The following is a 53,981-nucleotide window of genomic DNA, read 5'->3' on the forward strand; positions in this document are numbered from 1 at the left end:
TCGTCTTGCCGTGGTCCACGTGACCGATCGTGCCCACGTTCACGTGGGGCTTGGTGCGCTCGAACTTACCCTTGGCCATGATTGCGTATCTCGTTGAACGGTTGGATGGAGGGCCGCGCGTGGTGCTGCGACCCGAAGATGGTGCTCACGACTGGAATCGAACCAGTGACCTCCTCCTTACCAAGGAGGTGCTCTACCGACTGAGCTACGTGAGCGTGAGTTGTGCCCTGGCGCCGCGGTTCCAATGATACCCCGCGGTGGAGCGGGAGACGGGAATCGAACCCGCACCATCAGCTTGGAAGGCTGAGGTTCTACCGTTGAACTACTCCCGCGCCGGGGATGTACTGGTGGAGGGAGGTGGATTCGAACCACCGAAGGCGTAAGCCAGCAGATTTACAGTCTGCCCCCGTTGGCCGCTTGGGTATCCCTCCAGCACACAAACCGGTGAAACAGCCCGCGATTTTGACGGTCCCGATCGCGACTGTCAACGCCTGCGATCTCTTTCATGCCGTCGGGTGGCCTCCGGACGCGCCGGCCACCCCGCGGACTCACACGTTGAACCGGAAATGCAGGACGTCGCCTTCCTGCACGCGGTATTCCTTGCCCTCCAGGCGCAGCCGCCCGGCCTCGCGCGCGCCGGCCTCGCCCTTGTAGCGGATGAAGTCGTCGTAGCCGATGGTTTCGGCGCGTATGAAACCCTTTTCGAAGTCGGTGTGGATCACCGCGGCCGCCTGCGGCGCGGTGGAGCCGGCCCTGACCGTCCACGCGCGGACTTCCTTCACCCCGGCGGTGAAGTAGGTCTGCAGGCCAAGCAGGAGGTAGGCCGCGCGGATGACCCGATTCAGGCCCGGCTCCTCGAGGCCCAGGCTTTCCAGGAACGCGTCGCGGTCGGCGTCTTCGAGCTCGCTGAGCTCTTCCTCGATCGCGGCCGAGACCGGCACTACTTCGGCGCCCTCACCCGCCGCCCGGGCGCGCACGGCGTCCAGGTGCGCATTGTCCTCGAACCCGTCCTCGAGCACGTTGGCGACGTACATCACCGGCTTGAGCGTCAGCAGGAACAGGTCGCGCACGGCCGCGCGGTCGTCCTCGGACAGGCCCATCGCCCGCGCCGGGGTGCCGGCGTCCAGCGCGGCGCGCACCCGCGCCAGCACCTCGACCCGCGCCTTGGCGTCCTTGTCGCCGGTCTTGGCCGAGCGCTCGGCGCGCTGCAGGGCCTTGTCGACCGATTCCAGGTCGGCCAGCGCCAGCTCGGTATCGATGGTGTCGATGTCCGCGATCGGGTCGACCTTGTTGTTGACGTGGATGACGTCGGGGTTCTCGAAGCAGCGCACCACGTGGCAGATCGCATCGACCTCGCGGATGTGGGCGAGGAACTTGTTGCCCAGGCCCTCGCCGCTGGCGGCGCCGGCCACCAGGCCGGCGATGTCGACGAACTCCACCGCGGTCGGGATGCACTTCTGCGGCTTGACGATCTCCGACAGCGCATTCAGGCGCGGATCCGGCACCGGGACCACGCCGACGTTGGGCTCGATCGTGCAGAACGGGAAGTTGGCCGCGGCGATGCCCGCCCGGGTCAACGCGTTGAAGAGGGTCGACTTGCCGACGTTCGGCAGGCCGACGATGCCGCATGTGATGCCCATGGTGTGTCAGGTCCTGTTGGTGTGCAGCCGCTTCATGGCTTCGTTGAAATCGCCGGCCATGGCCAGCGGCAGCACGTCGAGCGCGTCGTCGATGGCGCGCCCGATGAGGATGTCGTCGTCCGGCGACGGACGCCCCAGCACCCAGCCGGTCACCCGGTCCTTGTGCCCGGGATGGCCGATGCCGACGCGCAGGCGGTGGAAACGGCCGTGGCCGAGCAGGCGCATGGTGTCGCGCAACCCGTTCTGGCCGCCGTGGCCACCGTCGAACTTGAGCCGGGCGGTGCCCGGCGGGAGATCCAGCTCATCGTGGACCAGCAGCGCCTGCTCCGGCTCGATCTTCCAGAAGCGCAGTGCCGCGACCACCGATTTGCCGCTGAGGTTCATGAAGGTGGCGGGCCTGAGCAGCCACGCCTCCTGGCCGGCGATCCGCACTTTCGCGGTTTCACCGAAAAGCTTGCCGTCGACCTTGAAGCGTTCGCCCTCGCGCTCCGCCAGGGCGTCGACAAAACGGAACCCGGCATTGTGCCGGGTCCGTGCGTGCTCGGTGCCGGGATTGCCCAGCCCGACGATGAGTCGGAGGCCGTCCATCGGGTCGACGCCGGCCGGCGCCCGCGGATCGGAGCGCCGGCGCGGTGCGCCTTACTTCTCCTCGGCGTCCTGCTTGGCCGCGGGAACGTCGCCACCGGCGGCGGCCTCGTCAGCCTCGGGCTCGGCCTCGACGCGCGCGTGGCGGGCCACGGCGACGGCGGGGTTGTGCTCCTCGTCGATCTTGGCGACCAGCTCGACGCCCTCGGGCATCACCAGGTCGGACAGGTGGACGGTGTCGCCCATCTGCATGTTGGCCAGGTCGACTTCGATCGACTCCGGCAGCTTGCCCGGGAGACAGGTCACTTCGACCTCGTTGAGCTCCTGGGTCAGCACCACGCCCGCGGTCTTGCCGGCCGGCGAGGTCTCGGCGTTCACCAGGTGCAGCGGGACGTTGACGCGGATGGCCACGTTCTCGCTCACGCGCTGGAAGTCCAGGTGCATGATCAGCTGGCGGTACGGATGGCGCTGCATGTCACGCAGGAGCACGCGCTGCACCTTGCCATCGACTTCGAGGTCCATGATCGAGGAATAGAACCACTCGTGCTGGCTGGCGACCCAGGTCTTTTCCTGGTCGAGCTGGATGCTCTGCGGGGCGCTGTCGCCGCCGTAAACGACGGCCGGGACCTTGCCGGCGTGACGCAGGCGGCGGCTCGCACCCTTCCCCTCGTCCTTGCGGCTGGCGGCCGTGATCTTGTTCGTGCTCATTGTTGTTTGCTCACTTGCTTGGGTAATCCGCCTCGCGGCGGGATGGTGACTCCCCCGCGACCAGGGAAGCCGATGTTGAAACGGATCGGACCGCGCCCGAAGGGGCTTCAGTCCACGTAGAGGGAGCTCACCGACTCGCCGAAGGCGATGCGGCGGATGGTCTCGGCCAGCAGTTCGGCGACGCTGAGCTGGCGGATGCGGCCGCACTCGCGGGCTGCCTGCGACAGCGGAATGGTATCAGTGACCACCAGTTCGTCGAGCTGGGAGCCGTTCACGTTGTCGATCGCCGCGCCCGACAGCACCGGATGGGTGCAGTAGGCAACGACCTTGGTCGCGCCCTGGGCCTTCAGCGCCGCGGCGGCCGCGCACAGGGTGCCGGCGGTGTCGACGATGTCGTCGACCAGCACGCAGGTCTTGCCGGCGACGTCGCCGATGATGTTCATCACCGTGGCCACGTTGGCCTTCGGGCGGCGCTTGTCGATGATCGCGAGGTCGGCGTCGTCCAGGCGCTTGGCGATGGCCCGTGCGCGCACCACGCCGCCCACGTCCGGGCTGACCACGACCATGTTGTCGGTGCCGTGAGCGCGCCAGATGTCGGCCAGCAGCAGCGGCGAGGCGTAGACGTTGTCGACCGGGATGTCGAAGAAGCCCTGGATCTGGTCGGCGTGGAGGTCGATGGTCAGCAGGCCGTCCGCACCCGCGGCGGTGAACATGCGCGCCGCCAGCTTGGCCGTGATCGGGACCCGCGAGGAGCGCATGCGGCGGTCCTGCCGGGCGTAGCCGAAGTACGGCACCACCGCGGTCACGCTGCTGACCGAGGCGCGCTTGAGCGCGTCGATCAGGGCCAGCAGCTCCATCAGGTGTTCGGCCGTCGGGGCGCAGGTGGACTGCACCACGAAGACATCCTGGCGGCGCACGTTCTCTTCGATCTCGACCTGCACCTCGCCGTCGGAGAACGTGGACACCAGCGCCTTGCCCGGGCGCACGCCAAGCTCGCGGCACACGGCGAGGGCGAGCGGTCGATTGGCATTGCCGGAGAAGATCAGCAGGTTGCCATCTTCTTTTTTCACGGGACTACTCCGCTGGACGCTTGCGACGATGAACGCATTTGGCAGGGGCGGCAGGATTCGAACCTGCGAATGCCGGGATCAAAACCCGGTGCCTTGGGCCACTTGGCGACGCCCCTGCGGTGACCAGGCCGCAAGTGCATCAAGCAGCGGTGAGCGCGACGCGCCGGCCACCACGCGGGCACGAAGCCCTTGCGGCAGTCCGGCGAGCGCGGCCTCGGCGGGCTCGCGCGCAGCGAACTCGACGAAGCAACCGCTGCCCGTCCCGGTCAGGCGTGGCGTGCCGGCCTGCGAAAGTGCCTGGAACGCGGCCTCGACGGCTGGTTCCAGGCGACGCAATACCGGCTCGAACACGTTGCCGAGCGAAGCACCCGAAGCGAAGTCGGCTATTGTCGCGGGCGCGGCATCCCTCGTCAATTCAGAGGTTTGGAACAGGGCCGCCGTCGGGACGTGGATGCCGGGATCGGCGACCAGGTACCAGGCCGGCGGAAGCTCCATCGGCAGCAGCTGCTCCCCCACGCCTTCGGCCCAGGCGTTGTGGCCATGAACGAACACCGGGACATCTGCGCCAAGACCGGCGCCGATGGCGGCCAGCGTGCCCGCCCCGGCCCCCAGGCCCCAGATGGCGTCCAGCGCGACCAGGACCGTGGCGGCGTCCGAGGAGCCGCCCCCGAAGCCACCACCGGCGGGAACCCGCTTTTCAACGCGGATATCGACACCTTCGCCGACATTGAACGACGTTTTCAGCGCATTGGCTGCACGCATCGTAAGATCCGCGGCTTCCGGTACTGCGGCGAGGTCATCACCGTGACGGACGATCCGGCCATCTGAACGCGGGCGCAGATGCACCGTATCGCCCCAGTCCAGGATCCTGAACACGGTCTGCAGCGCGTGATAGCCGTCCGCGCGGCGCCCGGTGATGCGCAGGAAGAGGTTGAGCTTGGCCGGTGCTGGCCAGGCCGACCAGGCGGCCCCGGTCACTGGCCTGCCCTGCCCCACTCGTCCACCACCAGGCGTACGCTGGCGTCTCCACGACGGGCGTCGACGCGCTGCGGCAGCGCCGGCAGGTTGCCGTCGGCCGTACGCCAGGCGCGGAAGTCGATGCTCCACCCGGCCTGCTCCAGGCGCAGCGGCAGCAGGTCGTCGCCAAACGCCAGCCGCGCCGGACCGTGCACGGCCTCGTCGGCAGGCAGGCCCCGCAGCCAGGCGCCCAGCGCGTCCACCGGCACCTCGAGCCCCGTCGCCTCGTAGAGCAGCGCCTGGCCGTCGGGACCGGTGCGGGCCCCACCTTCCAGGCCTTCGAGCCGCGCGCCGCCGGCGTCGACCGCAAGCCGCCAGCTCTGGCGGGTCACGGGTGCGGCCAGCGCGACCGCGAAGGTGTCGCCCTCCTGCCGCCACTCGATCCGGCCGCTGCCGCCCTTGCCGCTGCGGGTGATGGCGGCGCGACCGGTCAGGGCCCATGACGGAATCGCGGCCAGCGCCTGTGCGCGCCCGGCCTGCAGGGTCTCGGCACGGACCCGGTCGGCGGCGTCGAGCACCGGCGGCGCGACCGGGGGCAGCGGCCGCGTGGCACAGGCGCCAAGCGCGCCTGCGCAGGCCAGCGCGAACAGGAACCGCAATGGCGTCATATGCCGATCTCCTCCATGGCCCGGCGCAGCGCCCGGTTTTCCGGGTCGATGCCGCGGGCCTGTTCAAACCACTCCATCGCCTCGTCGCGCCGGCCCAGCTGCCAGAGCACGGTGCCGACATGGGAAGCGATCTCGGCGTCCTTCTCCAGCACGAAGGCGCGGCGCAACTCGACCAGCGCCTCTTCGTGGCGGCCCAGGCGGTGCAGCACCCAGCCGTAGCTGTCGATGATGGCGGCGTTGGTGGGCTCCGCGATGCGCGCCCGCTCGATCAGCTCCAGCGCCTCTTCGTAGCGGTCGGTGCGGTCGGCAAGCGTGTAGCCCAGGGCGTTGAGGGCGGCGGTGCTGTCCGGGTCGGCGACCAGGATGCGGCGCAGGTCGGCCTCGGCACGCGGGATGTCGTCGCGGCGCTCCCACATCAGGGCGCGCGAATACAGGAGCGCCGGCTCGTCGGCGAACGCGGCCAGCCCGCGCGCCAGCGCGTCGAGTTCGGCGGCATCGTCGCCGTCCTCGCGACGCAGCTCGGATTCCATCAGGTAGGCGTCGCGACGCAGGCGCCCGTCGGCGTCGGCATCCTGTTGCAGGGCGTGCAGCGCTTCGTAGGCCTCGTCGCCGCGATCGAGGTCGTGCAGCACCTTGGTCACGCGCAGCCGCGCGGTGGCACGCTGCTCGCCGCCGGGGACGCTGCGGTACCAGTCCAGGGCCTCGCCCGGGCGCTCCAGGAACTCGGCCACCTGCCCGAGCAGCAGCCGCCGCGCGGGATTCGGCACTTCGGCGCCCTGGGCCAGGCCGGCGTAGAGCGCGGCCAGTGCGACCTTGTCGTCGGCCTCGGCCAGCAGCGAAGCGCGCAGCGCCACCTGGGCCAGGTCGCCCCCGGCCGCAGGGTCGGCATGCAGGAGCGCCGCGCCGGCAGCCGGGTCGCCAAGCTCGGCATAGGTGAGGGCCACCTGCTCGCGGATGCGGGGCGCCGCCAGCGCATCTTCGACCGCCAGCGCATCAAGCATCCCGCGGGCCTCGACGCTGTGGCCAGTCCGGTGCAGGTGGCGCACGCGCAGCAGGCCCATGACCGGGTCGTCGGGATGGCGATCGCGCGCGACCGCGTCGATGCGCCCGAACAGCGCGTCGTCGCCCAGGCCCAGCGCCAGCTGTCCAGCGGCCGACAGCGCCATGGGCTCGGTGGGCAGGGCGTCGCGGTCGAACAGCTGGCCCAGCACCCGCGCCGACAGCGCGGGATCGCGGCTGCCGGTGCCGAGCACGGCAAACGCCGACAGCCAGCCGCGGGCGCCGCCGTCGCGCAGCAGGGATTCGAGCTCGCGTCGCGCCGCGCGTTCCTTGCCGGTGCGCAGCGCCAAGGTGGCGCCTGCCGCCTGCATGGCGAGCGTTTCAGGGGCGCGCTTGCGCCACAGGCCCAGGGCTTCCTTCAGCGCGCGGTCATCCCGGCCCATCAGCGCGTAGCGCGTGGCGCGGGCGGCCAGCGCCGCATCATCCGGTGCTGCCCGCGCGGCCTGCAGGTACCAGTCGACCGCCTCATCCAGGCGCCCGGCCGATACCGCGAACTCGGCCGCCATGACCTCCCGCAGCGGCCCGGCATCGCCGGATTCACTGGCCGAAGCCGGCGCGGAAACCGCCAGGCACAGCGCCACCGCCAGCGGCACCGCGAGCCGCAACACAGGATTCCGGCGCCCCGCAGGGGGCGTCCGGGACGCGCGGTGCCCGGGCACCGTAAAATGTCGCCGTGTCATGCCAGCACTTTATCGCAAGCACCTGAACCCATGAGCCTTGTCGCCATCGGCCTGAACCACCAGACCGCGCCCGTCGAACTGCGCGAACGGGTGGCCTTTGCCGACGACCGGCTGCAGCGCGCGCTGGCCGACCTGCGCGCCCTGCCCGGCGTGCGCGAGGTGGCGCTGCTGTCGACCTGCAACCGCACCGAGCTCTACGCGGTGGCCGACGACGACGGCCGCGCCCTGGTGAACTGGCTGGCCACCCACCCCGACGATCCGATCGGCGACGCCAGCTCGCTGCAGGCCTACCTGTACCGCCACGCCGACGACGCCGCCGCGCGCCACCTGTTCCGGGTTGCCACCGGCCTGGACTCGATGGTGCTGGGCGAACCCCAGATCCTGGGCCAGGTGAAGCAGGCCTGGTCGGCCGCGCGCGGCGCCGGCACGCTTGGCGGCCATCTCGACCGCCTGTTCCAGCACGCCTTCGTTACCGCCAAGCGCGCGCGTACCGAGACCCGCATCGGCAACAGCCCGGTGTCGATGGCCTCGATGGCCGTGCGTCTGGTACAGGACAGCTTCGCGCGGCCGGAGGATTCGGTCGCGCTGCTGGTGGGCGCCGGCGAGACCATCGAGCTGGCCGCGCGCCACCTGGCGGCGGCGAACGTCAAGCAATTGATCATCGCCAATCGCACCTATCGCCACGCCGAAGCGCTGGCGCACCGCCACGGCGGCACCGCCCTGCCGCTGGAAGAACTGCAGCACCACCTGCACCTGGCCGACATCGTGTTCTCGGCCACGGCCAGCCGCGAGCCGGTGATCCGCCGTGCCCACGTCGAAGCCGCGCTGTCGGCGCGCCGCCAGCGGCCGATGCTGCTGCTCGACCTCGCCGTGCCGCGCGACATCGAGCCCGAGGTCGGCGACGTGCGCGATGCCTATCTCTACTCCGTCGACGATCTCGAACGCGCGGTCGAAGACAACCGCCGCAACCGCCGCGAAGCCGCCGACGCCGCCGAATCCATCATCGACCTGCAGGTGGCCCAGTACGCGCGCCAGCAGGCCACCGGCGCGCGCAGCGGGCCGATCAAGCGCCTGCGCGCCCACGGTGACGCGGTGCGCGCCGACGTGCTGGAGCGCGCGCGCCAGCAGCTGGCGTCCGGGCAGTCGCCCGACGCCGTGCTTGAATTCCTCGCGCACACGCTCACCAACCGCCTGCTGCATCCACCCACCGCGGCCCTGCGCGAAGCCGCGGCCAGCGGCGACGCCGCCCTGCTCGACGCGGTCACGCGCATGCTGCCGCCGGACGATCCGGCACCCGCCGCCGCCAGGGACGACGACGATGCTGCCGACGCTGCGCCGTAAGCTCGAGGCCCTGGCCGAGCGGCGCGACGAACTCGAACGCCTGCTGTCCGAACCTTCGGTGGCAGCGGACCAGGCGAAATTCCGCGCCCTGTCGCGCGAGTTCGCGGGCCTCGAGCCGCTGGCCGCCGCACTCGCCGACGAGGCGCGCGCGCGCGCCGACCTCGAGGCCGCGGAAGCAATGCGGGCCGACCCGGAGCTCCGCGAACTGGCGGAAGACGAAGTCGAGGCCGTCACCGCGCGCCTGGCCGAACTCGACGACACCCTGATGGCCCTGCTGGTGCCGCGCGACGCGCGCGACGACGGCGGCATCTACCTGGAGGTCCGCGCCGGCACCGGCGGCGACGAAGCCGCGATCTTCGCCGGCGACCTGCTGCGCATGTACGCCCGCCATGCCGAGCGCCAGGGCTGGCGGGTGGAGATCGAATCGTCGACCCCGGGCGAGCACGGCGGCTTCCGCGAGGCCGTCGCCCGCATCGAGGGCGCGGGCGCCTACGCCCGGCTCAAGTTCGAATCCGGCACCCATCGCGTGCAGCGCGTGCCGGAAACCGAGTCCCAAGGCCGCATCCACACCTCCGCGGCCACCGTCGCGATCATCCCGGTCGAGGACGAGAGCGAGCCGATCGAGATCAACCCAGCCGACCTGCGCGTGGACACCTTCCGCTCGTCCGGCGCCGGCGGCCAGCACGTCAACAAGACCGACTCCGCGATCCGCATCACCCACCTGCCCAGCGGCGTGGTGGTGGAATCGCAGACCGAGCGCTCGCAGCACGCCAACCGCGACAAGGCCATGAAGCGGCTGCGCGCGACCCTGGCCCAGGCCGAGGCCGAGCGCCGCGCCGCGGCCACCGCAGCCAGCCGCAAGCTGCAGGTCGGCAGCGGCGACCGCAGCCAGCGCATCCGCACCTACAACTACCCGCAGGGCCGGATCACCGACCATCGCGTCGAGGGGCTGACCTTGTACGACCTGCCCAACGTCATGGATGGCGCGCTCGATGGGTTGGTGGACCGGCTGACCCGCGAGCACCAGGCCGACGAACTGGCACGGCTGTCCGGACAGGCCGCCTGATCACACGGAGCAAGGCGCGATGGCGAAGATCAAGGGCAAGGCCTACGACCAGGAACTGGAAGCGCTGCAGCACGAACTGGTCGCCATGGCGCGCTGGGTGCGGCATCGCGGCGAACGCATCGTCATCGTGCTGGAAGGCCGCGACACCGCCGGCAAGGGCGGCACCGCCAAGGCCATCACCGAGCACCTCGACACCCGCCAGTACCGGGTGGCCGCCCTGCCCAAGCCAAGCGAGGACGAGCAGGGACAGTGGTACTTCCAGCGCTATGTCCCGCACCTTCCGACCGCGGGCGAGATCGTGCTGTTCGACCGCAGCTGGTACAACCGCGCCGGCGTCGAGAAGGTGATGGGCTTCGCCACCGACGCCCAGGTCGAGGCGTTCCTGGCGCAGGCGCCAGCGTTCGAGAAGCTGCTGGTCGACGATGGCATCCGCCTGTTCAAGTATTGGCTGTGCTGTGACCAGGCCCAGCAGGAGGAGCGCTTCGCCGAGCGCCTCGAGGATCCGCTGAAGGCCTGGAAGCTGTCGCCGATCGACCGCGAGGCGCGGCTGCGCTACGACGACTACACCCGCGCCCGCGAGGCGATGCTCGAGGCCACGCATACGCAGCACGCGCCCTGGACCCTGGTCGACTACAACCACCAGAAGTCGGGGCGGCTGGCGCTGATCCGGGACCTGCTCGACCGGCTGCCCGACGTGGCGGTGCCGGAGGTCCATCCGGAATTCCCGCCGCTGCCGGGCAAGCCGCTCAAGGAGCGCTACGGCGTGCTGGAACCGATCCCGCCCTACACCATCGACGACGACGAATGAACGCTCGTCCGGCGTCGCTCAGCCGGGCTGCCCCGGAGCGGGTCCGCCGGCGTCGGCGATCGCCTGTTCCAGCTCGGCCGCGGTGACCGGACCGAGGAAGGTCTTCACCAGGCGCCCGTCCGGTGCCACCAGGCAGGTCAGCGGCAGTCCGCGCGGGGTGGGGAAATCACGCGGCGGGTCGTAGACATCGACGATCGCCACCGGATAGACCACCGGGCGCGCTTCCAGGAACATGCGCAGCGTTTCCGCATCGGTGTCCTCGTAGGCCAGGCCGATGACCTCCACGTGCTCGCGCATGGCGTCGAGCGCGGACAGCTCCGGCATCTCCTTCAGGCACGGCGCGCACCAGGTCGCCCAGAAGTTCACCACCACCCAGCGGCCGCGGCGATCGGCGAGGTCGTAGCGGGCGCCGTCGAGGGTCGTCACCACCAAGGTGGGGAACTCGGCGCCGCCTTGGTCTGCAGCGGCTGCAGCGCCCCCGGTCGACCTGCGTGCTTCGTCACCGGCATCGCCCGCGCCGGCCTCCTGCGTGGCGACGGGGTCGGCTGCCGACGGCGACCGCGCGTCCTCCCGCTGGCACGCGGCAAGGACCAGGAGCACGAGGCAGGCGGCAAGGCCATGGCGAAAATGCATGTTCATTCCCCGGGCGGGTCAAGGCAGTCGCCGACGCGGCGACGGAGCAGGTCGCGTAGCGGCAGGCGCAGCTGGTCGATGGTGGCGATCACCGCGGCGCCGCGGGCGTCGTCGGCACCGGGCAGATGCGCCTCGGCGATCGGGATGCGCAGCTGGCCGGCCTCGTAGAGCTCGGCCAGGCTGAGCGTGTCGAGGTCGCGCGCGAGCAGCCATTCGCCGGTCTCCGCGCGTCGCACCACGTTGATCGACGCCAGCTGGGCCAGCGTCTCCTGCACCAGCGCATCGGTGAGCACCGGCTCGCAGTCGAGGATCTCTTCGCTGTGCAGGCCGCTGCCCTGGGCGCGGGCCTCGCGGAACCGGGCCAGCAGACGCAGCATCGCGTAGATCTCGTAGCCCTGCGGCAGCCGCAGGTGCGCGGGCTGGTAGCGGAAGGCCGAGACCGAGGCCGCAAACGACGCGCCCAGCAGGATGCTCACCCAGCCGAAATACAGCCACAGCAGGAAGATCGGCACGAAGGCCACCGCGCCGTAGATGTTCTGGTAGGCATTGAAGCTGCCCAGGTAGATGCCGATCAGCCGGCGGCCGATTTCCAGCAGCACCACCGCTACCACGGCACCGGCGAAGGCGTGCCGCCAGTGCACCGTGCGATGCGGCACCACGCGGTAGATCAGGGCGAAGGCCAGCAGTTCGATCACCACGGGCGTCGCGTCGAGCATCGCCGACTGCAGCCACTGCCCGGCGCCGGTGCGGAACACCTCCAGCGCGAAGATCCGGCCCAGCACCGACAGGCTGGCTGCCGCCACCAGCGCGCCCAGGGTGAGCACGGTCCAGTACACCAGGAAGCGCGAAAACTGCGGACGCGCGGTATGCACCCGCCAGATGCGGTTGAAGGCCGACTCGATCCCGAACAGCGTGACCAGCACCGAGACCACCAGCGCGATCACGCCCACCGCGGTGAGCTTGCCGGTGTTCTCCGAAAACGACAGCAGCCAGTCGCGCACGCCCTGCGCCGAGCTTGGAACGAAGTTGGCGAAGATGAACTCGCTCAGCAGGTCGCGCCACTCCTCGAACACCGGGAACGCCGACAGCACGCCGAACACCACCATCGACAGCGGCACCAGGGCGAAGGTGGTGGTGAACGACAGCGCGCCCGCGGCTTCGAACAGGCGGTCGTCGAGGAAGCGCCGCCACAGGAAGCGCGCGAACGTCACGGCGCGCGCGCGATCGCGCAGGCGCTCGCCCCAGCGGTTGAGCGAATCCAGTGGCTCCATCGACGCGAGGTTAACCGATCGCGCCGCCGCCGCGCCCTGGCGGCTGCGGCTATGCTTGCCGCCCCGGAGGAGAACCCATGGCCGAGATCCTGGTCCTGTACTACAGCCGCGGCGGCTCCGTCGCCGCGCTCGCGCGCCAGGTGGCACGCGGCGTCGGCGAAGTCGAGGGCATGTCGGCGCGACTGCGCACGGTGCCGCCCGTGGCGCCGGTCACCACCATCGCGGCGCCGCCCGTGCCCGAAGACGGTGCGCCCTACGTCGAAAGCCGCGACCTCGCCGAATGCGCCGGGCTGCTGCTGGGCAGCCCCACGCGCTTCGGCAACATGGCCGCGCCCCTGAAGCATTTCATCGACGGCCTGGGCAGCGAGTGGGCCAGCGGCACGCTCGTCGGCAAGCCGGCGGCGGTGTTCACGTCCACCGCGACCATGCACGGCGGCCAGGAGTCGACCCTGCTGACGATGATGCTGCCGCTGCTGCACCACGGCTGCGTGATCGCAGGCATCCCCTTCACCGAACCCGGGCTCTCGGCCACGCGCAGCGGCGGCACGCCTTACGGCGCCAGCCACGTGGCCGGCGGCGACAACGATCCGACGCCCAGCGACGAGGAATCGAAGCTGGCGCGCGCGCTGGGTCGCCGCATCGCACTGCTCGCGAAGAGGCTGGGCTGATGGCGCTGGCCACCTCGCAACGCGTACTGGCGGTCCTTCTGTTGGCGCTGGCAGCGCTGTTTGCAGTCTGGTTCGCCGGCGATGCGCGCTACCTGCAGGCGCTGGCGGTGTTCTCCCTGCCGCCGCTGCTGCTGGCGGTCGGCGTCCTAGCGCTACGGCGCACGGCCCCGTTCTGGGCCGGGGTCCTGGCCCTGGGCTGGTTCTGCCATGGCGTGATGCTGGCCTGGGAGCGCGCCGAGGGCCGCGGCTTCGCGCTGGCCGAGGTGGCATTGGCGCTGGGCATCGTCTGCGCTTCGAGCTGGCCCGGCCTGCGCGGGCGTTTCCGTGGGCGGCGCGAAGGGCAGGCACGCGCGAAAGACTAGAATGCGCATCCGCCCGCGCACCGCGCGGGCCACGGCTGGCGCATAGAGGAACACGCGATGGAAGAACTGCTGATCGTCACTACCGGCGGCACGATCGACAAGGTCTATTTCGACGACAAGTCGGACTTCCAGGTGGGCGAGCCGCAGATCGGACGGATCCTCGAGGAGCTCGGCGTGGCGTTCCGCTTCCGCGTGATCCCGATCCTGCGCAAGGACTCGCTGCATATCGACGATGCCGACCGCGAGCTGCTGCGGGCCACCATCGCCGCCCAGCAGGCCCGCCACGTGCTGGTCACCCACGGCACCGACACCATGGTCGAGACCGCGAAGGCGCTGGCATCGCTCGACGACCGCACCATCATCCTCACCGGCGCGCTCAACCCGGCGCGCTTCCGCGGCTCGGATGCGGAATTCAACGTCGGCACCGCGGTGGGTGCCGTGCAGTCGCTGCCGCCGGGCGTCTACATCGCCATGAACGGGCGCATCTGGGATCCGCTCACCGTGCGCAAGAACGTGGCCGCGAACCGCTTCGAAGCGGCCTGAGCCCGGGTACCACGCGTCGCGGCCTCAGGGTCGCGGCGTGGGCCGCCGGGTGCGCGGCTCGTCCGAGGGCGGCGTGCTGCCGGGGGGCCTGGCCGGCGGGCGCCAGCGCGCCCTCATTTCCCCGCCCAGTTCGCCCATGAACGCCAGCCCCAGGCGGGCGATGATGGTCGCGTGCTGGGCGTTGCCGCCGAGGTTGGCCAGCGTGTCGTTGGGCGTGTGCAGCAGCTGGAAGAACGGGCCCTCGTCATACATCGCCGCCGGGAACCCGGCTTGGGTCCACGAAGCGTGGTCGGAGCAGGCGTACCCGCAGGTCGAGTCGCCGCGGGTGTAGCCCAGCGGCAGCAGATAGGCATCGAACAGGTCCTTCAGGAACTGGACCAGCTGCGGATGCGAGTTGTCGCCCATGACCCGGATGTCGGTGGTCGAGCCCGGGGAACGGTAGTTCGTCATGTCCATCTGCAGCACGCCGACCACGTTCCGGCCCTCCGTCGCGAAGCGCTGGGCGATGGCGCGCGAACCGCGCAGCCCGACCTCCTCGGCCGAATAGCCCATGAACATCACCGTGCGGCGCGGGCGATAGCCCTCGGCCATGGCGATGCGCAGCACCTCGGTGAGCGTGGCGATGCCGGACGCATCGTCATCGGCGCCCGGCGCGTTCATGGCGTTGCCTGATCCGGAGCTGGAGATGGAGTCCAGGTGGCCTCCCAGCACCACGATCTCGTCGGCGAGGTCGGTGCCCTGGATGGTGAGGATCACCGAGGGCTGGCCCCCGCAGTTGTTGCAGGCGGTGAACAGCTCGGCAGTGACGTCGCTGCGCCCCGCGGCCAGCGACAGCCAGTGGTCGCGGATCCACACCGGGGCGGCATGGCCGTGGATGCTGCTGAAATAACGGTTGGGCCAGGCGGTGGACAGGTGCTGGATGGTCGCCCGCAGCGCCGGCTCCGACACCTGCGGCAACCAACGGTTGACCAGGGCCTGGTGTTGGATGGTGTAGGCGGGAAGCGCTGCCCTGAGTCCGCGCAGTGCGGTGTCCGACGCCACGAAGGCCTCGGCCTCGGCGCGCGTGGCGAAGGCGAAGTAGCCGCCGCAGCGGCGCTCGACTTCGTGCACGTGGCGACTGAGGTCCTCGAGCTGGTGCTCGCGCATGCTGGCCAGGACCAGCTGCCGGCCCAGTGCGTCGCGCCTCGGCAGGACCTGGCCGCTGAAGTCGCGCAGCGCCGCTTCGAAGGTCGTGCGTTCGGCGACGACGTGCACCGGCGCCATCGGATCGACGCTCGGCACGCCGTGGTCGTGCGCCGCAGCGGCCGCACCCGCAAGCAGCAGCCCGGTGGCGGCGACGGACTTCGCCATGTCGCGGATCTTCATTGCCCTCTCCCTTGCCGGTTGTTCGCGCCCGCGATCATTGCACGCCGTCGCGGTCCGGCGCGCGCCTGTCGGCGACGTCAAAACGCAAAACGGCGGACGGGTTGCCCCGCCCGCCGCCGGTCGCGCGACTGCGCTCAGTACGTGCCGACCACCGACACCCCCGAGTAGGTGCTGTAACCGCGCACGAGGACGTGCCAGGTCCCCGCGGCCGGACTGTTGATGGTGCAGGTCTCGTTGTTGCCGGTCAGGTAGGGCCGGCAGGTGTAGGTCGTGGTGGTCGGCGCCGAGCCCTGGCGCAGGTACAGGTCGGCGTCGCCGGTCCCGCCGGACATCTGCAGGCGCAGCTGGCTGCGGCCCGCCGGCACCTGGATCGTGTAGCGGCGTTCGCTCGCCGCTGCACCCGACAGGCCGGTCACCGGGACCCCGTTCTGCAGCTGGTTGCCCCCGCCTCCCCCGCCGACGGTGTAGCTGCCGGTGAGGGTGATGCCCGAGAACGCCGAGTAACCACGCACCATCACGTGCCAGGTCCCGGCTTGCGGGTTGGTGAAGCTGCAGCTCTCCGCGTTGCCCGAACGATAGGGGCGGCAGTCGTAGGTCGACGTGGTCGGCTGCGAGCCGCGGCGCACGTACAGGTCGGCGTCGCCGGAGCCGCCGCCGCCGGTGGCGATGGTCAGGTTTGTGGCGCCCGACGGGACCGTGATCGTCCAGTACTGCGCGCTGCCGGCGGCACCGGACACGCCGGTGACGGGCGTGCCGTTCTGCAGCTCGTTGCCGCCCGGATCGCCCGGATCACCGGGACCGCCGCCGCTGGCCGCATCGACGGCGGCCTTGGCGTTGAGGATGCCGGCACCGATCGGTTGCGAAGGCGTCGACGGAAACGCGCGCGCCGTGCTCTTGATCAAGGCCTCGACCTGCGCCGGGGTCTTGGCCGGGTTCGATACCGACTGGATCAGCGCCACCACGCCGGCCACGTGGGGCGCCGCCATCGACGTACCGCTGTAGCTGGCATAGCTCTCGCTGCCGGGCCCCTGGCTGCCGGTGTTGAGCGTGGAATAGATGTCCGAGCCCGGGGCCGCGATGTCGACGATGGCACCGTAGTTGGAGAAGCTCGAGCGCGCACCCGTGCTCGTGATCGAGCCCACCGCGATCACGTTGCTGCAGTTCGCCGGAGAGAAGCCCGAGGTGTTGGCATTGCTGTTGCCGGCGGCGATGACGATGGTGGAGCCGCGGCCGACCGCGCCGTTGATCGCGCTCTGCATGGCGCTGCCGCAGCTTCCCGACCCGCCCAGGCTGAGGTTGATCGCCTCGGCCGGGTTGGCATTGGCGGGCACGCCGCTGACCGAGCCGCCCGACGCCCAGATCACGGCGTCGGCGATGTCGGAGTCGTAGCCGCCGCCGCGGCCGAGCACGCGCACCGGGACGATCTTCGCGCCGTAGGCGGTGCCGGCCACGCCCTTGGCGTTGTTGGTCACCGCGGCCACGGTGCCGGCGACGTGGGTGCCGTGCCAGCTCGAGGCATAGCCGCCGGAGTAGTCGCCGGGGTCGCTCGGATCGTTGTCGCGGCCGTTGCCGTCGCCGCCCACCGAGGCCGTGGAGATGAAGTCATAGCCCGGCAGCACGTTGGCGTTGAGGTCGCTGTGGTTGGTGATGCCGGTGTCGAGCACCGCGACCACCGTGCCGGAGCCGCTCGTGGTGTCCCAGGCCTGGGTTGCGCGGATGCCGCCGGCGCCGGTGCCGTAGCCCCACTGCTGGCCGAAATTCGTGTCGTTGGGAGTCAGGACAAGCTTGTTGAGCTTGTCGACCTCGACGTACTCCACGTTCGGGTTGGCCGCGATCTGCCGCATCAGGCTCTCTGCCTCGACGCGGTCGAGCTTGCGGTTGGTGGAGATGACCTCCGCCCCCACCGCCATGCGGCGCTCGTGGCGCAGCGCCAGCGGTGCGCCGCGGATGCCGGCCGGCACCACGCCTGCGGCCGCCCTGAGTGCGGCATCGCGCTCCTTCGCGCTTGCCTGCTCCGGGCTGCCGTCGACGTACTTGATGATGAAGCGGTCGTGCTGCGCGGATGCCTGCAGGCCGCTGAGGTTGATGCGTTCGGCCGCGAATGCCGGCGCGACGACGAGGGAAGACAGGGCCACGGTGGTGGCGAGCGCGAGTGCGTTGATGCGCGCGCGGCGGAGCGGTGCGTCGGTCATGAGTGGGTTTCCCGGAACGGTATCGAATGCCGCACGAGGCGGCGAAGCGCCGGTGGCGGCCGTTCCGGGATCCCTCCCCCGTTCCTGGCATCCGCCGACATGGGCGGACTGACACTTTTGGTCCGCAAAGTGACGCTAAGCGACACCTTCGCAGCCATGCAAGCGGGAACCGGGCGCAGTGGCGCCCCAACCCGTGCCCTCCATCACGGTTCCGACAATTGCCCTGTCGAAACAGGAACGATGGGCCTTGCGCCCGCCGCCGGGATCAGAACATCCCGGTTTCCAGGCGCGCGGCCTCGGACATCATGTGCCGCGTCCACGGCGGGTCGAACACCAGTTCGACGTCGGCCTCGACCACGGTCGGGATCATCTCGATCTTGCTGCGCACGTCATCCACCAGGATGTCGCCCATGCCGCAGCCGGGCGCGGTCAGGGTCATGCGTACCTCGACCTGGCGGTTGCCGTCCTCGCGATGGATGACGTTGGCCTCGTAGACCAGGCCGAGGTCGACGATGTTGATCGGGATCTCGGGGTCGAAGCAGGTGCGCATCTGCGACCACACCAGCCGTTCGACCGCGGCGTCGTCCGCGCCCTCGTCCAGCTGCAGGGCTTCCGGCGGCTCCTTGCCGATGGCATCGGCGTCCCGGCCGGCGATGCGGAACAGGTTGCCTTCGACGAACACCGTGAAGCTGCCACCCAGCGCCTGGGTGATGTAGCCGACGCTGCCCGCAGGCAGGGTGACCTCGTCGCCCTGCGGCACGAGCACCGCGTCGCAGTCGCGGTCCAGGCGAACGGGTTCACTGTTGCGGGAATACATGGGGGGCTCGCGGCGATCTCGATGCAGGGGCTCCATTCTACCGCCCGCCGTGACGCTATCCTGTCCCGCCCTGAAGGTGCAGCGTTCCATGCCCCCATCCCGATCCCGGCCCGCACTGGCGCTGGCACTGGTGCTGGCCGGAAGCATCGGCATTGCCGCCGCCTGGGTGCTCGTGTCCCAGGCCACCCGCAGCCAGTGCAACTGGATGGCGGTGCTCGCGGCGCTGGACGCAGCCCTGCTGCTGCGCATGGGCGGGGTGCGGCCCGGGGCGATGCGTGCGGCCTGCGGCGTGCTGGCCACGCTGCTGGCGATCGCGCTGGCGAACTGGGGCATCGCCGCCAACGAGATCGGCCGCATGATCGGCCTGACGCCCTGGGCGTCGATGGGCAAGCTCGGGATGGAGCACGCTTGGCTGCTGGTCCGCCTGGCCAACGACGCCACCGACCTCGCATGGCTGGCGGCAGGACTGGTCGTGGCGGCGGTCTGCAGCCGCTGATCCGCTCCGGCGCGCTGGCTCGATCGACGGTTCGGCCGGCGGCTCAGTGGCCGCCGTCGAGTGCCTTGAGTTCGCTCACCAGGGCGCTGGCCATCTCCGCGCCGTCGCCGTAGAGCATGCGCGCGTTGTCGGCGTAGAACAGCGCGTTTTCGATGCCGGCAAAGCCCTTGCCCTTGCCGCGCTTGATCACGATGGTGTTTTTCGACTCCACCACGTCCAGGATCGGCATGCCGTAGATCGGGCTGGCCGGATCGGTCTTGGCCACCGGATTGACCACGTCGTTGGCGCCGATCACCAGGCTGACGTCGGTGTTCTTGAACTCGGGATTGACGTCGTCCATGTCGACGATCAGGTCGTAGGGCACGCCGGCCTCGGCCAGCAGCACGTTCATATGGCCCGGCATGCGTCCGGCCACCGGGTGGATGGCGAACTTCACCTTCACCCCGCGCTCGATCAGGCGCTGGCTCAGCTCCCAGATCTTGTGCTGCGCCTGGGCCACGGCCATGCCGTAGCCGGGCACGATCACCACGCGCTCGGCGTAGGCCATCATCGCCGCGACGTCGGCGGCCTCGATCGGCTTCTGGCTGCCGGTGATCTCCGCCGCCTCGCCGGTGGTACCGAAGTTCGAGAACAGCACGCTGCCGATCGAACGGTTCATCGCCTTGGCCATCAGCCGGGTCAGCAGGATGCCGGCCGCACCGACCATCATGCCGGCGATGATCAGCGCCTCGTTGCCGAGCACATAGCCTTCGAAGGCCACGGCCAGGCCGGTCAGGGCGTTGTACAGCGAGATCACCACCGGCATGTCGGCGCCGCCGATGGGCAGCGTCATCAGCACGCCCAGCGCCAGCGCGACCACGAAGAAAGCCGCCACCAGCGGCACCCCCAGCGAGTGCACCACCATGCCGCCCAGCACGAGCGCGGCCAGGAACACCACGGCGTTGAAGACCTGCATGCCCGGGAAGGTGTAGCGCTTGTCCATGCGCCCATCGAGCTTGGCCCAGGCGATGATCGAGCCCGACAGCGCCACCGAGCCGATCAGCGCGCCCAGTACCGCCAGCACCAGGGCCGTCTGGCCGGGCGCCTGGCCAGACGCCGACCAGCGCAGCAGCTCGACCGCGCCGATGGCCGCGGCCGAACCGCCGCCGAGGCCGTTGTACAGCGCCACCATCTGCGGCATGTCGGTGATCGCGACGCGCTTTCCCGACACCCAGGCGAGCACCGTGCCGAGCACCAGCGCCACGACCATCAGCGCGATGTTCTGCAGCCCCGGAATGAGGAAGGTGACGGCGGTCGCCAGCACCATGCCCACGCCCGCCCACTGGATGCCGCTGCGCGCGGTGCGCGGCGACGCCATGCGCTGCAGGCCAAGCAGGAACAGGGTGGCGGCCACGAGATAGCTGGACTTGATGACCAGCATCAGGATCTCCGCGCCGCTCATGCGCCGCCTCCCTTGCCCTTGTTCTTGTTCTTGTCGCTGGGCTTGAACATCTCGAGCATGCGCTCGGTGACGACGTAGCCACCCGCGGCGTTGCCCGCACCCATCAGCACGGCCACGAAGCCGATCGCCTTCTCCAGGGTGGTGTCGGCGTGCCCCAGCACCACCATCGCGCCGATCAGCACGATGCCGTGGATGAAGTTGGATCCCGACATCAGCGGCGTGTGCAGGATCACCGGCACCCGCGAAATGATCACGTGGCCGGCGATCGCCGCCAGCATGAAGATGTACAGCGCAACGAATCCATCGCCCACACGCGCTCTCCCCGGACAGCCCACGCCGATCATAACCGCCCGGGACGCCACCGCCACCGCTGTGTCAACCGGTTGCCGCCGGGTGCGTTGTCTTCCACGACCCCATCGACGCGAGCGGTATGGACGGCAGCTTGCAGGTACATCGCGACGGCCCGGGGGTGGCTATGCTGGACGTCATGCCCGCGGACGCCGCCACCCAGGCCTCTTCGTCGCCCATCCCGGCGGCGGGAGCCCAGACCCTCGAGGCCTTCCTCGACGGGATCGCCGCGCGCGCCTACCGCTTCGCCGAGGCCGGCCTGCGCCACCGCGAGGACGCGCTCGACGCGGTGCAGGACGCGATGGTGAAGATGCTCGGCTACCGCGAGCGGCCGGCGGACGAATGGACGCCGCTGTTCTGGACCATCCTGCGCAGCCGCATCGTCGACGCGCAGCGGCGGCGGACCCTTCGCCTGGGCTGGATGACCTCCGCCGATGAGCGCCAGGAAGCCGGCGTGGAATGGGCCGATGCCGGGCCGGACCCGTCCCGCGCACACGATGGCCAGGAGGCCTGGGGCCAGCTGGTCGCCGCGCTGCGCGACCTGCCCCGGCGGCAGCGCGAGGCCTTCGGCCTGCGCGTGCTGGAAGAGCTCGACGTGGCGACGACCGCCCGCGTCATGGGCTGCAGCGAAGGCTCGGTCAAGACACACCTGTCGCGTGCGCGCGACGCGCTGCAGAAGCGACTGGAGGATTTTCGATGAGCAACACCCGCCAAGACGATTTCGACCACGACATGCGGGCGCTGCACGCGCGCGCGGTCGAACAGGTTCCGCCACGCACGCTGTACGCGCTGCGCATCCGTCGCGAAAACGCGGCGAAAGCGCCTGCGCGCCCGGGCCGGCACGGCGCCGGATGGTGGGTGGCTGCGGCCTGCGCGGCGGTGTTCGCGCTCGCGATCGGCCTGCGCCAACCCGGCCTGGAGCCACTTCCCGCTACCGGCGATCCCGTACCCACGTTGGCCGCGGTGGCCGAGGCCGTCGAGGCGGGCAGCTACGACGCGGGCTTCGCCGCACTCGAGGAAGACCCCGACCTGTACCTGTGGCTCGCCGCCCAGGACAGCCAGATCCTGGCCATGGAGTGAGGACCATGCCGAACATCCGCATCCGATCGATTACCGCCCTGCTGCTCGCCCTGGCCTTCGCACTGCCGGCCGCCGCCCAGTCCACCGACAGCGCCGCGCCGCTGCCGGGCTGGGACCAGCTCACCGAAGCCCAGCGCCTGGCGCTGGTGGCCCCCATGCGCCAGCGCTGGAACGACCACCCGGAAAAGCGCGCGCGCATGCTGGCCCACGCCGAGCGCTGGCAGCAGATGGCGCCCGAGCAGCGCGAACGGGCCCGCCGCGGCGCCGAGCGCTGGCAGCAGATGGATCCGGACAAGCGCGAGGCGATGCGTGCGCTTTACGCCCGGCTGCGGACCTTGCCGGAGGCCGAACGTGAGGCCCTGCGCGCGGAGTGGCGCGGGATGACTCCGGAACAGCGCCGGGCCTGGGTCAAGGCCAACCCGGCTCCGCCCAAGGCTCCCGGGGACCGCTGAACCCGGCTCAGCCCTCGCGCGGCGGCCACACCGTCTTCGCCAGCAACTCATCGTCCCAGTCGAAGGCGAGCGTGCCATCGGAGACCAGCAGGCTGGCGAAATTGAACACGTTGCGCGAGAACATCTCGCTCGCGTGCAGCGCGCCGCTGCTGGCGAGGTCGAGCGGCCCGGCGATGGTGACGCCGCCGGCGTCCACGGTGTCCCCGGGGCGCGTCAGTTCGCAGTTGCCGCCGGTTTCGGCGGCGAGGTCGACTATCACGCTTCCCGGGGCCATGCCCCCGACCATGCCCCCGGTGATGATCCGCGGCGCCGGCCGCCCCGGGACCGCGGCGGTGCAGACGATGGCGTCGATGCCGCGCAGGTGTTCGCCCAGGCGACGCTGCTGCTCGGCACGCTCCTCATCGGTCAGCGCGCGCGCGTAGCCGCCCTCGCCCGCTGCGCTGACCCCCAGGTCGAGGAAGCGCCCGCCCAGGGACTCGATCTGTTCGCGCGTTTCAGGCCGCACGTCGAAACATTCGACCTGCGCACCCAGGCGGCGCGCGGTGGCGACCGCCTGCAAGCCGGCCACGCCGGCACCGATCACCAGCACCTTCGAAGGCCGGATGGTGCCGGCCGCCGTGGTGAGCATCGGGAAGAAGCGCGGCGCCAGCTGGGCGGCGATCAGCACCGCCTTGTAGCCGGCCATGCCCGCCTGCGAGCTGAGCACGTCCATCGCCTGGGCGCGCGTGGTGCGCGGCAGGCGTTCAAGGGGAAATGCGACCAGGCCGCGCGCGCGGATCGCCGCGGCACGCGCCGGATCGGCCTCGGGCTGCAGCTGGCCGATGATGGCCGCGCCTTCGCGCAAGATCGCGAGCACATCAGGGGGAGGCGACTGAACGCAGAGCACCAGGTCGGCGCCGGCCAGGGCCGCGGAGGCGTCGTCGACCAGGGTCGCTCCGGCGGTCGCATAGGCCTCGTCGGGGAAGTGGGCGAACACACCAAGGCCGCGCTCGATCGCCACCGTGGCGCCGGCGGCCACCAGCTTCCTGCAGGTTTCCGGGGTCAGGGCGACCCGTCGTTCGCCAGGCGCGAATTCGCGCGCCACGCCTATGCTCACTGCCATGCCCGCTCCCCGGTTTGTGCTTCGGCCATCCTAGCGAAAGCGCCGACGGCGTGCGATGCGGGTCAGCGCTCGTTCGCCTGCTGCTTCGGATTGAGGTGCTGCCAGACCTGGCGCATGGCCTCGTCGAAGGGGGCGTCATTGGACCGCACCACCACCCGGCCGGCGGCCATCAGGGCCGTCAGCTCTTCCGGCGAGACCACCATCCTGCGCGCGCCGCGGCGGTTCACCACCAGGAAACGGCCGGTCAGCGGGCTGACCCAGGCGATCCGGGCAGCGGTGTCGTGGCCGTCACCATCGATCAGGCGCAGGCCCTGCCCGACCCTGAGCCGGCGCATGCGCGTGGCGACCTCGGGATCGAAATCGAGAGTGTCGGTGCCGCCCGCCAGCTGCAGGCCCGCAAGAGCGGGCGAATCGTCCGCGCCGCCTTCGACCTCGTCTGCCGGCGCCTCCGGACAGTGCACCTTGCGCGCGGCGTCGGGCAGGCCGAGCGCGGAGATGATCCGGGCCATCGCGTCGCGAGCGGCGGTGGCGTCCATGCCGCAGCTCGAATAGCACTCGCCCAGGGGGACCTGCAGCGCGAGCAGCTGCTCGGCGACCACGCGGCCGCGGGCCTGGGCGGCATCGGCGTCCACCTGGACCATGGCATCGCCCAGGGCGATGGCCTGGTGGTGGCGTGCGGTACCGGGACCGTCGCGCAGCCAGGCCTGGGTGAGGTGGTGGCGCCAGTGGCGGTCGAGGAACTGGGCGACCGGCGCGGTCAACGCGCGCTCGGACAGCCGCGAGGCAACGAGCTCGGCGGCATGCGCGCGCGCCTGCTGCAGGCGTTCACGGCCGTGGATAGCTTCGGCCGCGCGCTTCTCGGCAAGATCGGTGCGACGCCGCTGCTGTTCAAGCTGGTCGCGAAGCTCGCTGGAAGCCAGCTCGAAGATGGCCTGGTCGTCGTCGTATTCCTCGACCACGCGGTCGACCGCGCGCTCGGCGCGGTCGAGGGTCTCGCGGTCCTGCGGCGTCTCGCCGGCGTTGCCGTCGCAGGCTTCGGTCAACACGTCGAGCAGGCGCCGCGCCGGGTGGCTGCGGCGGTTGAACATGGAATCGTCGGTCAGCGCCACCTTCAGGTAGGGCACCACCAGGCGACCGAAGAAGTCACGGCCGCGGTCCTCGAGGTCGTTGGCGTCGTTGATCGAGCTGAAAAGCATGCCCACCAGGTCGATCGCGTCTTCCTCGTCGACGCTGAAATGGGTGGCATCGGCATCCAGGCCGAGCTGGCGCAGGCCGCCCAGGATGGCTTCGCGCATGACGCGGGTGAGTTCGCGGGCATCGCTGGCGGCCAGCGCGCGTGCGTACGGGGCGGAGTCATCGCCCTGCAGGATCTGCGCGACGTTGAGCAGGTCCTCGGTGCGCAGCACCGTGACGCCCGCCGGCAGGCCCTCCCCCAGGCCGGACGACGCCTCCGCGGCACCGCCTTCGGCTGCGATGTCCACGCCTGCGGCACGCCAGTGCGCGAGCTGCTCGCGGACCACGTCGCGGTAGCGCGGCGGCTGGCCCGCGGCCGCGGCGTGCTGCGCGCTGGCCGCGATGGAGGCGCCGATGCCGCCCCCCATCCTGCCACCGCCCGCCCCGGTCCCGGCCACCGACCGGCCGACGCTGCCTTCGCGCGCGCCACCGCCCAGGGACTGCCCCAGGTGTTCCACGGTGCCACCTTCGGGAACCCAACCAGCCTCGGCGCCCGGGCCTGCGCCGGCCTGGGCCGTGACACCGCCCTGCCGGTCGGTGCCGGGGCTGCCCTGTGCCACGGCCCGCCCGCCGCGTCCGGCCCCGCCGCTGCCACCCGACTGCACGCCGAAGCCGGCGCCATCCAGCATTTCGTTGAGCTTTTCGTAAAGATCGCCCAGCACTTCGGGGAGCCGCTTGTCGAACTGGTTGAACACCAGCGGGCGCAGGCCGCGAGTCAGGTCCTCGGCGCCGAACAGGTTGACGAAGGCGGCCACCGCCGCTTCCGGGCGTACCGGGTTCGTGCGCCTGCCCTCCACGCCCAGCGCAGCGGCGAGCGCCTGCATGCGCTCATCCAGCTGTTCCAGCGGATGCAGGAACTGGTGGTCAAGGAGTTCGGTGGTGTGCTGCCCTGCCAGATGGATCTCGAGCTCACCTTCCGACATGAGGCTCAGCGACTTGTCGTCCAGGTGCTCCACGGCCGGCTTGCGCCAGGCATCGAACTCGCGCTCCAGTGCTTCCCGGTAGCGGGTGGCCAGTTCCAGCGCGCGATGGCCCAGCGCCATCACCGCCATGCGATCGTCCTGCGCACCGCTGTAATCGTGCCCGGCCAGGGCCTCCAGCCGCACCTGCTCCTCGATCGTGCCCCAGAAGCCCGACAGCACGCCCCCCAGCCCGGTCACCGTTTCGCGCCTGACGGCGTCGAACAGACGGGCGGGATCGCGCATCCCGCCTTGGCGGGTTTGGAAGGTGGGGTAGGCGCGGGGTTCTTCTGCGATCATCGGGGATGCGTCCGGTGCTGGGGGATGCACCCACGCATACCATCCCTGAATGGAGCCTTCGACGTCTGTGACTGCAATCGCAAATAGCCCAACCTCCACCGCCCAAGCCGGCCTGGCCGCCCTGGATGCCCGGCGCTCGGTGCCCGCGAGGGCGCTCGCCGAGCCCGGCCCGACCGCATCCGAGCTCCAGCGCATGCTGGCCTCGGCGGTGCGCGTTCCCGACCACGGCAAGCGGGTGCCGTTCCGTTTCCTGTCGATCACCGGCGAAGCGCGGCACGCGCTGGGCGACGCAATCGCGGCGCGCGGCCTGGAACTCAAGCCGGATGCCGGCGCGGCCGCCATCGACAAGGACCGCGCCCGTTTCTCGCATGCACCACTGGTGCTCGTGGTCGTGACCGTGCTCGATCCCGACGACGCCGCGATCCCCGGACAGGAGCGTCTGCTCAGCGCCGGCTGCGCCTGCTTCGCCCTGCTGCAGGCCGCGCAGGGACTCGGCTTCGGCGCCACCTGGCTGACGGGCTGGCCGGCCTACGACCCGGCGGTGCACGCGCTGCTGGGCCTCGGCACGCATGAGAGCGTGGCCGGCTTCATCCACATCGGCACCCCGACCATCGAGGCGCCCGAACGCCCGCGCCCCGATCCCGCCGCGCTGCTGGTCGAGTGGGTGCCGCCGGCGTGAGCCTGCCTGCTCCCGCGCCGCCGCTGTACCTGGTCGACGCCAGCCTGTACGTGTTCCGCGCCTGGCATTCGATGCCGGCCGACGGCTTCCACGATGCCGACGGCTGGCCGACCAACGCGGTGCACGGCTTCGTCCGCTTCCTGCTCGACCTGCTCGAGCGCGAGCGCCCCCGGCACATCGCCATCGCGTTCGACGAAGCCCTGGACTCCTGTTTCCGCAACGCGCTGTACCCCGCCTACAAGGCCAATCGCGACCCCGCGCCGGCCGAGCTGAAGCGCCAGTTCGCCTACTGCAAGGCGCTGTGCGCCGCGCTGGGGCTGCCGGTGCTGGCGCATCGCGAATACGAGGCCGACGACCTGATCGGCGCAGCGCTGGTGGCGGCGCGCAGTGACGGCTTCCGGGGCGTGATCGTGTCCGCGGACAAGGACCTGTCCCAGCTGCTCGAGGTCCACGACGAGCAGTGGGACTACGCCCGCGGCCAGCGCTGGGGCGCAGCCGGGGTCAAGGCGCGCCATGGCGTGCACGCACACCAGATCGCCGACTACCTGGCGCTGTGCGGTGATGCCGTCGACAACATCCCCGGCGTGCCCGGCGTCGGCAGCAAGACCGCGGCGGTGCTGCTGGGACACTTCGGCAGCCTCGACGCCCTGCTCGAACGCATGGACGAAGTGGCCTTCCTGCGACTGCGCGGCGCGGCCACGGTCGCCGTGCGGCTGCGCGAGCACCGCGAACAGGTATTGCTCTACCGCCAGCTGTCGACGATCGCCTGCGATGCGCCGCTGCTCGACGCCATGCCGCCATTCGTGCGCGCGGCGGCCGAGGCCGGCACCCTCGCCGCGTTCGCCGATGCCGTGGGCTTCGGCCCGATGACCCGCCGCCGGCTGGAGAGCTTCGCCGAAGGCAGCACACTCGTCGCCGGGCGGAGTTAGGATCGGAACATGCACAACGACAGCCGCAAACACGCCACGGACGAACCCGAACTCCTCTACGAAGGCGAATGGCTGCGCATGGTCAAGCGCGGCCAGTGGGAATCCTGCGAACGCACCCACGGCAAGGATGGCCTTGCGGTGCTGGTGATCGCGGTGACCCCCGACGACCACGTGCTCTTCGTCGAGCAGTACCGCGTGCCGCTGGGCGCGCGCACGATCGAGATGCCCGCCGGCCTCGTCGGCGACGACTTCAGCGACGACACCCTGGAGTCCGCGGCGCGCCGCGAGCTGATCGAGGAAACCGGCTGGGACGCGGGACGCATCGACGTGCTGCTGGTGGGGCCGACCTCATCGGGCATGAGCAACGAACGCATCGCCTTCGCCCGTGCGCTGGACCTGCGCAAGGTCGGCGACGGCGGCGGCGTCGACGACGAGGCGATCACAGTCCACGCCATTCCGCGCGCCACCGCGCCGGCCTGGCTGATGCAGAAGTACGAGGAAGGTTTCGAACTCGACCTCAAGCTCTGGGCCGGGCTGTGGATGATCGAACACAACCCGGACGGCACGAAAGCCTGAGCCGCGGCAGTCGCCACGCACCACACATCGTTCCATCCGCACGTCGTTGCGCCGGACCACCACGCCTACACTGACCGGCCGCGCTTCCGTGGGCTGCACATGCCTCGCCGGCTGATCCAACTGTTCCTGGGCCTGGTCGCCTACGGCCTGTCGATGGTGCTGCTGGTCCAGGCCGGCCTCGGGGTGATGCCCTGGGACGTGCTGCACCAGGGCATCGCGCTGCAGGGCGACTGGCCGATGGGCAGGGTGGCGATCGCGGTCGGCTTCGCCGTACTGCTGGCGTGGATCCCGATCCGCCAGCGCCCCGGCTTCGGGACCGTCTGCAACGTGATCGTGATCGGCCTGGTGTTCGATGCCGCCATGGCCTGGATCGGCGGCGCGCTTGCCGACATGACCCTGCCACAGCGCATCGCGCTGCTCGTCGGCGGCATCGTCCTCAACGGCGCAGCGACCGCGGCCTACATCGGCGCGCGCTTCGGCCCCGGCCCGCGCGACGGCCTGATGACCGGCCTGGCACGGCGAACAGGGTGGTCCGTGCGGCTGGTCCGCACCCTGATCGAAGGCGGCGTGCTGCTGGTCGGGTTCCTGCTGGGCGGCAGCCTTGGCCTGGGCACCCTGGCCTACGCGCTGGCGATCGGCCCGCTGATCCAGTGGATGCTGTTGCTGTTCAACCGCCCCGCGCGTCCGTGCGCGGCGGAAGCGACGTAGCGCGTCAGGCGAAGCGGTCGGTCGCCTGCACCAGCGCGTCGACGGTCTCCGGCTCGAACGCCGAATGACCTGATGCCGGCGTCACCACCAGCTCGGCCTTTGGCCAGACCTGGTGCAGGTCCCAGGCGTTCTGGATCGGACAGACCACGTCGTAGCGGCCGTGCACGATGACGCCGGGGATGTCGACCATGCGATAGGCGTCGCGCAGCAGCTGGTCGTCGCACTCGAAGAAGCCGGCGTTGGTGAAGTAGTGGTTTTCGATCCGCGCGAAGGCCAGCGCGAACTGCGGGTCTTCGTGGTCGGCCATGAAGCCCGGGTCGATGTGCAGGAAGCTGGTGGCCGCCTCCCACACGCTCCAGGCGCGCGCCGCGGCAAGGCGGGTGGCCTCGTCCTCGGAGGTCAGGCGGCGGTGGAAGGCCGCGATCAGGTCGCCGCGCTCGCTTTCGGGAATGGCCGCGATGTAGTGCTGCCAGGCTTCCGGGAACAGGCGCGACGCGCCCTCCTGGTAGAACCATTCCAGCTCCCAGCGGCGCAGCATGAAGATGCCCCGCAGGATCAGTCCGGTGACCTGCTTCGGGTGCGCCTGGGCGTAGGCCAGGGCCAAGGTCGAGCCCCAGGACCCGCCGAACACCTGCCAGCAATCGATGCCGAGGTATTCGCGCAGGCGTTCGATGTCCTCGACCAGGTGCCACGTGGTGTTGTCGACGAGATCGGCGTGCGGCGTCGAGCGGCCCGAGCCGCGCTGGTCGAACAGCACGATGCGGTACTTCGCCGGATCGTGGAAGCGACGCATCTTGTCGGTGCAGCCGCCGCCGGGACCGCCGTGCAGCATCACCACCGGCTTGCCGTCGGGATTGCCGCACTGCTCGTAGTACAGGACATGCCGATCGTCGACGCGGAGCGTGCCGGTGTCGAAGGGTTCGATCTCGGGATACAGCGTGCGCATGCAGATACGGCCTCGTACGGAGATACGCGGCCAGTCTAGCAGCCGCTCCCGATCACACCGCGGCCCTGCGCCCGAGGCTGACCCGGTCGCGGCCCTCGAGGTCGCACACGGTCGCCACCCCGTCGAACCCCCTCGCCCGCAGCAGCGCGCGCACCGCCGGGCCTTGGTCGAAACCGTGCTCGAGCAGCAGCCAGCCGCCCGCGACCAGGTGCGCCGGCGCCGCCGCGACGATGACCCGGATCGCATCCAGGCCGTCGGGTCCGGACGCCAGCGCGGCGTGCGGCTCGTGCCGCAGGTCGCCCTGCCCGAGATGCGGATCGTCCTCGGCGATATAGGGAGGATTGCTGGCCACGAGGTGGAAGCGCTCCCCCGCCACCGGCACGAACCAGTCGCCGGCGCGGAACTCGACGCGACCGTCCAGGCCATGCGTGGCCGCGTTGCCGCGCGCCACCGCCAGCGCGGCGTCGCTGCGGTCGGTCGCGATCACCTGCGCCAGCGGCCGCTCGCTGGCAATGGCCAGCGCGATCGCGCCGCTGCCGGTGCCGAGGTCGGCGACTCGCGCCGGCGTCCCGGGATCCAGCCGGGCCAGCGCCTGCTCGACCAGCAATTCAGTTTCGGGGCGCGGGATCAGGGTGTCCGGCGTGACGGCCAGGTCCAGGGTCCAGAAACCGCGCCGGCCGAGGAGGTAGGCGACCGGCTCGCCCGCGGACCGGCGCGCGACCAGGGCCTGGAAGCGGACCCCGGCCCCTGGCGCCACCACCGCGTCCCCATGGGCGAACAGCCACGCGTGCTGACGATCCAGCACGTGCAGCAGCAGCAGCGCAGCCTCGTCCGCCGGGATACGTTCCCGCGCTTCGATGAGGCATTCCGAGACGCTGTGTTCACTATTCATAGTTTTTGTCTATCGATTGGATAAGTACAATTCACTTTACGAATTGATAGGCCAGACCTAACATTCTCTTCGTCCGGCAGACGCCGGTTGTCTCAACCCACTCCCCACACCCGCGAGGATTCCATGTCCGTCATCAATACCGAAATCAAGCCGTTCCAGGCCACCGCGTACCACAACGGCGAGTTCGTTGAAGTCGACAGCGCCAACCTGAAGGGCAAGTGGTCCGTGTTCGTGTTCTACCCGGCCGACTTCACCTTCGTCTGCCCGACGGAGCTCGAGGACCTGGCGATCAACTACGACGAGTTCAAGAAGCTCGGCGTCGAGATCTACAGCGTGTCGACCGATACCCATTTCTCGCACAAGGCCTGGCACGACACCTCGGACGCGATCGGCAAGATCCAGTATCCGATGATCGGCGACCCGACCCACGAGATCTCGCGCGGCTTCGAGATCCTGCGTCCGTCCGGCCTGGCCGACCGCGGCACCTTCATCGTCGACCCCGAGGGCGTGATCCAGTCGATCGAGATCACCGCCGAGGGCATCGGCCGTGACGCGCTGGAACTGCTGCGCAAGGTCAAGGCCGCCCAGTACGTCGCCGCCCACCCGGGCGAGGTCTGCCCCGCCAAGTGGAAGGAAGGCGAGAAGACCCTGAAGCCGTCGCTGGACCTGGTCGGCAAGATCTAAGCACTTCCCGCCCTTGTGGGAGCCGCTATAGCGGCGATCGCGGCCATGGCCGCTCCCACAGTCGCAAGACCCAGCCCATCCCCGCTTCCAGTGGGGGTGGGGCTGGACCGGAGTCCGTGCCACGGCGCGGCCTGCGGTCCATCCCCACGCCGGTGGCGACCCGTCGACGACGGGACGCAGGCCCCCGCCTTGCCGTTTACCAGGAGTTCCCCATGCTCGAAGACGATCTCAAGACCCAGCTCAAGGCCTATCTCGAGCGCCTGCAGCGCCCGGTGGTGCTGGTGGCCAGCGTCGACGACGGCGCCAACTCGGCCGAGATGCTGGAGCTGCTGGAAGACATCCGCGCGCTGTCGGACAAGGTGACGGTCGAGGTGTCGCGCGACGACGCCCAGCGCAAGCCCTCCTTCGCCGTGACATCGCCCGGCCACGACATCGACCTGCGCTTCGCGGGCCTGCCGATGGGCCACGAGTTCACCTCGCTCGTGCTGGCCCTGCTGCAGGTCGGCGGACATCCGTCGAAGTCCGCGCCGGAGCTGCTCGAGCAGGTGCGCAACCTCGAGGGCGACTACCGCTTCGAAACCTATTTCTCGCTGTCCTGCCAGAACTGCCCGGACGTGGTCCAGGCGCTGAACCTGGCGGCGGTGCTGAACCCGAACATCCATCACGTCGCCATCGACGGCGCCCTGTTCCAGGACGAGGTCGAGGCGCGCGAAGTGATGTCGGTGCCGACCGTGTTCCTCAACGGCGAGGTCTTCGACCAGGGCCGCATGAGCCTGGAGCAGATCGTGGCCAGGCTCGACACCGGCGCCGCGAAGCGCGACGCCGCGGCGATCGCGAAGAAGGACGTGTTCGACGTGCTGGTCGTGGGCGGCGGTCCCGCCGGCGCCGCGGCCGCGGTCTACGCCGCGCGCAAGGGTATCGCCACGGGCGTCGCCTCGGAGCGCTTCGGCGGCCAGGTGCTCGACACCATGTCGATCGAGAACTTCATCTCGGTGCAGGAAACCGAGGGCCCGCGCCTGGCGGCGCAGCTCGAGGCGCACGTGCGCCAGTACGACGTCGACATCATGAACCTGCAGCGCGCCAAGGCGCTGACGCAGGATGAAGACGGCATCACCACCATCGAACTCGAGAGCGGCGCCTCCGTCCGCGGCCGCAGCGTGGTGCTCGCCACCGGCGCGCGCTGGCGGCAGATGGGCGTCCCCGGCGAGGACCAGTACCGCAACAAGGGCGTGGCCTATTGCCCGCACTGCGACGGCCCCTTGTTCAAGGGCAAGCGCGTGGCGGTGATCGGCGGCGGCAACTCCGGCGTGGAAGCGGCCATCGACCTTGCCGGCATCGTCGGCCATGTCACCCTGGTCGAATTCGACGGCAAGCTGCGCGCGGACGAAGTGCTGCAGCGCAAGCTGCGCAGCCTGTCGAACGTCCGCATCATCACGTCGGCCCAGACCACCGAGGTGCTCGGGGACGGCAAGCGCGTCAACGGCCTGGTCTACCGCGACCGCGTCGGCGGCGATTCCCATCGGGTGGAGCTGGAGGGCGTGTTCGTGCAGATCGGGCTGCTTCCCAACACCGAATGGCTCAAGGGCGCGATCGAACTCAGCCCGCGTGGCGAGATCGTGGTCGACAACGCCGCGCGCACCTCGCTGCCGGGCGTGTTCGCCGCCGGCGACGCCACCACGGTGCCCTACAAGCAGATCGTCATCGCCATGGGCGAAGGCGCCAAGGCCGCGCTCAGCGCGTTCGACCACCTGATCCGCACCAGCAGCCCGAAGGCGGAGGCGGCGACGGCCGAGGCCTGAGCCGCACCGCCCGCGGAAGGGGCATCACCATGAACCTGCGCGACCTGAGCTACTTCATCGCCCTCGCCGAGCACCTGCACTTCGGGCGCGCGGCGGCGGCGAGCTTCGTCAGCCAGCCCACGCTTTCCACCCAGATCCGCAAGCTGGAGGAGGAACTGGGCGTGCCGCTGGTGGAGCGCGCGCCGCGCAACGTGATGCTCACGCCCGCGGGGCGCGACGTCGCCACGCGCGCGCGGCGGATCGTGGCCGACGTCGAAGAGATGCGCGAGGCTGCGCGCCGCAGCCAGGATCCGGAAGCGGGCAAGGTGACCCTGGGCCTGTTCCCGACGCTTGGGCCCTACCTGCTGCCGCACGTGGTGCCGGCGATCCGCGCGCGCTTCCCGGAACTCGAGCTGCTGCTGGTCGAGGAAAAGAGCGACGTCCTGCTGGAACGCCTGCAGCAGGGCCGGCTGGACGCGGCCCTGCTCGCGCTGCCGATCAGCGACGACCAGCTGCACCTGGAGTTCCTGTTCGAAGAGCCCTTCGTGCTGGCCGTTCCCGAGGCGCACCGGTTGGCGGGCGAAGGCCCGCTGTCGCTCGACGACCTGGCCGACGAACGCCTGCTGCTGCTCGCGGACGGCCACTGCATGCGCGACCAGGCGCTCGACGTCTGCCACCTGGCGGGCGCCTCCGAAAAGGGCGAGTTCCAGGCCACGAGCCTCGAGACCCTGCGGCAGATGGTCGCCGCACACGTTGGCGTCACCCTGCTGCCGATGCTGGCCGTGAAGCCACCGGTCGCGCGCTCGCAGAGCATCGAGCTGGTGTCGTTCCGCGACCCGCCGCCCAGCCGCCGCATCGCGATGGCCTGGCGCAGGAGCACGGCGATGACCGCCTTCCTCCAGGAACTGGCGCAGGTGATGCGCGAACTGCCCCCGGACCTGCTGCTGCCGACGGTGCGCGAGAGCACCGCGCCGATGTACGTCCCGGGCGCTCCCGGCGTCTAGTCGCGCCCCTGCGACGCGCTTCCCCGCCTGCGGAACAGGGTCAGGTTGCGGCGGGTACCTGGCAGCTGACGCCGGTGCCACCGAGGCCGCAATAGCCGGCGGGGTTCTTCGACAGGTATTGCTGGTGTTCCTCTTCCGCGTAGTGGAAGGCCGGTGCCGGGAACACGATTTCGGTGGTGATCGCGCCAAGACCCGCGGCGGACAGCCGCAGCTGGTAGGCATCCCGGCTGGCCAGCACGGCGTCGTGCTGCGCCGCCGTGTGGCAGTGCAGGACCGAGCGATACTGGCTGCCGATGTCGTTGCCCTGGCGCATGCCCTGGGTCGGGTCGTGCCCTTCCCAGAAACGGGCCAACAGCGCATCGAACCCGACCTGCTCGGGGTCGTACACCACCAGCACCACCTCGGCGTGGCCGGTGCGGCCGCTGCAGACCTCGCGATAGCCTGGCGCCGGCGCATCACCGCCCGCATAGCCCACGGCCGTCGTCTCCACGCCCGGAAGCGTCCAGAACAGGCGTTCGGCGCCCCAGAAGCAGCCCATGCCGAACACCACCCGCTGCATGCCGGGGAATTCGCCCTGCAGGGGACGGCCGTGGACATGATGGACGTTGGACAGGCGCATGGCGGGTGCTCGAAAAGGAATGCATTGATCGTGGGCGCTCGGGGGCACGGGTTCAAGCCGTGCGCGCGCCGGCTCGGCTACACTGCCCGGTCCATGGCGCAGGCCCGCGCCCGCACCCGTGAAGACCGCATGACCGAGCCCACCCCCACTGCGGCCGACGCCGCGCCGGCGCCCGCCGAGAAGCAGGATTTCATCCGCCAGATCGTCCGCAAGGACCTCGCCAGCGGCAAGCACGACGCCATCCGCACGCGCTTCCCGCCCGAGCCCAACGGCTACCTGCACATCGGGCATGCCAAGGCGATCTGCTTGGACTTCGGCATCGCCGAGGAGTTCGGCGGCCGCTGCAACCTGCGCTTCGACGACACCAACCCGGCGAAGGAAGATCCGGAGTTCGTGCAGGCGATCCAGGACGACGTGCGCTGGCTGGGCTTCGACTGGGCCAGCCTGCGCCACGCCTCGGACTACTTCGAAGTGTTCTACCTGGCCGCCGAAAAGCTGATCCGGCAGGGCGACGCCTTCGTCTGCGACCTGTCGGCCGACGAGGTGCGCACCTACCGCGGCAGCCTGACCGAGCCCGGACGCGAGTCGCCGTACCGCAACCGCGGCGTCGACGAGAACCTGGACCTGTTCCGCCGCATGCGCGCGGGTGAGTTCGATGACGGCGCGCGCACCCTGCGCGCGAAGATCGACATGGGCAGCGGCAACATCAACATGCGCGACCCGGCCATCTACCGGATCAAGAAGGTCCCGCACCAGAACACCGGCGACGCCTGGCCGATCTACCCGATGTACGACTTCGCGCACGCCCTGGGCGACGCGGTGGAAGGCATCACCCACTCCCTGTGCACCCTGGAGTTCGAAGACCACCGGCCGCTGTACGACTGGTGCGTGGACAAGGTGGACCTTGCCGGCCATCCGGAGCTGCTGGCGCCGCTGCAGGACAGGGGCCTGCCGATCGAGGCCGCGAAGCCGCGGCAGATCGAATTCTCGCGCCTCAACATCAACTACACGGTGATGAGCAAGCGCAAGCTCACCCAGCTCGTCGCCGAGGGCCTGGTGGACGGCTGGGACGACCCGCGCATGTACACGCTGCAGGGTCTGCGACGCCGCGGCTACACCCCCGGCGCGCTGCGCCTGTTCGTGGACCGGGTGGGCATCAGCAAGCAGAACTCGATGATCGACTTCTCGGTGCTGGAAGGCGCGCTGCGCGAGGACCTCGATGCACGCGCACCGCGCCGCATGGCGGTGGTGGCGCCGCTGAAGATGGTGCTGGCCAACCTGCCCGAAGGCCACGAAGAGACGCTGCGCTTCCCCAACCACCCGAAGGACGAATCCTTCGGCGAGCGCGAGGTGCCGTTCTCGCGCGAACTCTGGATCGAGCGCGACGATTTCGCCGAAGTCCCGCCGAAGGGCTGGAAGCGCCTGGTGCCTGGTGGCGAGGTCCGCCTGCGCGGCGCCGGCATCGTGCGCTGCGACGAGGTGGTCAAGGACGCGGACGGACAGGTGGTGGAACTTCGCGCCACGCTGGATCCCGAATCCCGGCCCGGCATGGAAGGCGCCAACCGCAAGGTCAAGGGCACGATCCACTGGGTCGGTGCAGCGCGCGCGGTCGAGGCGGAAGTGCGGCTCTACGACCGCCTGTTCTCGGTGCCGGACCCGGACGACGAGAGCAGCGGCCTCACCTACCGCGACCACATCAACCCGGATTCGCGGATGTCGGTATGCGGCTACCTCGAACCGGCGGCCGCCGACGTGGCGCCCGAGCACGCGTTCCAGTTTGAGCGCCTGGGCTATTTCGTCGCCGACCGCCGCGACCATCGCGGCAACGCACCGGTGTTCAACCGTAGCGTGACCCTGCGCGACACCTGGGCTGCCAGGGCCTGAGATCCAACCGCGCCGGCCTTCCCCCGGCGCTACGCGGGGCGGGGCTACCATGCCCGCACCCCACGACACGAGACACGGAGAGCGCCATGCGCCAGATCATCCAGTCCGCATCCATCGCCCTGCTCGCGCTTTGCCTTGCGGCTTGCGCGGCCCCGCAGCCCGACACGGCCGTACCGGCGCCGCCCATGAGCAACCCGCTGCCCGCGACGCCGATGCCGACGGAGCCAGCGCGCCCGGCCGTTGCAGGCGTGCCCGACCTCGACCGCAGCTGCCGCGTCGATTCCGACTGCACGGTGAAGAACGTGGGCAGCTGCTGCGGCTACTCCCCCGCTTGCGTGAACACCGCTGCAGAGCCTGATCCGGCGGCCGTGCAGGCTGCCTGCGCGGAGTCGGGCATGGCCGGCGTGTGCGGCTTCGAGGAGATCGAAGCCTGCGCCTGCGTCGCCAACACCTGCGAGCCGAAGGCTTCGGAGGGCTTGCTGGAATGAGCCTGCCCGCACGCGTCCACCTGCAGCTCCCGGAATGGGTGCATGGCGCTGTCGACCGCGACCGCGCCTATGCCAGCGATGCCGACAAGGTGTCGCTCGCGATCGCGCTCGCCGCGCGCAATATCGACGAGGCCACCGGCGGGCCGTTCGGCGCGGTGGTGTTCGGCCCCGACGACCGCGTGGTCGCCGCCGGCGTCAACGTCGTGCTGCCGCAGTCGACCTCGCTGGCGCACGCCGAAAACATGGCCTACATGCTGGCCCAGCAGTCCCTGGGGCGGGCGCGCATCAACGTCGACGACCAGGACCGGCCCTGCGGCCCCTACACCCTGGCCACCTCGGCGCAGCCCTGCTGCCAGTGCTATGGCGCCACCATCTGGGCCGGCGTCGACCGCCTGTTGATCGGCGCCCGCTCCGACGACGTGCACGAGCTCACCGAGTTCGACGAGGGTCCGCTCCCGCAGGACTGGCCCGGCGAACTCGCCCGCCGCGGCATCGAGCTCGTGCGCGACGTCGCCCGCGACCAGGCGCGCGAGGTCCTGGCCCGCTACGGCAGCAGCGGCGGCCAGCGCTACTGATGCCTCGCGCCCGGGTCCACGCAACGGCATGAGTGGCCTGCTCTGCTATTGCCGCAGCGGCTTCGAGCCCGAGCTTGCAGCCGAGCTTGGCGAGCGCGCCGCGGCGGCCGGCCACCACGGCTATGCGGCCACCGAACGTGGAACCGGCTTCGTGCGCTTCCTCGCGCCCGGCGACGATGCCGCCGCGCTGTCGCGCGCGCTGCCCTGGCGCTCGCTGGTGTTCGCGCGCCAGAAACTGGTGATTGTGGAAGAACTCCAGGGCCTCGACACCGCGGACCGCGTGGCGCCCGTGCTCGCGGCCCTGCATCGGCACGTCGACGCTGCACCCGTTGGCCGCGGCCCGGCCTTCGGCATGCTCGTGGTCGAGCACCCCGACAGCGACGAGGCGCGACCGCTCGCCGGCCTGGCGCGCGCATTCGGCAACGCCCTGCGTCCGGCGCTGCGCAAGGCAGGCTTTCTGGCGACCACCGACGACACGCGCCGCCCGCGCCTGCACGTCTGCCTGCTGGCGGGCGACCACCTGCTGCTCGCGACCGCCGCTCCCGCGGATTCTTCCCCCTGGCCGATGGGCGTGCCGCGCCTGCGCATCCATCGCGACGCGCCCTCGCGCTCGGCACTGAAGCTCGAGGAAGCCTTCCTCACCCTGCTCGACCAGGACGAGCGCACGCGCCTGCTGCGCCCGGGCATGGCCGCCGCCGACCTCGGGGCGGCCCCGGGTGGCTGGACATGGGTGCTGCAGCGCGCCGGCGTGCAGGTCATCGCCGTCGACAACGGCCCGCTGCGCCAGCACGTGCTCGACGGCGGCGGGGTCGAGCACCTGCGCGACGACGGCTTTCGCTGGCAGCCGTCACGGCCGCTGGACTGGATGGTCTGCGACATGGTCGAACAGCCGCGGCGCGTGGCTTCGCGCATGGCGACCTGGTTCCGCGAGGGCTGGTGCCGGCAGGCGGTGTTCAACCTCAAGCTCCCGATGAAGAAGCGCTGGCTCGAAACCTCGCTCTGCCTGGACCTCTTCAATCGTGAAGCGCAGCGGCCGCTGGAACTGCGCGCGCGGCAGCTGTATCACGATCGCGAAGAGATCACCGTGCTCGCAATGCCGGCCGGCAGCTGAAGCGGATCCTGCGTTCAGCGCGCAGCAGGGCAACCCTGACCGCCGCTTCATGGGGCAAGGACTAGCGTGGCGTCCGATCACTTCGTGAGGACACCGCCATGAATCCGCTCAAGACCACGCATTCCCTCGGCCTGGCCCTGCTCGCCTGCTGCGGGCTCGGCGCCAGCGGACCCCTGATGGCCCAGGCCGCAGGTACCGCGGACGTGCAGGCGCGCAGCCAGGTCAATACGCAGTCCGCATTCCAGGATGCCCGCGCCGCCGACCAGGACGCGCGGGCTGCCCGAGAGGCCGCGGAGCAGGCGGCCGCGGAGCGACGCGCCGGCGCGCTTACTCCTCGCGGCCAGGCACAGGCCGAATACAGCGCGTGGGAGGCCGACCAGGCGTCGCGCCGTGCCGAGCGCGCTGCCCATGAAGCCAAGCGTGCGGCCAACCAGACAGGCGCAGCATCCACTGCGGCCCAAGGCGGCTACGCCTTGCCCAACGAAACCCTGGTGCAGTCCCACAACGCCGCCGGCAACGCCAGCGCGGCCAGCAGTGCGGCGCGCCAGGCGGCGCTCGATGCCCAGATGGCTGCAGAGACCGCCCGCGTGGCCACCAATGCGCCGCCGACGCCACCCGCGCCGCCCGCAACGCCGCTGCATACCTACCCCAGCGTGGCGCAGGTGACGGTCACCTCCAGCCCGCCTGATTCGGTGGTCGGTGCGTACCGGATCGACATGGCGGCGCTCGACACCAATGGTGATGGCCGCCTGAGCGGTGCCGAAGCCCGTGCGAACCCCACGCTCAGCGCCGAGTTCGCGGCCGTCGACAACAACGGCGACGGCGTGCTCGATACGCAGGAACTCAGGGGTTGGATGCGCTGAGCGGTCGGCGCCCGGCGGGTGTCAGATCCCCGCCGCGTGCCGCCACAGAGCCCCAGCCAACGGCGGCAGCCGCCCGGCCAGCCCCAGCGCGTGCCCGCGCAGCAGCACCGCGGCAGGCGAATCGCTGGTGTAGGCGCGGTTGATTCCATCGAAGGTGCGCGCGGCCAGCGTGGCCTCGCTCCGGCGCACGCGCGCCCAGCGCGCGATCCGTTGCGGCGTATCCCACGCCTGGCGGCGGGCCTGCGCAGCCATGATGGATTCGCGCAGCGCGGCGACGTCCCGCAGGCCGACGTTCACCCCCTGCCCCGCCAGCGGATGCATCACGTGGGCGGCATCGCCCAGCAGCAGCACCCGGCCCGACGAATACCGCTGCGCCAGCTGCAGGCGCAGGGGGAAGGCGGCGCGCGGCGAACGGGGCTCGACCCGGCCAAGCCGCCGGTCGAAGGCACGGGCCAGCGCTTCGCCAAACGTCGCGTCGTCCATCGCCAGCACGGCGTCCGCTTCCGCGGTGGGCAAGGTCCACACGATCGAGCTGTTGCCGTCGGTGAAGGGCAGGACGGCGAGCGGCCCGCCGGGCAGGAAGCGCTGCCACGCCGTGGCCTCGTGCCCCAGCTCCGTGCGCACATAGCCGACCACGCCGGACTGGTCGTAGCCATGGCCATCGACAGCGATGCCGGCCAGCTGCCGCAGCGTCGACCCGGCGCCGTCGGCGGCGAGCGCGATGCGCGCCGACACGCGGCTGCCGTCATCCAGGCGCAGGCGCACGCCGCGCTCGTCCTGTTCCAATGCGTCCACCCGGGCGGGGCAGCGCACGTCCACGCCCGCGCCGGGCAGGCAGGCCCAGAGCCTGTCGACCAGCAGCGCGTTCTCCACGATCCAGCCGAGCTCGCGCCGCCCCACGCGGTCGGCATCGAAGGCCAGCTCGCCGCCGCCGGCCGCATCCCAGACCCGCATCCTGCGATAGGGCTGGAGCCGGGTCGCGCGGCCGTCGCGACCCGCCACGCCCGCCCAGGCGCCGATGTCGTCGAACAGCCGGGCGTTGTCGTGGGCGAAGGCGAACACGCGCAGGTCGGGCTTCGCTTCAGACCAGACGGGCGGCGCCCGGCCCTCCACCATCGTCACCGACAGGCCCAGCCGCGCCAGCGCCAGCGCCGCGGCCGCGCCGACAACGCCGCCGCCGGCAACGACGACATCGACAGTCCCGCGACTCATCGCACGGCCTCCGGGCGGCAGGCATCCGGCACGTCGCCCCGGTAACCCATCGCCCCTCCGACCAGGCCGGCCTGCAGCCCCGGCAGCGCGGCAAGCGCGACCAGTCCGGCGCTCCGGAGCAGCGAGGCACCCTGGCCGGGATTGGCCGTGAACCGCGCCAGTCCGTCTGAGAAATCGAGCGTGCGCGCGCGGTCTTCGCTGCGCCGCGCGACATAGGCCGCGAGCAGGGCGGGATCGCCCGGGTCGCCGCCGTCGCGCGCGCAGGCCGCCAGCAGCTCCGCCAGGGTCAGCGCGTCGCGCAGGCCGAGGTTGAAACCCTGCGCGCCCACCGGGTGGATGCTCTGCGCGGCGTTGCCCACCAGCACCGCGCGGGAGGCGATGGTGCCGTCCGCACGCAGCGCCACCGCCGGGTAGGCGCTGCGCGGGCCCACCGACATCAGCCGGCCGATGCGCCAGCCGAATGCCGCCTGGACCCGCGCCAGGAAGCCGGCATCGTCGAGCGCCTGCACGGCATCCGCGTCCGCCGTGGCCACGCCATGCACCAGGCCCCAGGCGCGATCGCCTCGGGGCAGCAGCGCCGTCGGACCGTCATCGCCCAGGCGCTCGTAAGCCGTGCCGTCGGGCGGTCGCGCCGCGCGCAGCCGGGCCACCATGAGCACCTGGCCGTAATCGTGGCGGGTGGCCGTGATGCCCAGTGCATCGCGCACGCCGCTGTGCATGCCGTCCGCGGCCACGACCAGGCGCGCGCACAGCCGCGCCGGTCCCTTGCCGGACAGCTCCAGGACGCGATACGCACCCTCGTCCGGTGCGAAGCCGTTGAAGCGCGTCGCACGATGCCGCGCCAGGCCGCTTACCCCGGCCAGGCGTGACTCCAGCGCTTCCCCGAAATCCCGCGCCACCACCACTTGGCCGAAGGCTGCGCGGCCATAGTCCGCCGCTTCCAGCAGAACGCGCCCGAAGTCGCCCTGCCGACTGGCGTGGATGCGGGTGATGGCGCCGGTGGGTGCGCGCAGCCGCTGCATCACGCCCAAGGCCGTGAGCGCGTTGATCGTGGCCTCGGCAAAGCTCAGGTTGCGCTCGTCGAACACCGCCGGCATCGCCGCCGCCGGTGCGGCCTCGACCATGGCCACGTCCAGTCCACTGTCTTCCAGGGCAATCGCCAGGCTGGCCCCGACCAGGCCGCCGCCGATGACCACTACGTCGTGTGTCGCCGTCATCCGGGCATGATACGGCCGCCGCGGCCCGCAGTTCGCTAGAATGGCGCGAATCCAGCACAGCCGTCGGAGCTCCACGCGAGATGAACACCAACCTGCAACGCGCCATCGTCCTGTCGCTGCTCGTGCTGCTGATGGCGGCCACGCGGAGCCACGTCTTCACCCACTTCACCCCGGTGCCGGACGCGACCTGGGCGGCGTTCTTCATCGGCGGCTTCTACCTGCGGGCCTGGGCGCGCTGGGCGTTCCCGGCGCTGATGGCACTGGCCGTGGTGATCGATTACATCGTGATCAGCGGCCAAGGGCTGAACTTCTTCGCGCATTACTGCGTCTCGCCCGGCTACTGGATGCTGGTGCCCGCGCACGCCGGGATGTGGGCCGGCGGCCACTGGCTGCGCAGCCGCCACGATGGCGCGGACTTCCGCGCGCTCGCCCGCCTGGCCGGGGTGCTGGTGCTTGCCACGGCGGCCTGCCACCTGTTCGCGCAGGGCGGGTTCTACTGGCTGTCGCCGGCGGTCGCCGAGCCGACGTTTGCCGGCTGGGCCGCCAACTACGGCCACTGGTTCGCGCCCTATCTCGGCGCCACCGCCATGTTCGTGGCCGCGGCCGCGCTGGCCCAGGTGGTGTCCGAGTCCGTGGCCCGCAATGCCGGCCCCGCGCGGCAGCGCGGCAAGCGCTGACCCCGATGGGCAACCGCCTTTCGAAGATCTACACGCGCACCGGCGATGACGGCAGCACCGGCCTGGGGGATGGCAGCCGCACAGGCAAGGACTCGCTGCGGGTCGAGGCCTACGGCACCGTCGACGAAGCCAATTCAACCATCGGCCTGGTGCTCGCCGCCGACCTGCCCGACGCCATCCGCAGCCTGCTGACCTCCATCCAGCACCAGCTGTTCGACCTGGGCGGCGAGCTCTGCATCCCGGGCCACGCCGCCATCGATGACGACGACGTCACCCGGCTCGAGCAGCACCTCGACCATTACAACGCCGACCTGCCGCCGCTGAAGGAGTTCATCCTTCCCGGCGGCGGCGAAGCCGCGGCGCGCTGCCATATCGCGCGCACCGTGGTCCGTCGCGCCGAGCGCTGCGCGGTGGCCCTGGCCCGCGCCGAAGACGTGCGCCCGCAGCCCGTGCGCTACCTCAACCGCCTGTCCGACCTGCTGTTCGTGCTCTGCCGGGTGCTGGCGCGCGAGGGCGGCCACGGCGAAGTCATCTGGCAGCACGAGCGCCGCCGGAGCTGAGCACGGGCATGGGCGCGAAGCGGCTGGCAGTCTTCACCCACGCCGCGTGCTTCGCGCATGACACCGGCCCCGGCCACGTCGAAGCCCCTGCACGCCTTGGCGCCGTCGTGACCGCGCTTCGCGACCATGTTCCCGGGCTCGACTGGCGCGAAGCCCCGCGGGCCACGCGCGGCCAGCTGCTGCGCGTGCACGAGCCCCTGCTACTGCACGCGGTGCTCGAGGCCGAGCCGGACCATCTGATGCAGCTCGATCCCGACACCGTGCTTTCGCCCGGCTCCCCGGAAGCGGCGCTGCGCGCGGCCGGCGCCGTGGTCGCGGCGGTGGACCTGGTCATGGCCGGCGAGTCGGAGGTCGCGTTCTGCGCGGTGCGTCCGCCCGGCCACCACGCCACGCCCGCGCATGCCATGGGCTTCTGCCTGTTCAACAACGTCGCCGTGGGCGCGGCGCATGCACTCGACCGCCATGGCCTTTCGCGGGTGGCGGTCATCGATTTCGACATCCACCACGGCAACGGCACCCAGGCGATCTTCGCCGACGAGCCGCGCGTGCTCTATGCCAGCGCCCACGAGATGCCGCTGTTCCCGGACACCGGCCACCCCCGTGACCGCGGCCAAGGCAACATCCACAACGCCGCACTGCGGGCGGGCAGCGGCAGCCATCGTTTCCGCGAGGCCTGGCGCGAACGCCTGCTGCCGGCGATCGATGCCTTCGAGCCCCAGCTGTTGCTGGTCTCGGCCGGCTTCGACGGCCACCGCGCCGACCCGGTCGCCCACGTCGAACTGGAGGCCGACGACTTCGCCTGGCTGACGGGCGAACTGGCCGCCATTGCTGCGCGCCACGCCGGCGGCCGCATGGTCTCGGTGCTCGAGGGCGGTTACGACCTTGCTGCGCTCGCCGAGTGCAGCATCGCCCATGTCCACGCCCTGGGTACCGGCGCCACGGGCTGAGGCGTTCACGGTCCGTGCATTGCCGCTGCCCGGGCGATGCGGCAAGCTGTCCGCCGCCCTCTCCCCCATCGGAATCCTGCGTGCGCCAAGCCCTCCGCCTGCTCCCGCTGCCGCTGTGCATCGCCTGCGCTCTGGCGGCACACCATCCGGCCGCGATGGCCGACGATGACATCGAGCCGGACTGGAGCCTGTGCCCGATCGTGGAATCGGTGCCGGGGTTTGCCGATGCCCAGCCGCCCACGGGCACCCCTGCCGACCGCGCTTCCCAGCCCACCGACATCGCGGGTGACAACCTCGCCGGCGTCGACGGCGAGAACATCGAGTACTCCGGCAACGTGACCCTGCGCCGCGGCGACCAGTTCCTCGGCGCCGACAACATCGAATACAACAGTGATACGTCCACCTACGTCGCCACCGGCAGCGTCCGCTACCAGGACTCCGGCATGCGCCTGGTGGCCGAGCACCTGGAAGGCGACCAGGAAGCCGACACGCACCGGGTCGACAAGGTCAGCTACCAGCTGACCGAGCGCCGCGGCAACGGCGGCGCCGAGCGCATCGAGATGAAGGGTGCGCAGGGCGCGCTCTACGGCTCGACCTATTCCACATGCGCACGCGACGACCGCTGGTGGGAGCTGCGCGCCGAACGCATCGACATCGACAACGACAAGGGCGAGGGCATCGCCCGCGGCGCCACCCTGCGCGTGGGCAAGGTCCCGGTTCTGTACGTGCCGATCTTCGCCTTCCCCACCGACAACCGCCGACGCACGGGCCTGCTCTATCCGAGCATTTCCTATTCCAGCCGCAACGGTTTCGACTGGCGCCAGCCGATCTACATCAACCTGGCGCCGCACTACGACATGACGCTGGAACCGCGCCTGATGACCAAGCGCGGCTTGCTGCTGGGCACCGAGTTCCGCTACCGCACCAACGGCGGCGCCGGCGTCTTCGACATCGAGGTGCTGCCCTCCGACCGGCTCGCGCGCGATGGTCGCGCGGAAGAGCTGGCCGATGAGTCCATCCCCGCGGAGAACCGCCGCAAGGACGACCGCGGCATGTTCCGCTTCAACGGCCACCAGAACATCAATCGTCATTGGCAGGCGCGCACCAACCTGGCCTGGGCGAGCGACCCGCGCTACATCGAGGACTCGAGCAGCAATCTCAACGGCCGCACGAACTTCTCGATCAAGAGCGATATCGGCATCTATGGCCGCGCCCGCACATGGGACGCGGGGATCATGGCCGACTACTGGCAGCTGGGCGATTACACCCAGAGCGATGCCATCCTTCCCTATCACCGCCTGCCGCGAGCGTACGCGAACTGGGAAGACGATTTCGCGGGCCTGTTCGTGGCCGGCGCCTCGATCGACGTGACCCGCTTCGAGCACGCGGACAGCCGGGCAAAGCCCGGCGGCAGCCGCCTGGACCTCAGGCCCTGGGTGTCGATGCCGCTCGAGGGCGCGGCCTGGTTCATCACCCCGACCCTGGCCTGGCGCTACACCGGGTACGAGCTCGAGGACGCACTCGCCGCGAGGCTCACCCCGGGCGCCCCGGACACGTCGCCCTCGCGCAGCCTGCCAATCAGCACGGTGGATGCCGGCGTCTACTTCGACCGCACCACCCTGTTCCGCGGCGAGTCCCACCTGCAGACGCTCGAGCCACGGCTGTTCTACGTGAACACGCCCTACCGCGACCAGTCCGCGCTGCCGCTGTTCGACACCCAGGCGATGTCGTACAGCTGGGGCCAGCTGTTCCGCGACAACCGCTTCACCGGCGCCGACCGACAGGCCGATGCCAACCAGATCACGCTTGCGCTGACCACGCGCCTGGTCAATGCCGAGTCCGGCCGCGAGAAGCTGTCGGCGAGCATCGGCCAGATCCATTACTTCGAGGACTCCCGCGTCGGCCTCAGCCCCGGTTCCCCGGTGATCCCCGAAGGCAGGTCGGCATGGATCGCCGACGCCAGCTACGAGATCAACGACCGCTGGAGCATCGGCGGCACCTACCACTGGAACCCCGCCACCAGCCAGGAAGACCTGGCCAGCGTCCGCACCCGATACCTGATCGGCGACGATGGCGTGGTCAACCTGGCCTACCGCTACCGGCGCAACGCCAACAACCAGGAGGACCTGCTGGAGCAGGTCGACTTCTCCTTCCTGTACCCGCTCAGCCCGTCCTGGAGCCTGGTCGGGCGCTATTACTACTCGCTGCTGGACAACCAGCTCCTGGAAGGCATTGCCGGCATCCAGTGGGACAGCTGCTGCATGGCCGCGCGCCTGGTGGCACGCCGCTACGTGCGGAATTTCCAGGGCGACATGAACGACGCGATCCAGCTGGAGATCGAATTCAAGGGCCTGGGCTCGGCCGGCCCTGAAACGACCAGCCGCCTGCGCCGTGCTATTCTCGGCTACCACCGCGAGGACCTGTACCTGGTGCCTCCGCCTGACGTCCGCAACGACGATGGCGACGCGCCCTCGGCCGACGTTTCCCCATGAAGAAGCTCTTCCTTTCCTTCGCTTTCCTCGCCGCGCTCTCCGCGCCCGCCCTTGCCCAGGACGTGCAGCCCATCGATGGCATCGCCGCCGTGGTCGACGAGGACGTCATCCTGCAGAGCGAGCTCGAGCGCGCGGTGCAGAACATCAAGATGCAGTACGGCGGCCGCAGCGACCAGCTCCCGCCCGAAGCGATCCTGCGCCGGCAGGTGCTGGAACGCCTGATCCTGGTGCAGCTGCAGACCGCGCGCGCGCAGTCCACCGGCGTGCGCGTCGCGGATGAAGAGCTCGACGGCGCGGTGGCCGCGGTGGCCCAGCAGAACAACATGACCCCCGACCAGCTGCGCCAGCAGCTCGCGTCGGACGGCATCTCGTTGGGCGAGTTCCGCAGCTCGCTGCGCGACGAACTGGCCATCCAGCGCCTGCGCCAGCGCTTTGCGCAGAGCACGATCACGGTCAGCGACGCCGAAGTCGACGCCGCACTGGAAAGCCAGGCCGGCGGCACCCAGTATCGCCTCGCCAACATCCTCGTCGCCCTGCCCAACGGCGCCACGCCCGAGCAGATCGCGATGGCGCAGGAAAAGATCGACGGCATCAACGCCCTGCTCGAGCGCGGCGAGATGGACTTCGCGGCGGCGGCAGTGCGCTATTCCGACAGCCCCAACGCGCTGGAAGGCGGCGACCTCGGCTGGCGCAGCACCGACGAGATCCCGGCAGCGTTCACCGCGATCGTCGGCGGCCTCCAGCCGGGCCAGGTCTTCGGGCCGGCACGTGGTCCCAGCGGTTTCCAGCTGCTGCAGCTCGTGGATGTCCGTGACGCCGCCGGCGGCAGCGGGGAGACGGTCACCCAGTACCAGGCGCGCCATATCCTCGTGCGCGGCGACGACACGGCCGCCAAGGCCCGCATCGACAGCCTCCGCGCGCAGGTCGAAGGAGCGGACTTCGGCGCCGTGGCCCGCGAGGCCTCCGACGACAGCGCCACCAAGGCCGCCGGTGGCGACCTGGGCTGGTTCGTGCACGACGCCTTCGGACCGCAGTTCGGCGAGCAGGTCGCGGCGCTGCAGGAAGGCGAGGTATCGGCGCCGTTCCGCAGCCAGGCAGGCTGGCACATCCTCCAGCGGACCGGCACCCGCCAGGCCGACGTCAACGCCGAGAACCGCCGCAACCAGGCCCGCGAGACCATCGGCCAGCGCAAGCTCGAGGACGAGTGGAACCGCTTCCTGCGCGAGATGCGCGGCGAGGCCTATATCGATATCCGTCCTGCGTCCGGGGCCGTCGGCGACAGCTGACATGCAGCGTCCACGGCTCGCGCTGGTCCCGGGTGAACCGGCCGGCGTCGGGCCGGAGTTGTGCGTCCGCGCGCTGCAGCGCAGCTGGGACGCTGAACTCGAACTCTTTGCCGATGGTGCGGCGCTGCTGTTCGCAGCCGGACGCCTCGGGCTGCCGCTGCAGCGCACGGCCGCCGACCGCATGTCCACGCCAGGCGGCGAGTTCGTCCTGCACGAGCTGCCGGCCACAGTCGCCGTCTCCCCGGGTGAACCCGCCCCCGCCAACGCCGCGTCGACCGTGGGCGCGCTCCTGGCCGCGGCTGACGCCTGTCTCGCCGGCCGCTGCCACGGCATGGTCACAGGCCCCGTGCACAAGGCCGCGATCAACGAGGGCGGCATCGCCTATACCGGCACCACCGGCCTCCTCGCCGCGCACGCCGGCTGCGAGGTGGTGATGATGCTCGCCAACCCGGCCATGCGCATGGCGCTGGCCACGGTGCATATGCCGCTGCGCGACGTTCCGGACGCACTGACGCCCGGCCTGCTCGAGCGCACCCTGCGCATCCTGCACGCCGCCCTGCGCAGGGACTTCGGAATCGTCGATCCCGTAATCGCGGTGCTGGGCCTCAATCCCCATGCGGGCGAGGACGGCCACCTCGGCCGCGAGGAAATCGACACCGTCATCCCCGTACTCGAGCGGCTGCGTGGCGAAGGCCTGCGACTGGAAGGTCCGCTACCAGCGGACACCGCTTTCCTGCCGGCGAAGCTCACGCGCCATGACGCGATCCTGGCGATGTACCACGACCAGGGCCTGCCGGTCCTCAAGCACGCCGGCTTCGAACAAGCGGTCAACATCAGCCTTGGCCTGCCGTATCCGCGGGTCGCGGTCGACCATGGCACCGCGTTCGACCTGGCCGGCAGCGGGCGCGCCGACCCATCGAGCCTCTTCGCCGCCATCGACACCTGCACCCGCCTTGCCGCGGCACGTGTGGCCGGGAACACTGCACCATGAACCAGCATGACGGCCACGACGGCCGCTTCCGCGAGCCCGCCAAGAAGTCGCTCGGCCAGCACTTCCTGCACGAGCGCGGCGTGGTCGACCGCATCATCTTGGCGCTCGACCCGCGTCCCGGCGACCGCGTCGTCGAGATCGGGCCCGGCCAGGGCGCGATGACCTTCCCCCTGCTCAAGCGCCATGGCGCCCTGACCGCGATCGAGTTCGACCGCGACCTGCTGGCCCCGCTGACGGTGCGCGCCCGCGAGCACGGCGAGCTCGAGCTCATCCACGCCAACGTGCTTGATGTCGACTTCACCGCGCTCGCCGCCGGCACGCCGGTGCGGCTGGTCGGCAACCTGCCCTACAACCTGTCGTCGCCGATCCTGTTCCACGCACTGGACCACGCCGCGGCCGTCCGCGACATGCACTTCATGCTGCAGAAGGAAGTGGTCGACCGCATGGCGGCCGGCCCCGGCAGCAAGGTCTACGGACGCCTCAGCGTGATGCTCCAGGCCTGGTGCCGCGTCACCGCGCTGTTCACCGTGGGCCCGGGCGCATTCAGGCCGCCACCCAGGGTCGATTCCGCCGTGGTGCGCCTGGTGCCGCGCGATCCGGCGGAGATCGGCATCGACGATCCGGCGCGCTTCGCGGCCATCGTGCGCGCCGCCTTCGGGCAGCGCCGCAAGACGCTGCGCAACGCGCTGCAGACGCTGTGCAGCGCAGACGAGATCAGCGCCGCGGGCATCGACCCGTCACAGCGTGCGGAGCAGTTGGAGGTCGTGGATTTCATCCGCCTGGCGAACGCGGTGCCTGCGCCGTAGCCCCGGTTTTCACGCCGAACGCTTACACTCACCGCATGGACGAAGCACCCGACTACACCCTGGAGATCCAGATCGCGACGCGCTTCCTGCCCGAGGAATCCGCGCCCGAAGACGACCGCTACGTCTTCGCCTACACCATCCGGATCCGCAACCTCGGCCGGCGCGCCGCGCAGCTGCTCGACCGCCACTGGCTGATCACCGACGGCAACGGCCGCGTCGAGGAAGTGCGTGGCGAAGGCGTGGTCGGCGAGCAGCCGCTCATCGAACCCGGCGACCAGTTCACCTACACCTCCGGCGCCGTGCTCGAGACCGCGGTCGGCACGATGGAAGGCAGCTACGGCATGGTCGGTGACGACGGCACGCATTTCGACGCGCCGATCCCGCCGTTCACCCTCGCCGTCCCGCGTACGCTGCACTGATATGGCGGTCTGGGCGATCGGCGACCTCCAGGGCTGCCTGGGGCCTACCGAGCGGCTGCTCGAGCGCATCGGTTTCGACCCCGCGCGCGACCGCCTGTGGTTCTGCGGCGACCTGGTCAACCGCGGCGGCGAATCCCTGGAGACGCTGCGCCTGGTCCACTCCCTGCGCGGGAGTGCGGTCAGCGTGCTCGGCAACCATGACCTGTCGCTGCTGGCCATCGCCGAACGCCGCGAAGCCGATCAGCGCAAGGTCAATCCCGACCTGCAGCGCGTCCTCTTCGCGCCCGATCGTGACGAACTGCTGGACTGGCTGCGCACGCAGCCGCTGGTGCACGCCGACCGCAACCTGGGCTGGATGATGGTGCACGCCGGCCTGGCGCCGAAGTGGACCGCCGACGACGCCCTGGCCATGGCCGGCGAAGTGGAGCGCGTGCTGCAGGGAAGCAACCGCCAGGGGCTGCTGCGCAACATGTACGGAGATCGCCCGGCCTGGTCCAGCGGCCTGCGCGGCACCGACCGCCAGCGCGCGATCATCAACATCTTCACCCGCATGCGCTACTGCAGCCCGCGCGGGCGCATCGCGTTCGAGGAAAAAGGCGCGCCCGGCACGCAGCAGCCGGGGCTTTATCCCTGGTATGCGGTTCCCGGACGGGTCGAGCGCGGCCTGAAACTGGTGTGCGGGCACTGGTCGTCGCTGGGGCTGTTCATCGGCCACGGCGTGCATGCCATCGACACCGGCGCGGTCTGGGGCGGCAAGCTCACCGCGCTGCGCCTGGACTCCGAGGAGCTGCAGGTGGTGCAGGTTCCGGGTCGCCCGCAGCCGGACCAGGGTCCAGCCTGAAGCGACAGCGACCCGGTGATCGCTTCGACGCAGGCAACAAGGTCGAACCCCGGACATCAGGCGCGCCCGTCAGAGCCTGCGGTACTCCACGAACTCGAAGGCAAAGGCGTGCCGCTCGTCGGCCGGGTGGTGCTCGCTGGAAACCCGGCGCCAGCCATCCCGCGGGACGCCAGGGAAGAACGCGTCGGCGCCGTCTACGGTGGTGTCGACGTGCGTCAGCTGCAGCACCGAGGCTCGCGGCAGCGCCAGCGCATAGACCTCGGCACCACCGATCACGCACAGCTCGCCGGCAGCCGCCGCCAGCGCACAGGCCTGGTCCAGCGATGACACCGCCTCCATTCCGGGAAACGGCACCCGGCCGCTGCGCGTGAGCACCAGGTTGCGCCGCTTCGGCAGCGCCCGGCCCAGCGACTCGGCCGTCCTGCGTCCCATCAGCACAGGCTTGCCCAGGGTCAGCGCCTTGAACCGCGCGAGATCGTCGGGCAAGCGCCAGGGCAGGTCGTTGTCACGCCCGATGGCCAGCCTGCGGTCGACCGCCGCCACCATCGTGACCAGCGGCGCGCTGTCATGGCCGGCCATGCGGCTCAGACCGCGACCGGCGCCTTGATCGCCGGCAGCGGGTCGTAGCCTTCGATGGCGATGTCGTCGTAGGTGAAATCGAAGACATCGTCGATGGCCGGGTTCAGCGCCAGCGTCGGCAGCGGCCGCGGCTCGCGCGCGAGCTGTTCGCGCGCCTGCGCGTAGTGGTTCGAGTACAGGTGGGCATCGCCCAGCGTGTGCACGAAGTCGCCCACGCCCAGTCCGCAGGCCTGCGCCACCATGTGCGTGAGCAGGGCGTAGCTTGCGATGTTGAAGGGCACGCCAAGGAAGATGTCACCGCTGCGCTGGTAGAGCTGGCAGCTCAGCCGGCCCTCGACCACGTAGAACTGGAACAGCGCATGGCAGGGCTGCAGTGCCATGGCCGGCAGGTCGGCGACGTTCCAGGCGCTCACCACCAGGCGGCGCGAGTCCGGATTGCGGCGGATCTCGTCGATCACCCAGCGGATCTGGTCGATCTCGCCGCCGCGGCCGTCGGCCCAGCGCCGCCACTGCTTGCCGTAGACCGGTCCAAGCTCACCGTCGGCGTCGGCCCATTCGTCCCAGATCGTGACCTTGTTGTCGCGCAGGTACGCGGTGCTGGTTTCACCCCTCAGGAACCACAGCAGCTCGTGGACGATCGAGCGCAGGTGCAGCTTCTTGGTGGTGACCAGCGGGAAGCCGTCGTTGAGGTCGAAGCGCATCTGCCAGCCGAAAACGCTGCGCGTGCCGGTGCCGGTGCGGTCGGCCTTTTCGGTGCCGTGCTCGAGCACGTGGCCAAGGAGATCGAGGTACTGCCGCATGCATCAGGCTCCGTCGGGATGGCAGGTCGTTGCCGGTCGCGGCTGCGGCCGTGGCTACGGCTTGTCGGCGGCGGCCGGCGGCGCGGGCTGCAGGGTCGGCGACCGCCGCGCCAGCCACAGCCAGTACAGGCCAATCAGCAGCAGCGGCGTGCTCAGCACCTGCCCCATCGTCAGCCAGCCGAACGCAAGATAGCCGATGTGGGCGTCGGGCTCCCGCACGAACTCGACCAGGAAGCGGAACGCGCCGTACAGCAGCGCGAACACGCCGGCGACGGCATAGCGCGGCCGCGGCCTGCGCGAGAACCACCACAGCACGGTGAACATCGCCACGCCCTCCAGGAACGCCTGGTAGAGCTGCGAAGGATGGCGCGCATAGGGCTCCAATTGCCCCGCCTGGTGCAGCACGCGCAGCGCGGCGTCATCCAGGTACGCCAGGTCCGAGGGCAGCGCGCTGCGGAACACCGTGGCCCAAGGCAGGTCGGTGGGCTTGCCCCAGAGCTCGCCGCCGATCCAGTTGCCGATGCGGCCGAAGCCCAGGCCGAGCGGCACCAGCGGCGCCACGAAATCCATCGTGTCGAAGAAGTGCAGCCGGCGCGCACGCGACCAAAGCCAGCTCGCCAGCAGCACGCCAAGCAGGCCGCCATGGAAGCTCATCCCGCCTTCCCAGACCCGCACCAGCATCAGCGGGTTGGCCAGGAAATCGCCGAAGGAATAGAACAGCACGTAGCCGATGCGACCGCCCAGCACGACGCCGAGCATGCCGTAGAACATCAGGTCGCCGAAGCCGGCGTCGTCGACGCCAGGCAGCCGGCCGGCACGGATCCGCGACCGCCCCAGCAGCCAGGCGCTGACGAAGGCCAGCGCATACATGAGCCCATACCAGTGCACTCCCGGCGCGAAGGTCCGTCCGAACAGCTCAAACGCCGGGGCCTGGACCGCGACCGGGTCGACCAGGTGCAGCAGGCTCATGCCGCGGTCACTCGCGGGCCACGCCGGCCAGCGCGCGGCGCTTGGCCCAGAGGTTCAGGCCCTCGACGAAGGCCGAGAAGGCCATCGAACCGTAGATGTAGCCGCGCGGGATGTGCAGGTCGAAGCCCTCGGTGAGGAGGTAGGCGCCGATCAGCACGATGAAGGCCAGGGCCAGCATCTTCACCGTCGGGTTGTTGTCGATGAACTTGCCCAGCGGCTGCGCCGCCAGCAGCATCACGCCGACCGCGATCAGGATCGCCGCGACCATCACCGGGACGTAGTCGCCGGCCATGCCGACGGCCGCGATCACGGAGTCGAGCGAGAACACGATGTCGATCACCGCGATCTGCGCGATCACCATGCCGAATGACGCAGCCGCCTTGCCGGTGCCGTCCATGTCCTCGTGTTCGCCGGTCACCAGCGAGCGGATTTCCATCGCGCCCTTCACGATCAGGAACAGGCCGCCGAGGACCAGCACCAGGTCACGGACCGAGATCCCCTGCCCGAAGAGCACGAACAGGTCGGCGGTCAACCCGGCCAGCCAGGCCAGCGTGAGCAGCAGGCCCAGGCGCGTGATGCAAGCCACGGCGATGCCGAACTTGCGC

At 70.6% G+C, this 53,981-nt stretch carries 55 protein-coding genes, 4 tRNA genes and 1 pseudogene (1 of these 60 running past the window's edge); 31 read left to right on the top strand and 29 right to left on the bottom strand.

The annotated features are described in order from the left end of the window. Positions 1-139: 139 nt before the first annotated feature. The 11 genes from ACW5F0_RS13555 to ACW5F0_RS13605 all read right to left on the bottom strand — a co-directional run bounded on the left by ACW5F0_RS13555 (position 140) and on the right by ACW5F0_RS13605 (position 7,367). Positions 140-215: transfer RNA gene (locus ACW5F0_RS13555), tRNA-Thr, on the bottom strand. Between the two features lie 43 nt (positions 216-258). After that, a tRNA-Gly gene (locus ACW5F0_RS13560) sits at positions 259-332 on the bottom strand. Positions 333-345: 13 nt separating this feature from the next. After that, a tRNA-Tyr gene (locus tag ACW5F0_RS13565) sits at positions 346-431 on the bottom strand. Positions 432-548: 117 nt separating this feature from the next. Further along, entirely contained in the window at positions 549-1,640 is a 1,092-nt protein-coding gene (ychF, locus tag ACW5F0_RS13570) for a redox-regulated ATPase YchF (RefSeq protein ID WP_456965192.1), read from the bottom strand. A gap of 6 nt (positions 1,641-1,646) precedes the next feature. After that, positions 1,647-2,228 carry an aminoacyl-tRNA hydrolase gene (pth, locus tag ACW5F0_RS13575; RefSeq protein ID WP_456965191.1) on the bottom strand — a complete coding sequence of 194 codons (582 nt, stop codon included), beginning with the start codon at positions 2,226-2,228 and terminating at the stop codon, positions 1,647-1,649. Positions 2,229-2,279: 51 nt separating this feature from the next. After that, on the bottom strand, positions 2,280-2,933 hold the full coding sequence (locus tag ACW5F0_RS13580) for a 50S ribosomal protein L25/general stress protein Ctc (protein ID WP_456965190.1): 654 nt from the start codon (positions 2,931-2,933) through the stop codon (positions 2,280-2,282). Positions 2,934-3,040: 107 nt separating this feature from the next. Further along, positions 3,041-4,003 carry a ribose-phosphate diphosphokinase gene (locus tag ACW5F0_RS13585; protein ID WP_456965189.1) on the bottom strand — a complete coding sequence of 321 codons (963 nt, stop codon included), beginning with the start codon at positions 4,001-4,003 and terminating at the stop codon, positions 3,041-3,043. Between the two features lie 39 nt (positions 4,004-4,042). Further along, positions 4,043-4,119 (bottom strand) — tRNA-Gln (locus ACW5F0_RS13590). After that, a complete protein-coding gene (ispE, locus tag ACW5F0_RS13595; protein ID WP_456965188.1) occupies positions 4,082-4,981 on the bottom strand; it encodes a 4-(cytidine 5'-diphospho)-2-C-methyl-D-erythritol kinase in 900 nt (299 codons plus the stop codon). The genes ACW5F0_RS13590 and ispE overlap by 38 nt, the downstream gene beginning before the upstream one ends. Further along, positions 4,978-5,628 (bottom strand): lipoprotein insertase outer membrane protein LolB, encoded by a 651-nt coding sequence (lolB, locus tag ACW5F0_RS13600; RefSeq protein WP_456965187.1) that lies wholly within the window; start codon positions 5,626-5,628, stop codon positions 4,978-4,980. Before lolB ends, ispE begins: the two co-directional genes overlap by 4 nt. Further along, entirely contained in the window at positions 5,625-7,367 is a 1,743-nt protein-coding gene (locus tag ACW5F0_RS13605; protein ID WP_456965186.1) for a tetratricopeptide repeat protein, read from the bottom strand. The genes lolB and ACW5F0_RS13605 overlap by 4 nt, the downstream gene beginning before the upstream one ends. A 30-nt stretch (positions 7,368-7,397) precedes the next feature. Here ACW5F0_RS13605 and hemA point away from each other — a divergent pair, with 30 nt between their 5' ends. Genes hemA through ppk2 form a run of 3 tightly spaced genes read left to right on the top strand, consistent with a single transcriptional unit; the run spans position 7,398 to position 10,582 of the window. Continuing rightward, entirely contained in the window at positions 7,398-8,708 is a 1,311-nt protein-coding gene (gene hemA, locus ACW5F0_RS13610) for a glutamyl-tRNA reductase (protein ID WP_456999939.1), read from the top strand. Then, the gene (prfA, locus tag ACW5F0_RS13615) at positions 8,686-9,774 is read left to right on the top strand and encodes a peptide chain release factor 1 (RefSeq protein ID WP_456999940.1); all 1,089 of its coding nucleotides are present in this window, start codon (positions 8,686-8,688) and stop codon (positions 9,772-9,774) included. The genes hemA and prfA overlap by 23 nt, the downstream gene beginning before the upstream one ends. Before the next feature lie 19 nt (positions 9,775-9,793). Further along, positions 9,794-10,582 carry a polyphosphate kinase 2 gene (ppk2, locus tag ACW5F0_RS13620; RefSeq protein ID WP_456999941.1) on the top strand — a complete coding sequence of 263 codons (789 nt, stop codon included), beginning with the start codon at positions 9,794-9,796 and terminating at the stop codon, positions 10,580-10,582. 18 nt (positions 10,583-10,600) lie between these two features. On the opposite strand, the gene ACW5F0_RS13625 is transcribed toward ppk2, so the two are convergent. Beyond that, positions 10,601-11,221, bottom strand: coding sequence for a TlpA family protein disulfide reductase (locus ACW5F0_RS13625; protein ID WP_456965182.1), 621 nt, complete (start codon positions 11,219-11,221; stop codon positions 10,601-10,603). Then, positions 11,218-12,486, bottom strand: a complete 1,269-nt coding sequence (locus tag ACW5F0_RS13630) for a YihY family inner membrane protein (protein ID WP_456999942.1) — start codon at positions 12,484-12,486, stop codon at positions 11,218-11,220. Before ACW5F0_RS13630 ends, ACW5F0_RS13625 begins: the two co-directional genes overlap by 4 nt. Positions 12,487-12,563: 77 nt before the next feature. Here ACW5F0_RS13630 and wrbA point away from each other — a divergent pair, with 77 nt between their 5' ends. From wrbA to ACW5F0_RS13645, 3 genes are read left to right on the top strand one after another with little or no spacing between them, the layout of a single operon-like run. Continuing rightward, the gene (gene wrbA, locus ACW5F0_RS13635) at positions 12,564-13,154 is read left to right on the top strand and encodes an NAD(P)H:quinone oxidoreductase (protein WP_456965180.1); all 591 of its coding nucleotides are present in this window, start codon (positions 12,564-12,566) and stop codon (positions 13,152-13,154) included. Next, a complete protein-coding gene (locus tag ACW5F0_RS13640) occupies positions 13,154-13,516 on the top strand; it encodes a DUF2069 domain-containing protein (RefSeq protein WP_456965179.1) in 363 nt (120 codons plus the stop codon). The genes wrbA and ACW5F0_RS13640 overlap by 1 nt, the downstream gene beginning before the upstream one ends. Before the next feature lie 57 nt (positions 13,517-13,573). Next, the gene (locus ACW5F0_RS13645) at positions 13,574-14,059 is read left to right on the top strand and encodes an asparaginase domain-containing protein (protein WP_456965178.1); all 486 of its coding nucleotides are present in this window, start codon (positions 13,574-13,576) and stop codon (positions 14,057-14,059) included. Between the two features lie 24 nt (positions 14,060-14,083). Here ACW5F0_RS13645 and ACW5F0_RS13650 read toward each other — a convergent pair whose 3' ends face one another. From ACW5F0_RS13650 to sufT, 3 genes are all read right to left on the bottom strand, one after another. Further along, positions 14,084-15,424: a M20/M25/M40 family metallo-hydrolase gene (locus tag ACW5F0_RS13650; protein ID WP_456999943.1), complete on the bottom strand. Its 1,341-nt coding sequence runs from the start codon at positions 15,422-15,424 to the stop codon at positions 14,084-14,086. Between the two features lie 134 nt (positions 15,425-15,558). After that, a complete protein-coding gene (locus ACW5F0_RS13655; RefSeq protein WP_456965176.1) occupies positions 15,559-17,616 on the bottom strand; it encodes a S8 family peptidase in 2,058 nt (685 codons plus the stop codon). Between the two features lie 265 nt (positions 17,617-17,881). Continuing rightward, the gene (gene sufT, locus ACW5F0_RS13660) at positions 17,882-18,433 is read right to left on the bottom strand and encodes a putative Fe-S cluster assembly protein SufT (RefSeq protein ID WP_456965175.1); all 552 of its coding nucleotides are present in this window, start codon (positions 18,431-18,433) and stop codon (positions 17,882-17,884) included. A gap of 88 nt (positions 18,434-18,521) precedes the next feature. Between sufT and ACW5F0_RS13665 the strand changes: the two genes are divergently transcribed. Next, entirely contained in the window at positions 18,522-18,929 is a 408-nt protein-coding gene (locus ACW5F0_RS13665; RefSeq protein WP_456965174.1) for a hypothetical protein, read from the top strand. Between the two features lie 43 nt (positions 18,930-18,972). Here the strand turns inward: ACW5F0_RS13665 and ACW5F0_RS13670 are convergent, their stop codons facing one another. Together ACW5F0_RS13670 and ACW5F0_RS13675 are read right to left on the bottom strand one after the other, a co-directional pair. Further along, on the bottom strand, positions 18,973-20,370 hold the full coding sequence (locus tag ACW5F0_RS13670) for an NAD(P)(+) transhydrogenase (Re/Si-specific) subunit beta (RefSeq protein WP_456965173.1): 1,398 nt from the start codon (positions 20,368-20,370) through the stop codon (positions 18,973-18,975). Beyond that, on the bottom strand, positions 20,367-20,681 hold the full coding sequence (locus ACW5F0_RS13675) for an NAD(P) transhydrogenase subunit alpha (protein WP_456965172.1): 315 nt from the start codon (positions 20,679-20,681) through the stop codon (positions 20,367-20,369). The genes ACW5F0_RS13670 and ACW5F0_RS13675 overlap by 4 nt, the downstream gene beginning before the upstream one ends. 176 nt (positions 20,682-20,857) lie before the next feature. On the opposite strand from ACW5F0_RS13675, the gene ACW5F0_RS13680 reads away from it, so the two are divergent. The 3 genes from ACW5F0_RS13680 to ACW5F0_RS13690 are packed head-to-tail and all read left to right on the top strand — an operon-like array spanning position 20,858 to position 22,250. Continuing rightward, positions 20,858-21,418: an RNA polymerase sigma factor gene (locus tag ACW5F0_RS13680; protein ID WP_456965171.1), complete on the top strand. Its 561-nt coding sequence runs from the start codon at positions 20,858-20,860 to the stop codon at positions 21,416-21,418. After that, positions 21,415-21,798, top strand: coding sequence for a hypothetical protein (locus ACW5F0_RS13685; protein ID WP_456965170.1), 384 nt, complete (start codon positions 21,415-21,417; stop codon positions 21,796-21,798). The genes ACW5F0_RS13680 and ACW5F0_RS13685 overlap by 4 nt, the downstream gene beginning before the upstream one ends. A gap of 5 nt (positions 21,799-21,803) precedes the next feature. Next, positions 21,804-22,250, top strand: coding sequence for a DUF3106 domain-containing protein (locus ACW5F0_RS13690; RefSeq protein ID WP_456965169.1), 447 nt, complete (start codon positions 21,804-21,806; stop codon positions 22,248-22,250). Between the two features lie 7 nt (positions 22,251-22,257). On the opposite strand, the gene ACW5F0_RS13695 is transcribed toward ACW5F0_RS13690, so the two are convergent. Then, a complete protein-coding gene (locus ACW5F0_RS13695; RefSeq protein ID WP_456999944.1) occupies positions 22,258-23,352 on the bottom strand; it encodes an NAD(P) transhydrogenase subunit alpha in 1,095 nt (364 codons plus the stop codon). A 62-nt stretch (positions 23,353-23,414) separates the two neighbouring features. After that, positions 23,415-25,790, bottom strand: coding sequence for a DUF1631 family protein (locus tag ACW5F0_RS13700; RefSeq protein ID WP_456999945.1), 2,376 nt, complete (start codon positions 25,788-25,790; stop codon positions 23,415-23,417). A 130-nt stretch (positions 25,791-25,920) separates the two neighbouring features. Here ACW5F0_RS13700 and ACW5F0_RS13705 point away from each other — a divergent pair, with 130 nt between their 5' ends. The 4 genes from ACW5F0_RS13705 (at position 25,921) to yczE (ending at position 28,736) form a co-directional block, all read left to right on the top strand. After that, on the top strand, positions 25,921-26,523 hold the full coding sequence (locus tag ACW5F0_RS13705; RefSeq protein WP_456965286.1) for a nitroreductase family protein: 603 nt from the start codon (positions 25,921-25,923) through the stop codon (positions 26,521-26,523). Then, positions 26,520-27,452, top strand: coding sequence for a 5'-3' exonuclease (locus tag ACW5F0_RS13710; protein ID WP_456965166.1), 933 nt, complete (start codon positions 26,520-26,522; stop codon positions 27,450-27,452). Before ACW5F0_RS13705 ends, ACW5F0_RS13710 begins: the two co-directional genes overlap by 4 nt. A 9-nt stretch (positions 27,453-27,461) precedes the next feature. Then, positions 27,462-28,028, top strand: coding sequence for an NUDIX hydrolase (locus ACW5F0_RS13715; protein ID WP_456999946.1), 567 nt, complete (start codon positions 27,462-27,464; stop codon positions 28,026-28,028). Between the two features lie 99 nt (positions 28,029-28,127). Then, positions 28,128-28,736 carry a membrane protein YczE gene (yczE, locus tag ACW5F0_RS13720; RefSeq protein WP_456965164.1) on the top strand — a complete coding sequence of 203 codons (609 nt, stop codon included), beginning with the start codon at positions 28,128-28,130 and terminating at the stop codon, positions 28,734-28,736. A gap of 4 nt (positions 28,737-28,740) precedes the next feature. Here the strand turns inward: yczE and pip are convergent, their stop codons facing one another. Further along, positions 28,741-29,682 carry a prolyl aminopeptidase gene (pip, locus tag ACW5F0_RS13725; protein WP_456965163.1) on the bottom strand — a complete coding sequence of 314 codons (942 nt, stop codon included), beginning with the start codon at positions 29,680-29,682 and terminating at the stop codon, positions 28,741-28,743. Positions 29,683-29,734: 52 nt separating this feature from the next. After that, entirely contained in the window at positions 29,735-30,574 is an 840-nt protein-coding gene (prmC, locus tag ACW5F0_RS13730) for a peptide chain release factor N(5)-glutamine methyltransferase (RefSeq protein WP_456965162.1), read from the bottom strand. Positions 30,575-30,697: 123 nt separating this feature from the next. Between prmC and ahpC the strand changes: the two genes are divergently transcribed. From ahpC to ACW5F0_RS13745, 3 genes are all read left to right on the top strand, one after another. Continuing rightward, complete coding sequence (gene ahpC / locus ACW5F0_RS13735; RefSeq protein WP_456965161.1) at positions 30,698-31,258, top strand: alkyl hydroperoxide reductase subunit C; 561 nt, start codon at positions 30,698-30,700, stop codon at positions 31,256-31,258. A 212-nt stretch (positions 31,259-31,470) separates the two neighbouring features. Continuing rightward, the gene (gene ahpF, locus ACW5F0_RS13740) at positions 31,471-33,057 is read left to right on the top strand and encodes an alkyl hydroperoxide reductase subunit F (protein ID WP_456965160.1); all 1,587 of its coding nucleotides are present in this window, start codon (positions 31,471-31,473) and stop codon (positions 33,055-33,057) included. 29 nt (positions 33,058-33,086) lie between these two features. Further along, complete coding sequence (locus tag ACW5F0_RS13745) at positions 33,087-34,040, top strand: LysR substrate-binding domain-containing protein (protein ID WP_456965159.1); 954 nt, start codon at positions 33,087-33,089, stop codon at positions 34,038-34,040. A gap of 40 nt (positions 34,041-34,080) precedes the next feature. Here the strand turns inward: ACW5F0_RS13745 and msrA are convergent, their stop codons facing one another. Further along, a complete protein-coding gene (gene msrA / locus ACW5F0_RS13750; RefSeq protein WP_456999947.1) occupies positions 34,081-34,707 on the bottom strand; it encodes a peptide-methionine (S)-S-oxide reductase MsrA in 627 nt (208 codons plus the stop codon). 81 nt (positions 34,708-34,788) lie between these two features. Here msrA and ACW5F0_RS13755 point away from each other — a divergent pair, with 81 nt between their 5' ends. The 5 genes from ACW5F0_RS13755 to ACW5F0_RS13775 all read left to right on the top strand — a co-directional run bounded on the left by ACW5F0_RS13755 (position 34,789) and on the right by ACW5F0_RS13775 (position 39,580). Continuing rightward, positions 34,789-36,543, top strand: a complete 1,755-nt coding sequence (locus ACW5F0_RS13755) for a glutamine--tRNA ligase/YqeY domain fusion protein (protein WP_456999968.1) — start codon at positions 34,789-34,791, stop codon at positions 36,541-36,543. A gap of 86 nt (positions 36,544-36,629) precedes the next feature. Further along, positions 36,630-37,031, top strand: a complete 402-nt coding sequence (locus tag ACW5F0_RS13760) for a hypothetical protein (RefSeq protein ID WP_456965156.1) — start codon at positions 36,630-36,632, stop codon at positions 37,029-37,031. Then, a complete protein-coding gene (locus ACW5F0_RS13765; RefSeq protein WP_456965155.1) occupies positions 37,028-37,606 on the top strand; it encodes a nucleoside deaminase in 579 nt (192 codons plus the stop codon). Before ACW5F0_RS13760 ends, ACW5F0_RS13765 begins: the two co-directional genes overlap by 4 nt. A gap of 28 nt (positions 37,607-37,634) precedes the next feature. Continuing rightward, positions 37,635-38,717 carry a 23S rRNA (cytidine(2498)-2'-O)-methyltransferase RlmM gene (rlmM, locus tag ACW5F0_RS13770; RefSeq protein WP_456965154.1) on the top strand — a complete coding sequence of 361 codons (1,083 nt, stop codon included), beginning with the start codon at positions 37,635-37,637 and terminating at the stop codon, positions 38,715-38,717. A gap of 98 nt (positions 38,718-38,815) precedes the next feature. Further along, entirely contained in the window at positions 38,816-39,580 is a 765-nt protein-coding gene (locus ACW5F0_RS13775) for a hypothetical protein (protein WP_456965153.1), read from the top strand. A 21-nt stretch (positions 39,581-39,601) separates the two neighbouring features. On the opposite strand, the gene ACW5F0_RS13780 is transcribed toward ACW5F0_RS13775, so the two are convergent. Together ACW5F0_RS13780 and ubiH are read right to left on the bottom strand one after the other, a co-directional pair. Continuing rightward, a complete protein-coding gene (locus ACW5F0_RS13780) occupies positions 39,602-40,792 on the bottom strand; it encodes an FAD-dependent oxidoreductase (protein ID WP_456965152.1) in 1,191 nt (396 codons plus the stop codon). Beyond that, positions 40,789-42,009 (bottom strand): 2-octaprenyl-6-methoxyphenyl hydroxylase, encoded by a 1,221-nt coding sequence (gene ubiH / locus ACW5F0_RS13785; protein ID WP_456965151.1) that lies wholly within the window; start codon positions 42,007-42,009, stop codon positions 40,789-40,791. The genes ACW5F0_RS13780 and ubiH overlap by 4 nt, the downstream gene beginning before the upstream one ends. Before the next feature lie 80 nt (positions 42,010-42,089). Here ubiH and ACW5F0_RS13790 point away from each other — a divergent pair, with 80 nt between their 5' ends. From ACW5F0_RS13790 to ACW5F0_RS13830, 9 genes and pseudogenes are all read left to right on the top strand, one after another. Then, positions 42,090-42,686: a hypothetical protein gene (locus ACW5F0_RS13790; protein ID WP_456999948.1), complete on the top strand. Its 597-nt coding sequence runs from the start codon at positions 42,090-42,092 to the stop codon at positions 42,684-42,686. A gap of 5 nt (positions 42,687-42,691) precedes the next feature. After that, positions 42,692-43,246, top strand: a complete 555-nt coding sequence (locus ACW5F0_RS13795) for a cob(I)yrinic acid a,c-diamide adenosyltransferase (RefSeq protein ID WP_456999949.1) — start codon at positions 42,692-42,694, stop codon at positions 43,244-43,246. A 23-nt stretch (positions 43,247-43,269) separates the two neighbouring features. Further along, positions 43,270-44,193 carry a histone deacetylase family protein gene (locus tag ACW5F0_RS13800; RefSeq protein ID WP_456999969.1) on the top strand — a complete coding sequence of 308 codons (924 nt, stop codon included), beginning with the start codon at positions 43,270-43,272 and terminating at the stop codon, positions 44,191-44,193. Between the two features lie 80 nt (positions 44,194-44,273). Next, positions 44,274-46,685 (top strand): LPS assembly protein LptD, encoded by a 2,412-nt coding sequence (lptD, locus tag ACW5F0_RS13805; protein ID WP_456965148.1) that lies wholly within the window; start codon positions 44,274-44,276, stop codon positions 46,683-46,685. After that, positions 46,682-47,971, top strand: a complete 1,290-nt coding sequence (locus tag ACW5F0_RS13810) for a peptidylprolyl isomerase (protein WP_456965147.1) — start codon at positions 46,682-46,684, stop codon at positions 47,969-47,971. The genes lptD and ACW5F0_RS13810 overlap by 4 nt, the downstream gene beginning before the upstream one ends. A gap of 1 nt (position 47,972) precedes the next feature. Continuing rightward, a complete protein-coding gene (gene pdxA / locus ACW5F0_RS13815; protein WP_456999950.1) occupies positions 47,973-48,962 on the top strand; it encodes a 4-hydroxythreonine-4-phosphate dehydrogenase PdxA in 990 nt (329 codons plus the stop codon). Next, entirely contained in the window at positions 48,959-49,768 is an 810-nt protein-coding gene (rsmA, locus tag ACW5F0_RS13820) for a 16S rRNA (adenine(1518)-N(6)/adenine(1519)-N(6))-dimethyltransferase RsmA (protein WP_456965145.1), read from the top strand. The genes pdxA and rsmA overlap by 4 nt, the downstream gene beginning before the upstream one ends. Before the next feature lie 35 nt (positions 49,769-49,803). Next, complete coding sequence (gene apaG, locus ACW5F0_RS13825) at positions 49,804-50,187, top strand: Co2+/Mg2+ efflux protein ApaG (RefSeq protein WP_456965144.1); 384 nt, start codon at positions 49,804-49,806, stop codon at positions 50,185-50,187. Between the two features lies 1 nt (position 50,188). Continuing rightward, positions 50,189-51,025: pseudogene (locus ACW5F0_RS13830) on the top strand (symmetrical bis(5'-nucleosyl)-tetraphosphatase); the annotation flags it as partial. A gap of 72 nt (positions 51,026-51,097) precedes the next feature. On the opposite strand, the gene ACW5F0_RS13835 reads toward ACW5F0_RS13830, so the two are convergent. The 4 genes in view from ACW5F0_RS13835 to ACW5F0_RS13850 are tightly spaced (at most 54 nt apart) and all read right to left on the bottom strand, a layout consistent with a single transcriptional unit that may run on beyond the window. Next, positions 51,098-51,574 (bottom strand): dihydrofolate reductase, encoded by a 477-nt coding sequence (locus ACW5F0_RS13835; RefSeq protein ID WP_456965284.1) that lies wholly within the window; start codon positions 51,572-51,574, stop codon positions 51,098-51,100. A gap of 38 nt (positions 51,575-51,612) precedes the next feature. Beyond that, complete coding sequence (locus tag ACW5F0_RS13840; RefSeq protein WP_456965143.1) at positions 51,613-52,407, bottom strand: thymidylate synthase; 795 nt, start codon at positions 52,405-52,407, stop codon at positions 51,613-51,615. 54 nt (positions 52,408-52,461) lie between these two features. Next, a complete protein-coding gene (lgt, locus tag ACW5F0_RS13845) occupies positions 52,462-53,376 on the bottom strand; it encodes a prolipoprotein diacylglyceryl transferase (RefSeq protein ID WP_456965142.1) in 915 nt (304 codons plus the stop codon). 7 nt (positions 53,377-53,383) lie between these two features. Then, positions 53,384-53,981: the 3' portion of a TerC family protein gene (locus tag ACW5F0_RS13850; RefSeq protein ID WP_456965141.1), read on the bottom strand. Its footprint extends 140 nt past the window's final position; 598 of the gene's 738 nt are visible here — the last part of the coding sequence; its start codon lies beyond the right edge, outside the window — the gene reads right to left on this strand; the stop codon is at positions 53,384-53,386.

The sequence above is a fragment of the Luteimonas sp. A534 genome, from assembly GCF_054072805.1.

Excerpts from the sequence above, each read along its gene's own strand:
- sufT (WP_456965175.1), bottom strand. The coding sequence starts at position 18,433 with ATGTATTCCCGCAACAGTGAACCCGTTCGCCTGGACCGCGACTGCGAC.
- rsmA (WP_456965145.1), top strand. The coding sequence starts at position 48,959 with ATGAACCAGCATGACGGCCACGACGGCCGCTTCCGCGAGCCCGCCAAG.
- ACW5F0_RS13760 (WP_456965156.1), top strand. The coding sequence starts at position 36,630 with ATGCGCCAGATCATCCAGTCCGCATCCATCGCCCTGCTCGCGCTTTGC.
- ACW5F0_RS13700 (WP_456999945.1), bottom strand. The coding sequence starts at position 25,790 with ATGCGCGATCCCGCCCGTCTGTTCGACGCCGTCAGGCGCGAAACGGTG.
- ACW5F0_RS13680 (WP_456965171.1), top strand. The coding sequence starts at position 20,858 with ATGCCCGCGGACGCCGCCACCCAGGCCTCTTCGTCGCCCATCCCGGCG.
- ACW5F0_RS13835 (WP_456965284.1), bottom strand. The coding sequence starts at position 51,574 with ATGGTGGCGGCGGTCGACCGCAGGCTGGCCATCGGGCGTGACAACGAC.
- ACW5F0_RS13790 (WP_456999948.1), top strand. The coding sequence starts at position 42,090 with ATGAACACCAACCTGCAACGCGCCATCGTCCTGTCGCTGCTCGTGCTG.
- ACW5F0_RS13645 (WP_456965178.1), top strand. The coding sequence starts at position 13,574 with ATGGAAGAACTGCTGATCGTCACTACCGGCGGCACGATCGACAAGGTC.
- ACW5F0_RS13670 (WP_456965173.1), bottom strand. The coding sequence starts at position 20,370 with ATGAGCGGCGCGGAGATCCTGATGCTGGTCATCAAGTCCAGCTATCTC.
- ACW5F0_RS13765 (WP_456965155.1), top strand. The coding sequence starts at position 37,028 with ATGAGCCTGCCCGCACGCGTCCACCTGCAGCTCCCGGAATGGGTGCAT.
- ACW5F0_RS13810 (WP_456965147.1), top strand. The coding sequence starts at position 46,682 with ATGAAGAAGCTCTTCCTTTCCTTCGCTTTCCTCGCCGCGCTCTCCGCG.
- ACW5F0_RS13795 (WP_456999949.1), top strand. The coding sequence starts at position 42,692 with ATGGGCAACCGCCTTTCGAAGATCTACACGCGCACCGGCGATGACGGC.
- pdxA (WP_456999950.1), top strand. The coding sequence starts at position 47,973 with ATGCAGCGTCCACGGCTCGCGCTGGTCCCGGGTGAACCGGCCGGCGTC.
- ACW5F0_RS13745 (WP_456965159.1), top strand. The coding sequence starts at position 33,087 with ATGAACCTGCGCGACCTGAGCTACTTCATCGCCCTCGCCGAGCACCTG.
- ACW5F0_RS13630 (WP_456999942.1), bottom strand. The coding sequence starts at position 12,486 with ATGGAGCCACTGGATTCGCTCAACCGCTGGGGCGAGCGCCTGCGCGAT.
- ACW5F0_RS13625 (WP_456965182.1), bottom strand. The coding sequence starts at position 11,221 with ATGAACATGCATTTTCGCCATGGCCTTGCCGCCTGCCTCGTGCTCCTG.
- ACW5F0_RS13650 (WP_456999943.1), bottom strand. The coding sequence starts at position 15,424 with ATGAAGATCCGCGACATGGCGAAGTCCGTCGCCGCCACCGGGCTGCTG.
- lgt (WP_456965142.1), bottom strand. The coding sequence starts at position 53,376 with ATGAGCCTGCTGCACCTGGTCGACCCGGTCGCGGTCCAGGCCCCGGCG.
- ACW5F0_RS13655 (WP_456965176.1), bottom strand. The coding sequence starts at position 17,616 with ATGACCGACGCACCGCTCCGCCGCGCGCGCATCAACGCACTCGCGCTC.
- apaG (WP_456965144.1), top strand. The coding sequence starts at position 49,804 with ATGGACGAAGCACCCGACTACACCCTGGAGATCCAGATCGCGACGCGC.
- ACW5F0_RS13755 (WP_456999968.1), top strand. The coding sequence starts at position 34,789 with ATGACCGAGCCCACCCCCACTGCGGCCGACGCCGCGCCGGCGCCCGCC.
- wrbA (WP_456965180.1), top strand. The coding sequence starts at position 12,564 with ATGGCCGAGATCCTGGTCCTGTACTACAGCCGCGGCGGCTCCGTCGCC.
- prfA (WP_456999940.1), top strand. The coding sequence starts at position 8,686 with ATGCTGCCGACGCTGCGCCGTAAGCTCGAGGCCCTGGCCGAGCGGCGC.
- ppk2 (WP_456999941.1), top strand. The coding sequence starts at position 9,794 with ATGGCGAAGATCAAGGGCAAGGCCTACGACCAGGAACTGGAAGCGCTG.
- prmC (WP_456965162.1), bottom strand. The coding sequence starts at position 30,574 with ATGAATAGTGAACACAGCGTCTCGGAATGCCTCATCGAAGCGCGGGAA.
- ACW5F0_RS13605 (WP_456965186.1), bottom strand. The coding sequence starts at position 7,367 with ATGACACGGCGACATTTTACGGTGCCCGGGCACCGCGCGTCCCGGACG.
- ACW5F0_RS13695 (WP_456999944.1), bottom strand. The coding sequence starts at position 23,352 with ATGGCAGTGAGCATAGGCGTGGCGCGCGAATTCGCGCCTGGCGAACGA.
- ACW5F0_RS13690 (WP_456965169.1), top strand. The coding sequence starts at position 21,804 with ATGCCGAACATCCGCATCCGATCGATTACCGCCCTGCTGCTCGCCCTG.
- ACW5F0_RS13665 (WP_456965174.1), top strand. The coding sequence starts at position 18,522 with ATGCCCCCATCCCGATCCCGGCCCGCACTGGCGCTGGCACTGGTGCTG.
- pth (WP_456965191.1), bottom strand. The coding sequence starts at position 2,228 with ATGGACGGCCTCCGACTCATCGTCGGGCTGGGCAATCCCGGCACCGAG.
- ahpC (WP_456965161.1), top strand. The coding sequence starts at position 30,698 with ATGTCCGTCATCAATACCGAAATCAAGCCGTTCCAGGCCACCGCGTAC.
- ACW5F0_RS13715 (WP_456999946.1), top strand. The coding sequence starts at position 27,462 with ATGCACAACGACAGCCGCAAACACGCCACGGACGAACCCGAACTCCTC.
- pip (WP_456965163.1), bottom strand. The coding sequence starts at position 29,682 with ATGCGCACGCTGTATCCCGAGATCGAACCCTTCGACACCGGCACGCTC.
- ubiH (WP_456965151.1), bottom strand. The coding sequence starts at position 42,009 with ATGACGGCGACACACGACGTAGTGGTCATCGGCGGCGGCCTGGTCGGG.
- ACW5F0_RS13780 (WP_456965152.1), bottom strand. The coding sequence starts at position 40,792 with ATGAGTCGCGGGACTGTCGATGTCGTCGTTGCCGGCGGCGGCGTTGTC.
- ychF (WP_456965192.1), bottom strand. The coding sequence starts at position 1,640 with ATGGGCATCACATGCGGCATCGTCGGCCTGCCGAACGTCGGCAAGTCG.
- lolB (WP_456965187.1), bottom strand. The coding sequence starts at position 5,628 with ATGACGCCATTGCGGTTCCTGTTCGCGCTGGCCTGCGCAGGCGCGCTT.
- ACW5F0_RS13775 (WP_456965153.1), top strand. The coding sequence starts at position 38,816 with ATGAATCCGCTCAAGACCACGCATTCCCTCGGCCTGGCCCTGCTCGCC.
- ACW5F0_RS13580 (WP_456965190.1), bottom strand. The coding sequence starts at position 2,933 with ATGAGCACGAACAAGATCACGGCCGCCAGCCGCAAGGACGAGGGGAAG.
- yczE (WP_456965164.1), top strand. The coding sequence starts at position 28,128 with ATGCCTCGCCGGCTGATCCAACTGTTCCTGGGCCTGGTCGCCTACGGC.
- ACW5F0_RS13685 (WP_456965170.1), top strand. The coding sequence starts at position 21,415 with ATGAGCAACACCCGCCAAGACGATTTCGACCACGACATGCGGGCGCTG.
- ACW5F0_RS13840 (WP_456965143.1), bottom strand. The coding sequence starts at position 52,407 with ATGCGGCAGTACCTCGATCTCCTTGGCCACGTGCTCGAGCACGGCACC.
- ahpF (WP_456965160.1), top strand. The coding sequence starts at position 31,471 with ATGCTCGAAGACGATCTCAAGACCCAGCTCAAGGCCTATCTCGAGCGC.
- hemA (WP_456999939.1), top strand. The coding sequence starts at position 7,398 with ATGAGCCTTGTCGCCATCGGCCTGAACCACCAGACCGCGCCCGTCGAA.
- rlmM (WP_456965154.1), top strand. The coding sequence starts at position 37,635 with ATGAGTGGCCTGCTCTGCTATTGCCGCAGCGGCTTCGAGCCCGAGCTT.
- ACW5F0_RS13640 (WP_456965179.1), top strand. The coding sequence starts at position 13,154 with ATGGCGCTGGCCACCTCGCAACGCGTACTGGCGGTCCTTCTGTTGGCG.